The sequence below is a fragment of the Pleomorphochaeta sp. DL1XJH-081 genome, from assembly GCF_049310885.1.
GTDB lineage: Bacteria > Spirochaetota > Spirochaetia > Sphaerochaetales > Sphaerochaetaceae > CAYZJV01.
The window spans coordinates 689,704-746,574 of the sequence record NZ_JBMDYO010000001.1 but is presented as its reverse complement, the minus strand read 5'-3'; the positions used below and the strand labels follow the sequence as shown (position 1 = coordinate 746,574).

The window sequence follows — 56,871 nt, the reverse complement described above, 5'->3', positions numbered from 1 at the left end:
GGGGAATAATCGGGATACGTGTCTACTGTACTCATCTGGAGGAATCGCTGTGCAAGATACGGTTTGAAATCAGCGATACTGGAATCGGGATTTCAGAAGAGACACTAGCGAATCTATTCAAGCCTTTCAGTCAAGCGGATGCCAGCATAGCCCGAAAATATGGAGGATCAGGTCTCGGGCTATCCATCGTAAAGAGCCTGGTGGAGATGATGGGTGGGACTTTGAACCTATCCAGCGAACTGGGAAAAGGCTCCCGATTTTCATTCGAACTTCCACTGGAACTCGATCTGGAGGGTAAAAGCCTTGATGATCAGAGACTTGCTTCACTCGATCTCTCTTCTCTGAATATACTGGTTTTTGCCAAGGATGAGGGCACCCGAAAGTCGATTGAAATTGCTCTTCATCGTATTGGAGCTTCTGCCGATTACATCGGCAAGTCCAAATTAGCGTTACAACTCTTATGTAATGATACAACAGAAGGTCTTCTCAGATATGGTTTGTTGATCTTTGATACCGCTAGTAATGGAGATCTCCAGCAACTTCTCACCACATTGAAAGAAGTACCTTCAAAAGAGAATACTCCAAAGATTATCGCCTTGGTATCCTCTAAAGAGGAAGGGCATAGTGAAGAGCTGAGACGATCGGGTATCGATATCGTACTTCCCAAACCAGTGCTCCCATCGTTGCTATTCGATAGTATCCTTGAGCTTTTTCCCAAAACTGTCTTGGCTGTCCAGTTGGGAGATGAGAATTACCAAGACACCCATCTTGGTGAACGAGGGAACATTCTTGTGGTAGAGGACAATGATGTAAATCGGATTATTGCAAGAGATGTCCTCGAGAGGGGTGGATTCAGAATCTTTATGGCTGAAAATGGTAAGGAGGGGTATGACCTGTTTGTTCAACAACGTGACAGCATTGATCTGATTTTGATGGACTTGCATATGGATGTGATGGATGGATTTGAAGCTACCCGACTTATTAGACTATTGGATAAGAGTGTGCCGATCTTTGCTCTAACTGCGGATGTTATCGGAGATATCCATGAGCGGTGCAGCAATGCTGGGTTCACTCGAATTATTCCAAAGCCATATGACCCGAAAGATCTACAAGAAATCATTGCACAGACGATCGGGAAAAACCCGATTGGAAAAGCTACCTCAAAGCAGTTAGTTGATAAAGAAGATAGTCATGAAGTCCTCAATACTGTACAAGGACTGAACAGAATAGATGGAAACGATGCTCTGTATGAAAAATTGGTGAGCCTATTTTTGCAAGAGGTCTATACTGGTTTGCCGAAAATGCAGCAAGCGTTTTCAGAAGAAGACTGGAAAAGCATTGCCGAGTTTGCCCATAAGACGAAAGGTGGAGCATATACGATCGGTGCGGATCGGTTGGGCGATATTGCAAGGAGGATCCACATGCAAGTATTAGAAACTACAAAGGTTGGCAAGCCATTGCTTGATGAATTTGTACAGGAGTTGGCGCTTTTGGAGCGTGAAATTGGGAAATTCTTTGATTCTTCTGCCCCAAAATGCTAATTTGAAGGTGCCTAAGAGCCATATACGTGGTATGTTTGATAGACGATAACCAAGAAGATTGGGAGGAGATTGCATGAAGAATTATAAAAATTTCATCCCCTTGATAGGGACGAAGGTCGATCCTGTCGCATATGGGGTATATCCGCTTTCAATAAACAGTGTTGGAGGCGGAACTGTATTCATGGCTGAGGATTCGAAAGAGACACTCATAGTTGCTGTTGGAAAGGATTGGGATTTCTCTGGAGTTGAGTTTGAAGTTGAAGATCAGCCGTGTGTTGCAGCTCCTTTGACCCATGCTAATGCCAAGGTTTTACGTTCCTTGCTCCCGTTTACCGCACCGGTTAGGGTTTTGCACAAGGAGAGGACAGTTGGAGTCGGCGACCGTTTGGGAATAGCTGCTCCTGGCCATATACGGGTATTCGAAGAGTATGATGCTTTTCCGATCCTTGCCCAGCAATCGATCCGTGAGCTGACTCTGACCGAACGAACTTATGAAGATGTTCTAGATGCCGCAACCTTTGCTGTATTCCGCGATGGTTATAAAAAAGGGTATGGAGCTGATGGTGATCATTTGAAGAAAGCGGAAGAGGTCAAAATGGCCTTGGATTTGGGCTATTCTATGATCACTCTCGACTGTAGCGACCATATGCATAACGAATTCGAGTCCATGCCTAAAGCAGAACTGGATAACAAATATATGGCGAAAACTGAACTTGAGAAAAAGTACATAGGTAAATCATTCGATCTTGGAGAGGGTGTCGTAGTCACGTTCGATGAAGAATCATTCAAACGGATGGCCATGGTATATGGAGAAGTGCTTGATTACGCAACTTCCATCTACGAAAAATTTTTCACAGACGGTACCTATTCGGCCGATTTTGAGATCTCAATCGACGAGACGACCACTCCTACGACTCCTTTGGAGCATTTCTTTGTCGCCAACGAGTTGACTGCCCGTGGTGTAAAGTTCGCTACCCTTGCTCCCCGTTTCTGTGGTGAGTTCCAAAAAGGTGTGGATTATATTGGTGATATTAAACAGTTCGAACAGGAGCTGGTAGCCCATACAGCTATCGCCCGATATTTCGACTATAAGATTAGTCTCCATTCCGGTTCGGACAAATTCATGGTATTTCCCATCTTCGGTCGACTCACGAGAGGCCGTTTCCATGTGAAGACAGCGGGAACTAACTGGCTGGAGGCAATGAAGCTTGTAGCTATGGTAGACCCCAAACTCTATCGTGAAGTTCATGCCTTCGCCCTCTCGAAATTTGACGAAGTGACCAAGTATTACCATGTAACGACCGATATCACACGGATTCCTGACTTGGATACGCTGGATGACAAAGCTTTGGTGAAGTTGTTTGAACACAATGATGCCAGACAATTGATCCATATTACCTACGGTCCGATTCTCTCTACGAAAGATGCCAAAGGAGAATTCCTCTTTAAGGATCGACTATATGATTTGTGGAAGATACACGAGAAGCAGTACTCCGATCTTCTGTTCCACCATATCGGTCGGCATCTGAAAGAGTTGTATCGTCATATGAGGGGTTAGTTGGCTATGGCGTTGGTCGTAGCTTCCGATTTGCACGGGAGTGCAACATGGACCCGTCGGCTTCTCAATGCTTGCGAGGTTGAAAAGGCCTCGCAAGTTGTTTTGCTTGGGGATATTCTCTATCATGGTCCCCGAAACCCGTTGCCCGAAGGATACGATCCACCCGAGGTGGCCAGATTGCTTAATGCCGATGCTGCTAGGATAGTGGCTATAAGAGGTAATTGTGATAGTGAGGTTGATTCCATGGTGTTACAGTTTCCTCTCTTCGATTTCGCTTCCGTTACGGTAGATGGGCATCGTTTCCTTTGTACTCATGGGCATCGTTTCAATGATCAACAGCTTCCCCCGATGGTAGCTGGTGATGTATTGCTTTTCGGGCACACGCATATCTATCTAGCAGAGGATAGGGATGGACTCTTCGTTTTGAATCCAGGATCGGTCTCCTTACCAAAAGGTGGGAGAACCAATACTTACATGGTATATAGGAATGATGTGTGCTCTATAAAGGATTTTTCAGGGGAGGTTTTAGCGACTCTTACTGTGGTGTAGTGTGGTATAGAAAAGAATACCTGGGGATGATGTCAGCTGTTATGACAGATTCTAATATGAAAGGGCTTGATATTAAAAGGTGGTGGTATTACTATTGATATACCATTTACAAGCCGTATGGGGTAGTGTATGCAACTGAAGTATCAATCTGTGTTCATGGATATTCAGAACAAGATTCTCTCTGGATATTGGCCCGAAAATGCTATGATTCCCACCGAGCTCGAACTCTGTAAGAAGCACGATGTCAGTAGGATAACCGTGCGACGGGCATTGGATGATCTGGTACAAATGGGACTGATTCGTAGGGCTCGTGGCAAGGGCTCGTTTGTCTGCAAGACTAAACAATACGCCGAATATCGGAATGGTTTGGTGAGTCAGGACGGTGTGGAGTTCGATACTCGGATTTTTAATAGGATCTTGGAGGATTCACTCTATGATCCGAATTCCGATCTCGCCAAGAACTTGCTGCCGAATTTCAAGTTGAGCCCAGCTTCTGGTGATGGCCTTGTCCGAATCCGACTAGTCCGACTGGTCGATGACCATCCATACGCAGTAATGAGCATATTTGTTCCTGAGAGTATCTCAAAACAAGTGGACCGAGAGATGTTAGTCCGCCGTTCATTCTTGGATGTCTATGAGTTATGTACGGGGAATAAGATTGTTACACTCCATCGCTCGGTCTCGGCCGTAATCCCCGATGATGAACAGTGCAATCTTCTTGGTGCCAGAAGTGGAACAGCGCACTTGTGGATGAAGAATACCGCATGTCTGGCGGATGAGACTCCCGTAGCGATGAATTATGCCCTCTATAATGGCAATTTGTTTGATTTTGCGGTTAGTATCGATTTGAACAATCCTCCCAAAGTAACGCTCTGAAAAAGCGTCTTTGTTCCATTTTTGACCGGGCCTCTCTAAAAGGCTCGGTTTTTTCTAGTGCAAATATAAGACAATTTATGCTTATTATTTTTGACAAGCGCCTTTTTTGTGTTAGAATAATTTCCGAATAACCGGGATCCTTAAAATGGAATGGTTGTTGTACAAGGAGACAGATGATGAGAACTATCATACGGATGTTGCACGAGGCTGCTGAGCGTTTCCCCACACGCGCTTACACTACAAAGAAGACAGAAGAGGGCTGGAAGGCCTATAGTTATTGTGAGGTCGACAATGAATCGGATCGGATCGCCGCCTATTTCATTGCCAAAGGCCTAAAGAGTGCCTCAGCATTTGGTATCCTTGCCGAAGGTCGACCCGAATGGGTAATGGCGGAGATTGGGGTAATCAAAGCCCGGGGAATCTCTGTTCCTCTCTCCATAAAATTGAAGCCTGAGGAGATTGCATTCCGCCTTATCCATAGTGAAGCGAAGGGAATAATCGCCAGTTCCAATACTCTGGACAACGTATGCAAAGCTTTGGACACCATGGAGAGCAAACCTATCCTCTATTATCTCGATTCATTGGATGATCGCCTCATTCGCCAACAGGAAGCCCATGGTTGGAAAGAGGGCGAGGATTTCGTCACTTGGGATGCTCTGATCGGTGAGGGTGATGAAATCCTCCAGCGATTGCCTACCATTGTAGATAAGGTTGTAGAGCAAATCGATGAGAACGATACAGTGAACATCTGCTACACTTCAGGAACTACGGGCAATCCAAAGGGAATCATGCTTACCCATCTCAATTATTGGGCTAACAGTAACGATGCGGTAAAACTGTTTAAGCTCCCTGATGCTGAATTTGAGACTCTTGTCGTTCTTCCGGTGGACCACTCGTTCGCCCATACGGTAGGTATCTATACATCGATGTTGAGGGGAATTACGCTTCATTTTGTCGATGCCCGTGGCAGCAACGCTGCGATTATACGAAACTTCCCCAAGAATCTGGTCGAAGTGAGTCCTGTATTCCTCATGACCGTTCCTTCCATAAGCGGGAGTTTCATGAAGAAGATGACCCAAGGTGTAGCGGAGAAGGGCCCATTCATAAATGGAATATTCCAAAGAGGTCTTAAGGCAGGAATCAAGCGCAATGGCGATGGTTTCAACCGTCCTTCCCTCGGCGTTCAATTGGCTACTTTCTTTCCCTACAAGCTTGCATCCCTTTTGGTTTTCCCGAAGTTACGCAAAGTCTTTGGCGATAGGATCAAATATTGTGTAGGAGGAGGGGCTTTGCTGGAAGCCCGCCAGCAACACTTTTTCGCTGCAATCGGAGTTCCTGTCTACCAAGGGTACGGTCTTACAGAAGCTGCTCCCATCATTAGTTCCAACTCTCCAGAGCGATACAAGTTCGGTACTTCAGGCATGGTCGCTCCTAGTGTTACCTGCAGGATCATGAAAAGTGAGACCGAGGAGGCGAAAGTCGGAGAGCGGGGTGAGATCGTCATCAAGGGTGAAAATGTCATGAAAGGGTATTTCAAGAACCCCAAGGCTACAGCCGAAGTTCTCCGCGAAGAAAACGGTGAGACGTGGTTATGGACAGGTGATCTCGGTTACTACGATGAGGATGGCTTCTTGGTTGTTACCGGTAGAGCAAAGGCTCTTCTGATTGCCAAGGATGGTGAGAAGTATTCTCCAGAAGAGGTTGAAGAGGTCATGATCAACCATACCGAGGTGCTCAACCAGTTAGTGGTCTACAATGACCATAGGGCTTTCACCTCAGCTTTGGTGACATTGCAGGAGGATGTAGTGAGGCGATTAATCGCCGATGAGCAACTTGATACACCCGAGGCGGTTTTGCGTCGTCTGAATGATGTTGTCCGTTCCTATGAACCGATTGCCGCCAGCAGTATTCCATCGCAATGGATACCCGGTAGATTTGCATTCATCGCCGAAGCGTTTAGTGAGGCCGATGGTTTGGTTAATTCAACGATGAAATTGGTCCGTTACAAGGTCTTCGAGTTCTACAAGACGAGAATAGACGAACTGTATGAAAGTGAGCAGCTCAATGAACAAAGAAATCTTGAGGTGGTAAAGCAGCTCTTCTTTTCCTAAATAATTGAACATTCTCTGGCACTAGTCCTTTATGGCGGAGCATTCGGCACAGGTTCCTTTGAGGACGATGCCATGCTCCGATACGGAGAATCCTGTCTCTTGTTCCACAGTCTTGTCGATATGGCTGAACATTTTCAGATCTACATCGGTTATCGTACCGCATGAGGTGCACACCAGATGGCAATGTTCGTCATTTCGTCCATCGTAGCGTACGCTGGTATTGCCGGCACTCTCGAGTTTTCTGATTTTCCCCATCTCGGAAAGTAGATTGAGATTTCGATAGACCGTACCAAGGCTGATCGAAGCCATTTCTCGTTTTGCTTTTACGTAGATTTCCTCTGCTGTTGGATGGACTGAACAATTGCGTAGGGTTTCAAGTATCAATTCCCGTTGTCGTGAAAACTTCATGGGGATCCTCCCTCTTCGTCTTTATCAGGATAAGGTGCAAGGTTACCAAGATTCCAATGATTCCCAAGATGATCGTTACGGTAGGATTCTTAACAATAACCGCCGAAACGATAAGTCCAATCCACAACCAGATGATAGCGCGTACTTTTGTCTTTACTGGTACCCCTTCGTGGGTTCTCCAGTGGCGAAGGTAGCTACCGAATATTCTGCTCTCTTCTAATTTTCTAGCGAGTTTCGGGCTAGCTATAGAATAACATGCCGCTGCCAATAGGACGAACGGTGTGGTGGGTAAGACGGGCATTACGATTCCGATACCACCCAGTAGGAGGCTGAGGCTGCCAGCTGTAATGAGGAGGAGGTGTTTGATGGTCGATTTTTTCTTTTCTACTTTCATACTTGTCCAAATGAGAGGTATCAATACCCCAGGGCAAGCCCTGGACCCCGGAAGCTTCGCCTCCTATTCCACCCCAAGGGGAGGGGTATTTCTCCTTACGTTCCCGGCACTCGCTCGGCAATGTGGCCCCGCTGCTCTCGTTTCGTTGGGGAATACAAGCAAGCTTTTGTTTCCTGCACTCGTTCGGCAATGTGGCCACGTTGTGGCCCCGCTGTCCTCACTTCGTTGGGAAATAAGAATAATTCCTGATTTGAATAACATGTTTGCATTTGTCATGTCAATGATATTTTGTTACATTTGCAACCTAGGAGTGTTATACGGGTATAGCAAGATGGTAAAATGCTGATATATTGCATGAATTGTGACATCTGTCAGAGTTTTATTGATTTTTCACTAGGCGATTGTTGTTTATAGGTATACGATAGAGACAAGGGGAATACCCTTTGCCAAGGAGGAGAAATTATGAGAAGGAGACTATTGGCGTTTTTGCTCGTGCCATTTATTCTCGTTGCCTTCATCTCATGTGAGGGCGATATTTTCGGCACGATCAGTGATTTCATGGGACAGACGAGCTCCAATGTCTACGCGGACAACGGGCTAGTACAGATTGATACGTCGCAAGGGGCGGAAGTAACCGATGCTACAGTATCGATTTTAGCTATAGAGGAGCCTGATCCTCCAGCAGATCCAGAGAATCCCACTGAAGAAGAGACGGCGGATATCGAAGCCTACGAAGCCGCTTATGAAGAAGAGGTTGAAACCATTAAGGATAGTATCACCGAAGCTCTAACTTCTCCCACAAAGACTGAGGCTTTGGTCGAGGCCTTGAGTGAGCCTTTGGAAGAGGGAACTACTGCTCCAACAAAAGTAACAACCAAGGTTACGGAGTTGGAGACAGAATATAGTATCGATATTCCCGAACCTGAAACCGAGGGAGATCTTGTGACATTGATCCTTCTTACCGAACTCTACGAAGAAGCTTCACCTCTTATCGATGCCATGAATGATTTAGATCCAGACAATGATCCAACTGAAGAAGAGTTATTGGATTTTGTATCTGATGCACAACAAGTAGTTAATATCGTTAAGACTGTTTCTCCTGCTGGAGCAATAAATCTTGATGACATCTTGGAAAGTTTAATTGATGATCCAGATGCCTTGGATGAGATTCTGGGTAGATCATCCGATTCCCGTTCATTATCGAGGGTCGAAGAGCCGGTGGAAGATGAAGACGATGTCATGTTGTATGCAAAACCAATCTTTGAGAATGTGATTGCTGCTATTGGTACGGAACCTGGGACTGGAGAATATGAAGGACAGGACGTAATTATTTCCTCGAATCTCGGTAGAACAATTGGTGGTTTTGCCATGATGAGAGGGACATATGAGGAGATGGCTCCCGCATTGGTCGGGAGTGGAGTTGAACTCGACCTTCCCGATGTCATCAACTATGCACTGAGTGTTGTCTTTACCGAAGCGGATGCTTTCTTTGCAAGTCTAACTATGCCTTTGGAGTTTGAAGATGTTCTTAATGATATGATAGTCTGGATGGCTCTTTCTGATGAGCTCCAAGAAACTACAGATCCAGACTTTATCGCTGATAATGCAGGGTTTGATTGGGGGACTGCGTTCGATGATTTTACCGCAGTTAAACCAGCATTCAATAGTGATGGCACTATCAGAACAACGCTCGATTTGTTGATAGAAGCGATTCCTTCGGATCTTACCCTGCTCGAAGATGCTCTTGATGATCTTTTCGAACCAGAACCAGAAGTGTAGGGGAAGGGAGGTAGAAAATGAAAAAGAAATTACTAATTAGTTTACTAATCATGTTACTTGTCGGTGGCAGTCTGTTTGCCTACACGTTCCCAGACTTCTTCTACCCTGAAATGTCCTTCCGCCCTATCAGTGCGAGGACCGAGGCTATGGGAGGAGCGGGTGTCGCGACCGCAACAGGTGCGGATGCCTTCTTCATGAACCCCGCCAATCTGGGATCCAGGCGATTCAGCTTGAATCTTCCTTCGGTTTCAGTAACGGTGTTCAACCCAAAGGCGATCATTGATGAAGGAATCATCGATGAGATCCAGAACAATAGCGATGAGGATGACTTTGCTACCACAATCGTGAACAAGTATATGGGTATCGTAACCGCTGGAAGAGGAGAAGTGCTCTCAACGGATATCGCCATGTCCTTCACCGGTGGCGGATTCGGAATCGGTATGCAGTTGCAGGAACAGTTACATACCTACAGTTCCGATGGATCTCTAGCTGCCGATAAAGTCATTGCAGAGGTAAATGCGGGCGCGTCGGTAGGTCTAGGTTTCAGGTTGAACTTCATCCCCGATGTATTGTCGGTCGATATCGGTGCAAGCGCACGACCAACATATAAAGCGTACTCCAATCGGATTGGAGCTTCCGAACTAATTGGAATCGCAGATGCGGATGATCCTGCCCAAAAGTTCATGACCGATTATCCTGTGGCAGCCGGTTGGGCAGTCCCTGTTGATGTCGGTGTGAATATGAATCTCCCCATCGGATTGAGATTGTCTGCGGTTGCAAGAAACCTCAATGGCAAATACACCATGACTCGATATAATACATCGGGAGATTGGGTGAATGAGATGGCCGAGATGGCTGGAGCCGATCCTGTGTATGAAGGGGCTGCAGGAACGACAACTGAATTCGAATACACCGTTCCTTGGACACTCGATATGGGATTCGGATGGGCTCCCTCCTTGGGAGGATTCGGTAAGATAGTCCGTCCTTCATTCGCATTCGATCTGGTCGATACTATCGGTCTAGCTGAAAAGATGGAGACGGATGAAGATGCATATTTGGATCATCTCCGACTTGGTGCCGAGGTTAAACTGCTCTCCATGGTCGATATTCGAGCCGGTTTGAACCAAGGATACATCTCTGTTGGTGCAGGATTGGATCTCTTTGTTATCCACATGGATGTCTCCTACTACTGGCGTGAATTCGGTGTTGAAATCGGTGACAAGCCGATCGATGCACTCACTGTCAGGTTCAACTTGGGTGTCGATGGCAGATAAGTCCTCCATTATCTGATTTTTCGGGGTTGCTGTAGTTTCATTGGGAATTTCGGCAACCCCATTCTTATACCCTTCTTAAGTTGTTTGTGTGTTATTTATGTAACGCCAATGGCTTTAAACATAACACTATGTAAAATTTTTATTGTGCGCGTAGTATAAGTTATGATATGCTCCGGATAGAAAAACACACGTACCGTTCGGTACATACAAGGGAGTATCATCATGACAGACTTTGGCATTTGGGGCCTTATTCCCCCAATCCTAACCATTGCTCTGGCGTTCATCACCAAAGATGTCGTCATCTCATTGTTTCTAGGGATTTTGTCCGGAACGTTGATTGTTGCCGGAGGAAATCCATTCGCCGCTCTGGTCAACCTTTCCGATGTCGTAGCCGGATCGCTCAACGATGGGTGGAATATTCGCATATTCCTCTTCTGTGCGCTGCTGGGAGGTTTGGTCGGCTTGCTCTCCAAGACCGGAGCTACCAAAGCCTTTGGCCGCTGGGCTGCCCTGCATGTACGTTCAGGAAAAGCCAGCATGCTCATGACTTGGGTGTTCGGATTACTCATCTTCATCGATGACTATTTCAATAGTCTCGCAGTCGGTACCGTCATGCGTCCCATCAGCGATAAGAATGGCGTACCTCGGGCCAAGTTGGCCTATATCCTTGATTCCACCGCAGCCCCGGTATGCATCATCGCCCCAGTCTCCAGCTGGGTCATCACCGTTATGTCTATCGTTAAAGGTTCTGAGGGTTTTGAGCAACTCGGTATCACCGAATTCGAATTCTTCATCCGCTCCATTCCCTATAATCTCTATGCACTGCTTACCATCATCATGGTACTCACCATTATCCTTACCAACCGTGATTTCGGTCCCATGGCAGCCTCCAACCGCTATCATGAGACAACCGGAAGCCTCTACAACCAGGCTTATGGTGATGCTCCAGGAGAAGTTGCCGAAGTCGGAGGAAAGGATCGTGCCATTGCATGGGATATGATCCTTCCTATCGTTGTCCTGATCGTATCGGCAGTCGTATTCTTCCCAGTTACCACATGGATGGGATCGATTGACGGAGAGACCATCACCAGTATGAGTCAGGCTATGGCAAGCATGTCCTTTGGTGATGCATTTGCCAACACCGATGCATCCTATGCCCTCTTCTATGCCGTCATCTTCACTCTAACGGTTACCATGATCTACTACTTTGCTAGACGCCTGTTCTCGATTAAAGAGGCCTCTGAGGCTCTCAAAGAGGGAATCGGTTCCATGGTCCCCGCACTTTTGATCCTCACTATGGCATGGTCTATCGGAACCATCATAAAATCGGCACCCGAAGATGGTGGACTCGGCTTAGCAGCATTCCTCTCGGAAGCTGTCGTGGCTGGAGGACTTCCTTTGGCACTCGTTCCTATGATCGTGTTCGCCCTCTCGGCATTGATCGCATTCTCGACAGGAACATCTTGGGGAACCTTCGCCATTATGATTCCCATCACCATGCCTATCATCGCAGGATTGGCAAAAGCCAAGGGATTACCCGTTGAAGGCATGAGCCATGCGATGTTCTTGGGAGTGAGTGCAGTACTCGGAGGTTCGGTATTCGGAGACCACTCGTCCCCTATATCCGATACCACAATCCTCAGCTCCACAGGAGCGAGTTGCCCCCACTTGGAACACGTTGGAACACAGATGCCTTATGCACTATTCGTAGCAGCCTGTTCAATCGTAGGTTTCCTGCTTGGAGGATTGTTCCTCAACGCTGCCCTCGCTTGGATTGGAGCCATTGCGCTTTTCGTGGCAGGTATGATCTTCCTTCCCCGCATCTACCGTAAGGCATGAGAGCATGATAGAATAGCCCCATGAAAGATGAACAAGCCGTATCTTACATGGTGGCTATTACACCAAAAATACAACCATACGCTTGGGGGGATGATTCATTCATCCCCGCCTTGCTCGGCAAGAAGAGCGATGGGAAACCAAAGGCAGAACTTTGGTTTGGGACCCATCCTGGGGGTGAGTCAACACTAGCCGATAGTACACCTTTAGGCGATTTTATCCGCGACCATGCAGATGATTTCCTTGGAAGGCAACAAGTCAATCGACAGGGAAAGGATGTCCCCTTTCTCCTAAAAGTCCTAGCCATAGCTAAACCACTCTCATTGCAGGTTCATCCTACTACTGAACAAGCCCAAAAAGGGTACGCTGAAGAGGTGGCCTCCCATGTGGACTTGCCGAGAGAGCAGTGGAACTACAAAGATGATCGACAGAAAGCGGAGGTGCTCTATGCGCTGACTCCGGTTACCGCAATGTGTGGATTTCTTTCAAGTGCCAAGATCGCTGAAAATCTCCGTTCCATGGTACCATATCAATTTCCTCTTTTGTTTCCATTTCTTCAGGAAAACCAAAAATCTGATGAAAGTACCCTGGTCGAACGATTTTTCACCACACTCTACACCTTGGAAACCGATCAGTTGAAGTCTCTGTTGGAAGAGTTTCGTGAGCAGATCGGGAAATTGATCAAGGAGGAGAAAAACGATGGGATGTGGCTCTCTCCGGTGCAGATAGCCCACGATTGTCTTACATTATACCCAGATGATCCAGGTGTCCTTGCTCCATTCTTTCTCAATGTGGTGCAAATGAAACCTGGAGAAACCATCTTCCTTGAGCCTAGAACACTCCACGCCTATGTGAAAGGGAATGCGATTGAACTGATGACCAATAGCGACAATGTGGTCAGAGGGGGCCTTACTCACAAGAAAGTTAATGTCCCACTATTGCTCAAGACTCTTACGTTCAAACCCCATACAGCAGATTTGTGTCCACAAATTCCCGATGCAACAGATAAGACAAATGTATTTGCCCCAACAGACGATTTTCTTTTGAGCGTATTCAAGAGAGGCGTCTATGAGGTCAATCAAAGGAAATCTATCGAGTTCTTGTTATGCACAGAGGGTAACGCAGTCATGACCTCTCTTCACCAAACTATTTCACTAGGCAAAGGTGAATGTATTGTGGTCGCCGCCTCTCTGCCTGACTACCATTTGGAGGTCGATGGAACAGTGTTCAGTGCATCCGTTCCCGGTTGAAACAGATGATGTCACGGTAGGTTTCCATGGAGTCCAAAGCCTGTTTCATGGTATATTGAGCATATGGATACAAAACAATTTCTACAACTTCTCAAAAGGGAATTGATGATAGCCATGGGCTGCACTGAACCTGCAGCGGCTGCACTTGCCGGTGCGAAGGCTTATGGATTGCTTGGCGAACCTATAGAACGCCTTCAGGTATATGCCAGCCGTGATATGGTCAAGAATGCCATGGGTGTGGGCCTTCCCAATTGCACATTACGTGGAATTCAGGCTGCGGTCGCTTTAGGTGCTAGTGGCGGTAATATTGAGCAGGGTTTGGGTATTCTTAGTGATATAACGCAAGATCAGAAGTTCTCTGCCATGCGAATGGCTAACGAAAATCGCATAACCTTGGAGCTCATGGAAGATGTTCCCCCTGTCTACATTGGAGTGAAAGCCTATGGGAAAAACCATTCATCCGAAGCTGTTATCAGCGGGGAGCATAACCGATTCGTGCGTTTGATGGTGGACGGTGATGTCCAACTCAATCTTCCCTTGATTGTGGCCGATGATAAGAAGGAAGAAGATATCATAACCGATGATATGATAGCGACATTCTCTCTTACCGATATAGCACAAGCGGTGGAGAAGATCGATATTGCCGACTTCGATTTTGTCCTCCAAGGAGCACAGACCAACATGGCTATCGCAAGACATGCTATGGAGCATGATTATGGTCTGTCAGTCGGTAAGACCATGGGAAGTTCGTTACCCGAAGAGCCAACAACCTTGGACGAGGCCTATGCACGTGGAGCAGCACTCGCCGCGGCTGCTAGTGATGCAAGAATGGCCGGTTGCCCCCTCCCGGTAGTGATTAATAGTGGTAGCGGTAACCAGGGTATCACAGTCTCCGTACCGTTGTTGGTAATGGCTCAGTATTTGGGTGTTTCAGATACCATGCTCATCAAGGCACTATGCTTTAGTCATCTGGTGGCTCTGGTACTTACGGCTAAGAAAAACAGACTGTCGGCCCTCTGTGGGGCTTTTACTGCTGCTATAGGCACAGCATGCGGCCTCGCATATCTCCAAGGAGGTGATGTCCAAGTAATGGACCAGGCAGTCAACAATATGGTGGGGAATCTGACCGGCATCATTTGTGATGGCGCGAAAGGTACGTGTGCGCTAAAAATTTACTCTTCAGTCCAAGCTGCGGCTATCAGTTGTAAGCTCGCCCTGAAAGGTATCTCACCTTATGATGAATCGGGCATCGTTGGAAAAGATGCATTGCAAAGCTTCTCATACCTCACCCAAATAAGTCATGAGGGAATGGAGCAGACAGATCGGACGATTTTGGCTATCATGATGGGAAAACAGGAAGTGTGTGATAGATGAGATATGTTGCCATAGATTTCGAGACAGCAAATAATGAACCGACTAGCGCCTGTTCGGTTGGTTTGGCCAAGATGCAGGATGGGAAGGTCCTCGACTCCTACTACAGCCTTATCAATCCACCCTCTGGGTATTTCTCTCCTATGAATATCAGCATTCATGGAATCCGTCCTGAACAAGTGCAGTCGGCGCCGACATTCGAACAAATCTGGCCTGACCTGTTGTTGTTTATTGGAGACGATCTATTGATCGCCCATAATGCTCCATTCGATATCGGGATTCTCCGTGCTATGTTGAACCATTACAATTTGCCAATTCCGGGTTTACGATATACCTGTACCGTCCGCATCTCTAGGAAAGTTTGGCCACATTTTCCCAGTCATAAGCTTACCGAACTCTCCCAACGTTTTGGGTTTGAGTACCAAGCCCATCATGCGTTGGAAGACGCAGTAAACTGTGGTTTGGTTTTTCATCAAGCCTGTCCTTGTCCTACAGAAAGGGAGGCTATCGAGTTCTTCATGGAGAAGGGGATACGATTCCAGCGCATAAGTGGTGGCTTGGCTCCTTTGGAACCTCCCGTTCCTCAGGGCGATTTGCTCCTCTGATACTGAATTTTCCGAATACTCCTTGCGGATTATACATACCAATGATATCATAATTTGAAATCAATACAGAGAAATCACCAATATAGTGGAGGACTACATGGAACTTAAAGGCTCTAAAACCGAGAAAAACCTGCTTGAAGCATTTGCAGGTGAATCGATGGCCCGCAACAAATACAGTTACTGGGCAAGCAAGGCAAGAAAAGACGGTTACCAGCAGATCGCTGATCTTTTTGAAGAGACAGCGGACAATGAGCGGATGCATGCAAAGCTCTGGTTCAAGGCTCTCCAGGAGAATGGAGAAATCGCCGATACCGCTACCAATCTCAAGATGGCAGCTGAAGGTGAGCACTACGAGTGGACCGATATGTACAAGAACTTTGCAGAAGAAGCTCGCCAAGAGGGATTCAAGAAGATTGCAGCTCTCTTCGAGGGTGTAGCGAAGATTGAGAAAGAACACGAAGCCCGTTATCTCGCGTTGCTCAAGAATGTAGAAGAGGGAGTCGTATTCTCCCGTGACGGAGAGCAAATCTGGAAGTGCGGAGTTTGTGGCCATATTCACATCGGAAAGAAGGCCCCTGAAGTGTGTCCTGTATGTGCACACCCGAAAGCCCATTTCGAGATCGCAGCTCGCAATTATTGATAAATTGCCGATATAAAGCGGTAAGCAAAAAGAAAGGGGCGCTTCAAACGCCCCTTTCTGCGTGTCTGCAAGAGTAGACGGTTTTCTACATCATATTAGGTAGCGTCATGGTAAGCGGAGTCCAGAAGGTCACGAGCAAGAGTGTTATAAGCATGGCTACATAGAAGGGTAGCATTGCCTTGGTTGCTTTTTCGATAGAGATTTTTCCGATCGCGCTTCCCACAAAAAGAGCAGAGCCGACTGGTGGAGTACAGAGTCCTATAGCCAGGTTCAAGATCAGCATGATACCGAATTGGATAGGGCTCATCCCCAACTGTCCCACGATTACCGGATAGAGGATCGGTGTCACTATGATGATTAGTGGTGCCATATCCATGATAGCTCCCAGTACCAACAACATCACATTGATCAGTAGCAGAAGTATGATCGGATTGTTGCTGATACCCAGTAGGAATGTGGTCACAGCCTGCGGTATGCGTAGATAGGCCAACAACCAACCAAACGCACTAGCAGCTGCAATTAGACTCATCACCATCGCTAATGTACGAAGTGAATGAAGCAATATCTTAGGCATCTCTTTCAATGAAATCTCACGATATACGAAGAAAGTGATGATAAAGGCATACACGACAGCTACCGATGCAGACTCGGTTGCCGTGAAGACTCCGGTTACTACACCGCCAATGATGATTACTACAGTCAAAAGACCCAAGATAGCATCACGAGATACTTGAACAGTCCTCTTAAAGCCGTACTTTTCCTCTTTTGGATATCCTCGTTTTACAGCGATCACATAGCTCACGATCATGAGAGCCAGACCAAGAAGTACGCCGGGAACGATTCCTCCCATGAAGAGTTTTCCGACCGAGACCCCTCCGCCGGCGGCCAGGCTGAATATGATCATATTGTGACTTGGCGGGATAATGACACCTTGGCAACTGCTGGTTACCGTGACTGCGACTGCATAGTCGTCGTCATAGCCTTTGTCCACCATCATAGGGATCAACATCGTTCCTATCGAGGATACATCTGCAACGGCTGAGCCCGAGATCCCTCCGAAGAACATGGAAGCCAATACATTGACTTCTGCGAGTCCACCGCGAACTCTTCCTACCATTGCATTAGAAAACTCGACCAAGCGTCGTGAGATTCCCCCTCGTCCCATGATTTCCCCAGCTAGGATGAAGAAAGGTATGGCGAGAAGGGAGAATGAATTAACTCCACTCACCGTTCTTTGGACGATCGATAATAAGGGAATATTGAGGTAGAGGGCAGTGAATACAGAAGAGATGAAAAGGGTGAACGTTATGGGGAATTTGAGCAAAAGGAGGATAACGAATGACCCCATCAAGATAGTTGTTGCTGTTGAGAAGTCAGGCATGGGTCTCACCTCCATTCGTCGAGTCATGTTTAGCATCTTTTAGACGCTTCAAATCGGCGATCGCTACATACAGGAAATAGGTTGCATAGGCGATGATGAAAAGAGCGGCTATGGGCACGATTACGTAGTTGACCGCATTCGACATTCCGGTAGCCGGTAATTTCGACCTTCCAGCATTCAATGTAACTCCCCAACCGAAATAGAGTAGGATGAGTCCAATCGAAATTTCTAGTATGTACTTGATGAGATTCAATGAATCGTTGAATATCCTCGGCAGTTTCTTAGGAAGGATCGTGATATTGATATGGAGATTCTCCTTTACCCCCAAAGCCATTGCTATGAAGGTAAACCAGATGACGATTACGAGGGAAACCTCTTCAGCCCATCTGATTCCGGAGTTGAACCCATACCGCAATACCACATTCATGAACACGATGATGACCATGGCGACCAATAGGATCATGGCAAGCACCAGTGCCCAATTGAACACCTTATCTAGATACTTTTTGAACACTTTCATGTCCGGCACCTCCTTGGTAGCCTAATCAGCATGGAAGAGGGGGACCCCATCGGGATTCCCCTCTCCATGATACACGACAGTCGCAAAATCCAAAAGCTTATTTCACAGCTTTGATCTTCTGGACCCACTCTTTGCCTTCTGCATCGAGGAAGCTGTCATACAAAGGCTGCATCGCAGCAGCGAATTCAGCCTGGTCGTTGATCGCATTGATCTTGGACCCAGCAGCAACTACCTTGGCTTCTGATTTCTTTTCGAAGTCTGCCCAAGCCTGGATCTGTACTGGAGCTGAATCTCTGGCAGCCTGTTTGATCAATTCCTGATCTGCAGCAGAGAGCTTGTCCATGGTGATCTTCGATGCAATGATCATCTCAGGTACACGAGTGTGTTCATCGATCGAGTAGTACTTTGCGACTTCAAAATGGCTAGAGGTGTCATACGATGGCCAGTTGTTTTCAGCACCATCGATAACGTTTGTCTGCAGTGCACTGTATACATCTCCATACGGGAGTGGCGTAGGAACAGCACCGAGAGCTGAGACGAGTCCCATCATCAGTGTTGATTCTTGGACACGGATCTTCATTCCCTTGAGATCAGCAACGGTGTAGATAGGCTTCACGGAGTTGTAGAAGTTACGTGCTCCACTATCATAGTAGACAAGACCGACGAATCCCGAATCGGTCATCGAATTGAGGAAGTACTCTCCAATTTCTCCGTTGAGAACCTTCCACATATGGTTCGAGTCACGATATAGATAGGGCATCTGCAATGCATTGAGCAACGGGTTGAAGTTGGACAATGGGGAGATGGATACACGGGTGAAGTCGATTCCACCAAACTGGACCTGTTCAATAGCGGACTTTTCGTCACCAAGCTGACCATTATTGTATACTTCTACCTTGATTCTTCCATTCGAACGTTCCTCTACCAGACGAGCGAACTCGAGGTCTCCGATTACAGTCGGATACCCATCGGGTTGGTTGTCGGCTAAACGAAGCACAATTGGTTTTTCTGCGCTAGCCTCCTGCTGTCCTTGTGCGAACAGTGGTGCTACCAACAGGGATGCCACGAGCATGGCAAGCAATACTTTTTTCATATGTTTCCTCCTGGAAATCTTGTGATGTACAAAGTATGGAACGAGTAGGGAGAATACGGAAGTTAGAGAATTTTGTAATCGGACAATATTTTCGCAAGATTGTTCTAGTTGTATTGCAAGTGTAGATAATAAAATTATTTACTTATAATTTTTCTGGTATTCACGAGGTGAAATCCCTTCATGACTCCTGAAAACACGGGAAAAATAGCTGTAGTCGGAGAAACCCGTGAGTTCTGCAACTTGATGTACTTTGATACCGGAATTGATCATCTGTTTAGCAATCCGCATCCTACAGGACGTAAGGTGGTCTACAAAAGATTCCCCTATGTATTCCTTGAACAATCTACTGAAATAGCTAGTACTCAAATTGAATTGCCCAGCCATCTGCTCCAACGAGAGTTGCTGTGCATAATGAGTCTCTATATAGGCCTCTACTTCCTGGAATATACGCACATATTTGTCTTTACGATCTGTTTCAATCGCTTTGCATGCTGAATCGATAAAATCCATGAAGTACCGCTCCATTTCCATGGGAGAACTCTTTTGCAGTGGTTCATAGGAAAAGTGGTGTATAGCAGCACGGATAGATCGGGTTGCGACTAGGACCATCTCATAGTATCTGTCGACGAACTGTTGGGTTTCCAGAGAATACCGTAGGGCAATTAGGTCTTGAGCTTCGTGGGCTAGTCTTCTTCCTTCTGTTAGATTCCCTGACATTACTGCCTCGACCAGTCTTGTTTCGACATTGTTGATCACTTGTTCTGAGGCAAATGAGGAATCGAGTTCTTGGATTTGATCGAAATCGACCAAAGATCTATCGTTACGTATTGCTACCAGATATGCTTGTGAAGCCTCTCTCAAGGCTTTTGGAATCTCTTCATAGGAGTGGAATGGTCGTCCCATTCCCATATGGCAAGTCGGACAGCCAAGCTGGACATGTTGTGATTCGAAACCTAATGCCAGAGTTTCAGCCCGTGTACTGAAAAGGAGAACGCTTATGCGGTCCACGGTCGGGAAGTAACATGCTTTATATGATGTCCTTTTCAATCTACCTTCAAGGATTTTGGAGAGATTAGCTTCAGAGGTACCATCGAAAACTAAAGCCAAACCCTCTTTCTCCATAATTCCTTCAAGGGAGAAGTAGGTCTCCATGGTCTCGTGGGGCACAATCCCGTATTTGAGTGAAGCGAAAAAACTGCGATTGAATTGCTTGAGGATCTTTCGTATCTCGTCTACTTCTTGTCCACGGGTAGAAGTTCTCTCTTCTTCCAGTTCATTGGTAAGTCGAGTTAAAAGCGTGATTACCTGTTGGACAGTGGCGGGCTTCACCAAATAGTCCTTAGCACCGATCCGTAGGGCCTCCTGTGCGAAATCGAAGGAATCCCAAGCAGTGAGGAATACGATACGGCATCTCGGAGCAATCTCAGCAATTTTCTTGGCCGCCTCTAGTCCAGAGATTCCGGGCATACGGATGTCGAGAAGGGCAATATCGATTTCGTGTGTTTGGGCAGCCTCCACAGCCTCTCTTCCATTACGGACTTTGATGCTCCGCAACGGGAGATTGCTTTTGCGGACCATAAGATCCAATGCCTCCCGTTCCAGATGTTCATCATCAGCTATCAGAAGGGTATACATCCTTATCCTCCCAATCTGTCCTGTCGCCGTATCGGTAAGGTTAGCCGAATTACAGTTCCCCTCGGCTGTGCCTGCTCAATTTCCATTTTTGCCGATTTGCCATAATACAATGTTATCCGTTCTAGGACGTTTGTCATGCCAATATGACTGTTGTCTATTTTTGCAGTAGATTCCAATACTTGAAATTTATCAGAATCTGTAATGCCCACTCCTGTATCTCCAATAGTAATGAACAGCTTTTTCTTGATCAGTTCAAGAATGATATGTACCGTTCCTCCCTCTTCCAAGGGTTCAAGTCCATGGACAATTGAATTCTCTACCAAAGGTTGGATTATGAGTGGGGGAATCAAGATATCCTGAACATCTGAGGCTGCTTCGATCTTATAATCGAGTCTCTCCCCAAAACGAATCTTCTGTATTTTCAAGTATTTCTGTATGAATTCTAGCTCTTCGTACAGTGGGACGGTCGTTCTTTGGTCAAGCATATAACGGAAGATACCAGCAAGGTCGGTAACTAGGTCGGAAGTCTGTTCGGCATCCTCGAATAATGCTGTCCTGCTTATGGTATTCATCGCATTGAACAGGAAGTGGGGATTGATCTGGGCCTGGAGGGTGAGCAATCGAGCGCGATCCAATTCTCTCTTAACCTTGACTTGCTGCAACTCCTGCTGGTGGATTTTCTTTTCCAGTTTCGCATTCTCATCCAGTGCCTCGATACGATCCTTTAGACTTGCCTTCATGGAGTTCAGGCTCTGCTCAAGGAATCTGATCTCACTAGGGCCACTTGCAGAAAGGTCCGGCGTCTCCAAATTCCCTTTGGTGATCTCTCTCGCTGTTTCCACCATTGCCTGGAGAGGATGTACTAGGGATCTGACGATCAGGGTAATGGCAAGTGTATAGAGGAAGGCGAAGAAAATTACCATGAAAAGCGAAAGAAGGCGGATATTGGCTATTGTTGATTGCATCTGTTCGACGGCTTGGGCGTCCTGTGTTACCGCACTGGAGAGGAACCTGCTATATACATAGCTTTCCAGATACGAGTAGGTGGTTTCTATCATGTAGTAACGTGTGAAGCCGGCCACATCGAGTGGCGTATCCTGTAGTAACAACTCCTGCTGTTGTGCAATGAAGTCCAGTCCATTGCCGAGACCTCTGAGTAGGAAGTATTGTTCCGGGTTCGTCTCGTAAGAGGTCTCCAGCTTTTTCAGCTGTACTTTAGCCCGAGCTTCAGCCCCTTTCAAGTCACTGAGTGCTTGGATTCTTTGTGTTTCATTCGTTGAGTTGAAGAGGAGGCGATTGAAAGCCTCCCTCTGATTGGTGATATTGGTGGCCAACTGCATTACCGTGGCATACCGAGAAGTCTGTTCTTGTACTGCAGAGAGTTGACTGAAAACAATCGCGAAGAGCACCGTACCCAAAAGTAAGAGTGATATGACCAGGACGACGCTATAGGTAACCAAAAGCTGGCCAAAACTGTAAATCCTGGGACGCTTGCTCTTCACTGGCACTCGATTCTCCTACGTGGTTTTGATATTAGCAATGTGGGCTAGTCTCTCAATAATTGGTAGTTTCTGCGTGCAAAGAGTTTCGCACTGTCCGCAGGCGGTACACTTGGCAGCTAACTCGGTCGGGATACTCCAGTGGTTTTTCGCCCGATTCAGTATTTCCTTGTCGTCCCCACCACTGAGGATATACATATTGTAGGAGTCGAGTAGTTTGGGGATAGGAATTTCCTCGGGGCAAGAATCACAATAGGCACACGTGGTGCATAGAGAATTCAATTCAGTGGTTAAATGACTGGCCATCTCATCAAGATAATCAGCTGATGTCGGTTCCAAACCTTCCGCTGCAAGGACATTCTCTTCTACCTCAGCGATGGAGCTAAAACCGGGAATAGCCAAAGTGGCCTTATCCTGAGCGAGAATAAATTTCAGGGCAGACACAGCTAGCGAATCGTCACCCTTCTTGAGGAAAGAGAAATAATCGGGGTGAGCGGGAATAATACCTCCTCCAAGCGGATTCATGGTGACAATCCCTAAATTCGCATCATGGCAGGCATCAATACCCTTCTGTCTATAGGCGAAATTGATAGCATTGTACCCAAGGGTAACTCCCTCGAATACGCCATCGTAGGCAATTTTTGCGATATCGTCCCCACCAAGGTGGGTGGTAAAACAGATATGCTCTATAAGGCCCTCAGCTTTTGCTTGGAGAGCTCCTTCATACACGCCCCCTTTTTTCATGAATTCACGGTAATCGTCGAGCGTCTTGATAGACCACATGTTATAGAATTCGATCTTGTCCAAGCCCATTCTTTGGAGTGATTGGTCGATCATCCTTCTTGCCCCGTCGCTCGTTGTGGCATTCCATAGGCCACATTTGGTGGAGACATGGAACGTATCTCTTTTCATCGAACGAAACGCCTCTCCATAGATCTTTTCACTAGTACTATTGCAGTAATCGGGGGCAGTATCGAAATAATTGACTCCAAGATTATGAGCCCTGTGCACAATCTCGACAGCACGGCTGTAGTCTCCATCCGCATAATCTTCCTTACGGAAACGCATTCCTCCGAAACCAATTACCGAAACACTTTTTCCTGTCTTTCCATAGGGTCTATACAACATGTGCAACATACCTCCGTTATGCTAAAATGGGAGCCTCCAAACGGGAAGCTCCCACAAGAATCGGGCCCATTCAGCAATATACAGTCTGCCCATAGTATACCATAGCAATTTTTAGATGAACAGATTTACTCCGCTCTCGCTAGCCGCTTCCATATAGGTCGCTACGCCCCCAATCTCAATGCCATCAAGCAATTCAACTGCAGGAATACCCATAATATCCATCGACATCTGACAAGCAACCATCCTTACCCCAGCCATACGAGCTTGGGTATACATAGAGCGTAACTGGTCAACGTGTTTTTGTTTCATTCGCTTCTTCATGAGTTTTGGCCCCATTCCGCCAAAGTTGATCTGGGAGAGTGCGAGATCATCCATTCCCTTAGGAAGCATCATGCCGAACATTTTTCCCATGAAGTCCTTCTTTACACGACCAGGTTTTTTGGTTCGTAATACTGTGAGACCCCAAAACGTAAAGAACATAGTTACTTTGCGGCCGGTCGCTGCAGCACCATTGGCCAATACGAATGCCGCCAATACGCGGTCCATATCATTGGAGAATACAATGAAGGAAGCCCCATCCTGTAGGGCGACAGGCCCGTTGGTTGTCTGTCCGACAGCTTTACCTGTTCCCTTTTCCAAGACGGCCTCGATTTTTCCGTCTTTTGTCTCCAAGGAAACAAGCCTGTTTCCAGTAAGTTTACTCCAGGATTGTACATCCCTGTTGAAGCCTGGATCAGTGGCCAATACTCTTAGGAAATCACCCTGGCTCATAGAATCCATGGTCTTCTTCATGCTAAGGATCGGACCTGGACACTGCAATCCACAAGCATCGACCAGTTTGATCGATTCGCTCTGCGGTGATCGTGGACTACCATCCTCTTCTCCCGGGCTAGGAGTGAACAGTGCTATATGAGCATCCTGAGGGTGTTGGAGGGCATCTTTCTCATTTTCCACTACATGCCATGTTTTATAGCCTCCGGTGAGATTGTAGACTTCATTATAGTCATGCTGTACCAGCATCCGTTCTGAAAGGTATCCACGTACTCCCATGGCACAATAGACAACAATGGGTCGGTCTTTTGGGATTTCCGAAAGCCGACTACGGATTTCCGTATGAGGGATATTCACTGAGCCAGGAATCGCTCCGAGGTCGAACTCTTCTGCTGTCCTTGCGTCCAAAAGAAAAGCTCCCTTCTCCTGTAGCTTGGGCAACTGCTCCCAAGTAACCATATTGCTGATTCCATCGATCACATTCTGAGCAATGAATCCGACCATATTGAGAGGATCCTTAGCGCTCGAATACGGTGGTGCGTAAGCTTGTTCGAAATCCGCAAGATCTTCGATCGTTCCACCTTTCTTAATATAGGCAGCTAAGACATCGATTCGTTTATCGACGCCTGCATAGCCAACTGCCTGACCTCCATACAACAGTCCGCTCTGTGGATCATAGAGGATTTTTACGGCAAGTTGGAGAGAATTAGGATAATATCCTGCATGGCTTCCAGCATGTGTGATTGCCTCGGCATAAGGAATTTCCGCCATTTTCAATTGTTTTCCGGTCATCCCGGTAGAACCTGCAGTAAGGTCGAATATCTTGGCGATACTGGTCGCTATCGTTCCTTTATAAGGTCTGCATGAACCTTTGACGATTGCTTCGGCAACTAGTCTGGCTTGTTTGTTCGCAGGTCCAGCTAAAGGAACAGTCACCGGCTGTTTGGTGAAGGGACTGGGATACTCGATGGCATCACCCACTGCCTTAATGTATGGATCGCTCGTAGTGAATTGGTCATCGACCGATATTGCACCGGTTCGTCCCAAAGTGAGTCCTGCATCGTGGGCGATCTTTGTATCGGGTTTCACTCCTATGGAAAGTATGACCATATCGGTCGCTATCGTGGTTCCCGAGGCAAGGGTGACCAATATTTCTCCCTTTTGGCGTTCAAAACTTTTAACACCATCTTTGAGATACAGTTGTATCCCTTTATCACGCAGTTGTTGCTGGACAATCGCCGCCATGTCATAATCGATAACGTTCATTACCTGGTCTAAAGCCTCGACAAGGGTAACCTTCAGCTGCCGTTCCTTAAGGTTTTCGGCCATCTCCAGCCCAATGAATCCACCACCTACGACAACAGCACGGGTCGTCTGGGAGTTTTCGACCTTCTGGACTATTGCATCGATATCACCAACTGAACGAAGGGAAAAAATCGCAGGATCATCGATCCCTGGAATCCTGGGACGAATAGGCGCGGCTCCCGGGCTCAGGACCAAGGTATCATAGTATTGGTCGAACTCATTGCCTGTCTCAGTATCTTTCACACGCACGAATTGTTCTTCCCTATGAATGGACAACACTTCATGTCTGGTCTTCACATCTACGTTGAATACCTCATTGAATCGTTCTGCTGTGACTACGAAAAGTCTTGAACGTTCGGTTATGGCACCTCCGGCATAGTAGGGTAGACCACAATTCGCATAGCTGATGTGTTCTCCCCTTTCGAACATGATGATACGGGCTGTCTCATCAAGACGTCTCAATCTGGCGGCAGTGCCAGCTCCTCCGGCTACTCCTCCAACAATGACATAGGTTTTCATTTATCATCTCCTGTCTGCATCGGTTGATGCAACGTTTCAATTGCTTTTTCCATATGTGGTGGTATGTCGATCTTTGTGCAATGCAATTGCTCTACCACAGTTTTCCCTTGTGGTGTTAGACGTAATGCCACACCTCTCCTATCATTTGTCGCCATGGCACGTTGGATGAGGCCTCGTTGTTCAAGCGCCTCAATGATCCTACTGAGTCGGGAAGGGGAGAGTTCTAATTCCTTTGCCAAAGATCCCGGTTCATTGGTTCCCTTTCCGGTCTGGCAAAGACAGAGTGCTTCGTTCAAAGATAGGTTGGTCTCCTTCTTCAAAGACTCCTCAAAGTTTCTCAGATCAACCATAATTTGACGGATATCGCATAAATCGTACATGCACGCTCCTAAGCTGTAAATTTGCTTTAAGCAATATTTGCTAGAGGCAATAATAGAGAGGAGTATCTTCTTAGTCAAGATATCGATGAATTTTTCTCGATTGAAAAATTCAGTTGCATTGTTTTGCCGAAAGGAAGAAATTGGAGTATATTTGTATAAAGTACAAAAAAGGTGTCAGAGTATACCGATGGAGTGTATGGTATGTTGAATGAAAAAGTTGTGAAATTGTTGAATTCCCAGATCAATAAGGAATTCTACTCAGCCTATCTCTACTTGGATATGGCCAATTATTATGCAAAAGAAGGACTCTCTGGTTTTGAAAACTGGTTTGTCATCCAAGCTCAGGAGGAACGTGACCATGCCATGTTGTTTCGCCAGTATCTACTGAACAACGGCCATGAAGTAAAATTTGAGGCAATAGCAGACCCCTCCAAGGAGTATAAAGGGTATAAAGAGCCCTTGGAAGCTGCTCTTGCCCATGAGCAGTACGTCACCGATTCAATCAATAAGATCTATGATGCTGCTATGGAGGTAAAGGATTATCGGACTAGGCAGTTTCTCGATTGGTTCGTGAAGGAGCAGGGAGAAGAGGAGATGAACGCTGAGGACAATATCAGGAAATTTGTGTTGGCAGGTGATGGAAAGGGGTTGTTCTTACTCGATCAACATTTCCAGGCAAGGACATACGCCGCGCCATCCTTGGTACTGGACTGACTTACCTGTACCATGATGTGGATTTTTAAGACTATCTCTCGCTGAATATAGCGATAGCCGTAATTTTTTATCCTAAAACTTGAACACGCCGGTTTTTGAACCGGCGTGTTTTAGAATTACCTAGAGTGCTACTCTAGAGATCGACCTTCCAGAGGCCATGAAGATTGCAGTACTCATAGAACGACACTACTTTTCCGAGGCAACAGAAAGAGACTTCTGGCTTCTCCCCTGGTTTGAGTGCCTTGCGGAAAATACCGTTATCGGTCACAGCCGCAATCCATTGGATGTAGTGTTCTTCAGTCATGGGGTGGGCTACCGAACCAACCTTAACCACCATGCTATCCCCATCTTTTTCCACTACAGGGACGTGCTTTTCTGTAGCAGCATCGGTAGTGTTCGCCTTCAGCTCAACCATAGGTTGTCCACAGCAGACGAGTTCTCCTCCGCCATTGTTGATCAATTCGACAATGTTTCCACACTCGTTACAACGATAAAATTTCACATCCATGAAATAGTACCTCCTCATTTTCTTGGATTCGTTTCAACTATACTCTACCTAATTTTGAACAGAATTGAAAGAGAATTCATTCTTGTACATTCTCCATATAGTATTTCGTTTTCTACAAGACATGGTATACTGACAAAACCGGAGGTAGCTATGGGAGCGAGAAGCATAGACAAGATTGTAGGTGGTGCTATCCAGTATGATGGGGCAGGGGTGAAACTGGTCCGTGTAATCGGGCATGCGGATGTTGAGGATTTCGATCCTTTCCTTATGCTTGATGCGTTCGATTCCACTGACCCCAAAGATTATGTGAAAGGTTTCCCATGGCACCCTCATCGTGGTATCGAAACGGTTACATATTTGATTCATGGCGATATTGAACATGGTGACTCCCTGGGAAATTCTGGCAGTATTTTGGATGGATGTTGCCAATGGATGACCGCCGGTAGTGGGATCATCCACCAGGAGATGCCCCAAGCAGTAGACCGAATTCTCGGAGCCCAGCTTTGGATCAACCTTCCCGGAAAGGACAAGATGACCGTTCCTGCTTATCGGGATATTACAGCTGACATGGTACCAGTAGTCTCCGATGATACTTCTTCTGTCCGCATCATATCTGGTAGATATCGGGAGAAAATGGGTCCTGTGCAGGGTGATTATGTGAAAACGCTCTACCTCGATGTGGAGTTGAATGGTGATGCCGAGTGGCAGATGAAAATTGATCCTGAAGCCACGCTCTTCTGCTATTTGGTTAGTGGTTCTGGATCATTTGATGAATCGGATGAGGTGGTTCCTTCCCATAGGGCTGTGCTACTCCGTGATGGGGAGAGGATTGTTGTCAAAGCGGCCTCTGAGGGGGTCCGATTCCTACTCATCTCAGGACGACCTTTACGGGAGCCTATCGCTTGGGGTGGTCCTATTGTCATGAACACCAGGGCTGAATTGCGTCATGCCTTCAAAGAACTGGATGAGGGTACTTTCATCAAACATTCTTAGTGATCTGAATAGCGCAAGAAAGGCCGTACATTTCCTCTCCCCCGATTGGAAACACACGGCCTACAGAACAATGACCCGGAACTTAGAACATCCAGATATCTTGACTATACATTGAATTGTGTCACAGGTCAATGGAAATAAGCGAAAGCCTTGACCATAAGAAGAGGATGACGTAACTTACATATGTTAGCAATGGCTAACAGTATGGAGGTGGTATATGCGCATAGCAATGATATATTATAGCGGTACCGGAAATACCGAAGAAATTGCAAATCTCGTGGCGGAAGGTGCAAGGAGAGCTGGGGCGGAAGCGGATGTTTTGCCCGTAGGACAGTGCCAGCCCGACATCATAGAAAATTATGATAGATTGGCATTCGGTTGCCCAGCGATGGGAGAAGAGGATCTAGATGATATGGAGTTCCTTCCCTTTTTCGAGCAGATTGAGAATCGACTTAAGGGTAGAGATGTAGCACTCTTCGGTTCATTTGGATGGGGTGATGGACAATGGATGCGTACTTGGGAAAAGCAGGTAAAGGAGCTTGGAGCCAATCTCTTCGAAGAGGGACTAGCGATCCAAGAGGAACCTGGTCCCGAGTCCGAAGCTTGTAGGGAATTTGGATATCGTTTTGCCGCTGAAGAATAGGGTGTCGCCTACTTGAAAAGACCGTTTTCCACAACAGATTGTTCCATATCCAGAAGTCTCTTCTTCAAAGGGAGACCTCCACCATAACCAACTAGGGAGCCATTGGCTCCTATGACACGATGGCACGGTATGATGAAGGAGATAGGATTGTGGTGGTTTGCCATGCCCACAGCTCGTACAGCCTTGGGATTTCCTATTGCTACTGCTATATCCCGATAGCTACGGGTCTGTCCATAAGGTATTGCCAACAGGGCGTTCCATACAGCAAGTTGGAATTCGGTTCCTTTTGGTCGAAGGGGAAGGTCGAACACCAACCGTTCTCCACTAAGATACTCATAGAGTTGTTCGGCAGCAGTAGCTACAATCGCTGACTCAATGTACATAGCTTGTATTTCTGATGATTCTGTTCCAGTGAGGTCAACAGCTACGATATATCCCTCATCCTCGACAATTCTCAGTTCTCCAATCTCGGAAGGATAGGTGAAATAGGTCATTTCTCTTCCCCTATCCATCGTTCTTCCATAACAAATTGTTCCAAAGGCATTCTTTTATCGGTTGGTTTGAAGGACCTTTCGGTATTGGGGTAACCAAGTGGTGTAAGTCCGATGATTTGCCAGCCTTCGGGAATCTGTAGGAACCTTTTTATACGATCGTTATCGAAGGAACCTATCCAACAGGTTCCCAAACCCTCTGATCGTGCAATGAGAGTAAGGTGATCAAGTACAATCGCTCCATCCAACAGATTAGAGAAATTTCCCATATACCCACCTCTGTTGCTGGAAAATACTTTACCTACAGCAACAATGACCACCGGTGCCTGTGCTATGAATGATTGATGGGAACAGAGTGCTGATAATGTGGTCCTACGCTCTAAATCCTTTACAACGATGAGTCTTGTGGGTTCCCTGTTACTGCCCGATGGTGCATGACGTGTGACGTCGAGCACTTTATATAGGAGTTCTTCAGGAATCGGCTTCTGGTCGTAGGCGCGGATGGAGCGGCGTGTCAGGATTGTTTCAACTATTTCCATGTCTCTCCTCCTATCTTGAAGAATAACCCGAACATGGGGATTTGCATAGTGAAGTTGCAAGTTTCTTGCCATATTCTGTTTATGTATACGTATAGACAATCTGAAAATATGCTGTATCCTAACAAGTGATGAGAAGTTTTTGGGCCATCGCTATTATCTGTTTAACTGTTGTTTGCAATTCCTTGTACGCTGCCGGGGGACAAGAGGTTACCTTCATGCCCGACGATCCTATCCAGATTGTTGTTCCTGCCTCAGAAGGTGGAGGAAGCGATATCGTAGCCAAGGCTATTATGGATACGATGAAACATACCCAATTAGTCCCCACTCCCTTCATTGTTGTACACAAGCCAGGGGGTTCTGGGTCGGCTGCGATTGCCTACGCCAATGGAAGACCGGATCCGAATCATACCCTATTTGTGGCAAACACCTCACATCTCTTGCGAATGTATGCCAACTCACACCAGATGGCGCTTACACCGATAGTCCGATTGGCAGAGGATCCCATATTGTTAGTGGTACCTGCTGACAGTGAGTATACTACCTTTGAGGAGTTTGTAGGGGGATCACACGATCATGAGATTCTTATAGGTACTGCCGATATTCTGGACCGTTATTGTGTTCTCCAACTTAAAAGGGAAATCGAAGGTGATCTCCGTTCAGTATACTACAATGGAGCGTCTTTTATCGTCGATGGTATGGTCTATGGACAGCTAGATGGAGGAATTCTCAATCCTTCAGAAGCAAGGTCGGGTTTGGAATCTGGAAATTTACGGGTCTTGGTAGCTTTTTCTGATATTCCCCAGTCTAAGCTGATACCCAAAACCGAGACACTCTCCGAATTAGGATACAATGGTCTAGATCTACGGTTCTCACGGTATGTCATGGGACCACAGGGGATGGCTGATGATGTTGTCGATTATTGGAGCAGTATTTTTAGCAAGATGTCCCAATCTTCATATTGGCTCCAACAGTATATTACTCCCGGAGATCTCCAGGCGGCATTTTTGGATAGCCAGGGAACCCAAACATTCTTGGTTGAGTCGGAGCTTCCTTGGTTAGATCTGATCTTGGCAGAAGGTTTGCTCGACTAATTCGCTCTCGTAAACCTAGTGATCTGTAGCATTCTCATCCTTGCGTTATTTGAGCTTATCGAACAGATGGACATTGTTCGTGTTGGCTTAGATATCCCAATATCTTTACTTCCTCTACTCTGTCCTCTGCTCGATCCGCTCCGGGCTCATCTAGGCTGATTATGTTGTTACAGACCTCTAGTCGAGCTTTTTAGGAATATTAGCGCTTAAGTGCCTGGTCGATTGCACCGCGATCGAATCCTACGATGATCTTCCCGTTCACATCTAGGACTGGAACACCCATCTGTCCCGATTTTCGTACCATCTCATGAGCCTTTTCAGAGTTCGAGGCAACGTTGTACTCCGTATACGGAATGTTGTTGTTCTGAAGGTAACTCTTTGCCATCCGGCAAAATCCACAAGTCGGTGTGCTATACAATGTAACAGCCATGGTAGGCCTCCTTATTTGGTTTTCTGTTTTATGACCATAACATAGCGGGATGCTAAGCTTCGGTCAACAAAAGAGTTGGTGACAACATCACCAAGCAGTGTTAGCATATAAGATACCTTTATACGTAGAGGAGGAAGGTAATGGGAAAGAACCAGTCGTACAGCAATGGAGTCTTAGCAGCTATTTGCTCCAATCTAGAAAAGGGGTGTGGGAAACAGCTCAAGCCAGTAGCTGCCACACTTTTTGATCAGCTTGCACAGTATTTTGGGAAATCTCACGGTACGGTCGAAGTTGCTTCCCTCTCGGGACTGATTCCCCTGATTTCCGCTGATATTGAGAAGAACTATCCCGCCGTGGAAAAGTCCGCATCTTCTGCGGGGGATCGTGGTTCACTTCGTTGTATGACGTGGGGAAAGAAGGTCACTTCAATCCATAAATCTCTCCTTGCACGTTACGAGAAGCAGGGCGATTCTCTGCTTGAGGGGAACAACCTTTATGTTTGTGAGGCTTGTGGATTTATAGCTGTTTCTTCCCAAGTTCCCGATCTTTGTCCAATCTGCAAAGCTCCGTCTTCTCGATTCGTCACTATATCCTAGGAGGAAGTCATGCACGCTGCTCGGAATATCACTCTCTGTACTAAAGATTGTCTTTGTCTGTTTATCTGCCCCACCGGAGCTACCGATACAGAGAATGGACAGATAGATTTTGCCAAGTGTCTAGACGGATGTCGACTTTGTGTCGATGCTTGTCCATCGCATGCAATCTATTTGGTCCACGATCGCTATCCACATAAGCCGGCAAAGGATGAAACAGTCGTTTCAGCACTTGGGGAGGTGGCTGAAAGTAAAGTCGAACAAGAGGCTATTTGTGAGGCAATATCTATAAAAGGCGGCCCTGCGGCCAAGTTGGCCAAAGCTCTAGCCATGTCCAATCGAATTCTTGCTGAGGATGCGACGAGGGAAGGCAACTACATGCTCCCCTTGGATGTCCATACCAAGGAATTGTTGGAAAAAATGTTGGAAAATAATGATGATAAGGATTTTCCCGCAGACACGGTAAAAAGATTATTGAGTCTATTCTAGTGTTCTGGTACTCCCTTGCCAGTGGGATACGTAGAGAGGATGTGTTTGGCTACACACCATCCTCCCGGTAGAATTCGCAGCGGTCCTTGTATTCGCAACGAGGACATGCTGCCCCTGGGCATTGCTTGAAATCGGTATCGACAGACTCCAATTGCTTTACATGCCAGCTCAAATCCTCGATGAGGGATTGTACATTCTTCAGGTGTTGTAATTCCTTACTCAGTAACTTGCGGTACTGTTTGAGCAATTCCAATCGCCTTTTCTCACCAGTAGCGTCCTCGTTTCCCAATTTGATTACTTGGGCAATCTCATCAAGGCTCATACCATAGTTTTTTAACTGAATAATACGATTGAGGTACACAAGATCTTCATCGGTATAGTGACGTTGAACACCATCTGCCCGATCTTGTGATTTCAAGAGTCCTAGCGATTCATAATAACGGACGGTCCGGGGTGTTACCCCCGCTTTCCTAGCAAGTTCTCCAATGCGATAGTGTCTAGTATCCACGTTTTCACCTATGTCGAATGTGGTGTTCATGATATCACAAACCCTTGTTTGGTTCCATAAATTCTCTCTTGACAGAATCGGTTATCGGTTCCAGAATGTCAATAAGTTAAAATTAACGTTTAACGTAAACTATAAAAACGCAGGGGTTACCCATGAAAAAAATTTATTTGACTGAACCAAAAAGACTGGAAATACGTGAAGAACCCATTCCTGAACCCAACGATTTTGAGGTTTTAGTCAAGATTGCCTTTTGTGGAATTTGTACATTGGAACAACGATTATTCGATGGTGAAAGAAAAATCTATTATCCTATCGTTCCAGGACATGAGGCGAGTGCCGTGGTGGTCTCTGTTGGCAAAGCGGTAAAAACATCTGTTTCAGTAGGCGATCATGTGGTATTGGATCTGGTTAACCGATGTCATGTCTGTCCTGCCTGCCTTTCAGGAAATTCCAATCTTTGTGAGAACCGCTTCAAGAAAGGGCAACGGGTCTTAGGAGGTTTTTCCCAATATATGGTTGTCAATCCCGAACAAGTGCAGAAAATCCCTTCGGACTTTCCGTTGGAACATGCGGCTTTCACAGAGCCTCTCTCGTGTTGCATCCGCTCGTTACGAAAAGTGAAGGCATCTCTGGGGGATACGATTCTTATTTCCGGTGCAGGAACGATGGGTCTTCTCCATGTGAAGGCAGCCTTGGCTATGGGTGTGCGAGTCATTGTCAGTGATATCGATGCTGTTCGCCTCGAAGACGCAAAAAGGATGGGTGCAGACGAGGTGGTGGATGCGCGTAACCCTGAACAATTTTATGAGACTATCATGACCATTACCCACGGTCATGGGGTAGATAGTTGCATTATAACCACTGTTGCCGTTAGCGCCGTTGAATCGGCTGTCAAGGTTCTGGCTCCAGCTGGAATATTAAATATCTATACTTCATATGGGAACAAGCCATCACTGCCTGTTGATATGAACACCATCCATCGTAACGAGTTCGTTATTACCGGGAGTGAAGGCCGTACCGAGTCAGATTTCTATACCGCAGTAAGGGCTCTATCCAACCGCAGGGTGGTGGTTGATGATCTTGTGACTCGGATATATCCTATGGGGCAAGCCCAAGAGGCGGTGGAAGCTGCACTTTCCGGTTCCACCTATCGGGTCCTGTTGGATATGGAGGCATAGATGATTCTATCGATAGATGTCGGAACCACAACCTGTAAAGGTGCGCTGTTCGATGATAATGGATACCTGAGAGAAATGGTCAAAGTCCCGCTCTCTCTTTTGCCCGGCATGGATGGAGCTCAGGAAGCTGATCCCTTTCAGTGGTCCAAAGCCCTTGGTGTCATTTGTTCCAAAATTTCTCAGTATGATGGGTTGAGGGCAATCGTGGTAAGCGGTAATGGACCGACTGTAGTCCCGGTATTTGCCGAACCTGATAACAATCATACGATTTTGCATGCAGATTCTGCCAATGCTCGACTTTGGTTGGACCGTCGTGCGGTAAGCGAGGCACAGGAGATCTCCCAGCGTCTTGGACATTTCGTCGATTCCAGTTTCATCCTTCCTCAAGTATTACACCTTTCGCGAAAGGACCAATCTGTCTATCGTAAGAGCAAATGGTTCCTATCGTCCTTCGAATATATGAATTATCTTTTGACCGGCGAAGCAGCGACTGTTCTCCATGCAGATGATGCTAAACGATGGTATTGGACTGAAGAAATTCTTGATGAGCTAGGGTTGGACAAAGAAAAATTTCCTCCATTCATTCAGCCTGGAGATCTGGTCGGTACTGTCTCATCGATTGCCGCGAATACATTGGGACTCCCAAAAGGGCTTCCCGTATTTGCAGCTGGTCCCGATTTTTTAGTCTCCATACTCGGTTGTGCTGTGGTAGATCCGAGTATGGTTTGCGACCGCTCAGGTACCAGTGAGGGAATAAACCTCTGTACAACGAAGCCTCTTGCCGATGACCGGTTGATGACTTACCTCCATCCTGTAAAACCCTATTATAATGTTTCGGGGATCATATCGACTTCCGGAAAGGCAATCGGATGGATAAAAGAGCTGTTTGGCCTAGAATCTCTCCCTTTTGATGCCCTCTATTCCATGATGGAAGAGGCTCCACCAGGATCCGGAGATCTGGTTTTTCTTCCCTACTTATCTGGGGAACGAGCTCCCATATGGGATCCCAATGCCAAGGGTGTATTCTCAGGCCTTACCCTTTCCACCGGGAGAGCAGAGATTCTCCGATCTGTAGCAGAAGGTGTATGTCTTGCTATGTACGACGTAATTGAAGTGATGGAAGAGCTTGGTGGATCGGTTAGCGATCTTCGCATAACCGGCGGACCAAGTGAGAGCGTTTTCCTGAACCAGTTGAAAGCTGATGTTACAGGTCGACCGGTAACTGTTCCCGAAATGGGAGACGCAGAGCTCTTAGGGGCGATGGTGATAGGCAGGACTTCCCTTGGTGACTATCCTTCATTCGCGGATGCTGCCAGAAGTTTAGTGCATATGGGACGTCGGTATGAACCCGATATGACCAAGCGGACCTTGTATGATGGATGTTTGGAAAGATATCGGAGTACGTATAGGAATTTGAAGGAAAGTTGGAGGACTCAATCATGAATGCAGGTCTAACTCTACGCAAGAATGCGTTATTTGACAAGAATGATGGCCGCTCGGTTGTAATCGCTATGGATCACGGTGCGATCGCAGGCCCTATTCCGGGGATTATCGATCCCAAGAAGTTAGTCCAGGCCTGTGTGGATAAAAAGGTCGATGGTTTGCTGACAAACAAAGGCTTCGTAGATGCATCGATTGATGCATGGAACCGTTCGACTGCTCTTGTACTCCGTATTACGGGAGGATTTACTGTTTTGGCGGGGAAATTTGAAGAAGAACTTATCGTGGAGCCAGAGACGGCGCTTGCCTATGGGGCCTCATGTGCTGCGATAACGGTCAAATTTGGACATGAGTATGAAGGGAAATTTATAAAACAGGCCTCTTTAGCTATAGACCGCTGTCACGCAATGGGCTTACCCGTCATGTTAGAGGCTATGGCGAAGGGTTCTTTGTATGGGGAGAAATTCGCTTCAAACGATGAACAGGCGATCACCATGGTAGCACGTATGGGCGCTGAGCTTGGTGCTGATATGGTGAAGACTTATTATACGGGAAGCCAAGACTCTTTTTCCAAGGTAGTAGAGGGATGCCCCGTACCAATTGTGATACTCGGTGGAGCAAAAACCGATTCAATAAGACAAGTATTTCAGGATATCTACGATTCTCTCGAAGCGGGAGGTCGGGGAATCGCGGTTGGTCGGAATATTTGGGAGCATGGAAATGTAGAGGCTATGTTGGATGCGGTCAATGGTTTGGTCCATAGCCACTGGAGTGTTGAAAAAGCATGTGATACAGTCGGAATTGCTTAGTTGGGCATGTCCGATCGAAAAGAGGAGGATTTACCATGAATAAAAAGGGTTTTCTGGTGCTGGCACTCATAGTCAGCTTTCTGGTTCCAGCTGGGACTTTGTTTGCTGCAGGACAGGCGGAGGCCGAATCCGGTGCTCCTGAATCTCTCTCCGTACTGGTTTACATTACCGGTGTGATGGCGGGAAGTCCACCGTATACGGCATTGGCTGAAGGTGCGCAAGAATTTGCATCTGGACATGATGCCGTTACCGTCAAGATCTATGAAGCGGGCTTCAATCAAGCCGAATGGGAAGAACAGCTTACATCGCTTGTTGCTACCGGTGAGTACGATCTTGTTCTAGGATCGAATCCATCGCTTCCCGAGATCTGTGAACGGGTGGGTGCGAAATTTCCTGACCAGAAATTTATAATCACCGATGCTTTCTCTGAAGGTAATGGACAGATACGTACCTATCTCTACAACCAATATGAGCAATCACTCTTCTTAGGCTATCTTGCCGGTTTAGTAACAACGAGTTCTATGGAACATGCCAATGATGCGCTCAAGATTGGCTTCATAGCCGCCCAGGAATATCCCTTGTTGAACAAGCACATGGTTCCTGGTTTTCTTGAGGGGGCAAGAATGGTGAATCCAGCGATCGAACTCGATTTTAGAATCGTTGGGAACTGGTTCGATGCCAACAAAGCTGCAGATTTAGCCACGAGTATGCGTTCTGCGGGAGTCGATGTGTTTGCAGCGATTGCCGGTGGTGCAGCCCAGGGGCTGTTCAAGGTTGCCCAGGAAGAGGGAGCATATATTGTATTCCACAATACTAATGAATACAAAGCCGCACCTGGGCGTGTAGTCGGTTGTGGTTCGATGGAACAAAAGAAACTGGTGAAGGAGATTTTAGCGGATGTCATGGAAGGAAAGGTTACCTATGGTGAAGCTTCTATCGTTGGAGTTCAGGAAGGGTATATCGGATTTTTCTACGACGATCCTGCCTATACGCAAAATCTGCCTGCCGATATAAGGGAAGACTTCGAGTCCTTTATGGATAAGATCGCCTCAGGTGAAATAGAATATTCGCTACCGTCGCTATAAGTTGTTTCAAGGGTCCTGGAAGCGACTGTTTCAGGACCCTGTAACCTGTACTCAAGGAGTTCTTACAAGATGGAACACGCGGTAGAGATGCGCAACATTGTAAAAATATACCCCGAATCCGGTCTTCGTGCGAACGATGGTGTTGACCTGATACTCAATAGAGGAGAGATTCTCTGTTTAGCAGGAGAGAATGGAGCAGGTAAGACTACCCTGATGAAAGTTCTCTATGGGTTGGAACGTCCCGATTCAGGTGTTATTTCTATCTTCGGGCGTCCCGAGACGATATCATCCCCTTTGGAAGCGAATCGGTTGGGTATCGGGATGGTCCATCAACATTTCATGTTGATAAACGAATTCACTGTAGCACAGAATGTGACCATGGGTAGGGAACCTCTCAAACACCGCCTTTCATACGATTTGAGACGGGCTGAAGAGGAAGTTGCTACAGTAATAGAGAAACACCATTTTTCCATAGATGCCAATAAAACAGTTGGACGACTTACCGTAGGGCAGAAACAGCAGGTTGAAATTATAAAGATGCTTTATCGCGATGTGGATATCCTCATACTCGATGAACCCACGGCAGTATTGACTGAACAGGAGATCGACTCATTGTTCATAACCTTACGCGCACTCGCTGCAGGTGGAACCTCGTTGATTCTGATTACTCATAAACTTCATGAAATAAAAGCGATTTCAGATCGTATCGCTATTATGAGGCAAGGAAGAATGGTTGGGGATTTTGCAACCGACAGCGTTGATGAGAAAGAAATCTCCCGCCTGATGATGGGTGAGAGTGTATCTCTCGCAATAGATAAGGTTCCTTTTGGAAAGCCCCACAAGCCGGTAGTATCTTTTGAGCATGTTTCAGTGGTACGAAGAAATCAAGACCGACCATTGTTGAATGATGTCTCTTTCACTGCACATGGTGGTGAGATCTTGGGGTTTGCTGGAGTCGGAGGCAATGGATTGGGCGTTCTTGAAGCTGTATTGGGAGGCTTTTTGCCCGTCTCCAAGGGCAAGGTAATCCATAGAGGGGAAAATATCACAGGAAAAGATTCACATGCCTTGAGACAAGATGGATTAGCCTATGTTCCTGCCGACAGATTGCAGGTGGGAAGCGCCTTGCAAGCAACCGTTGCCGATAACCTCATTATCACTTCCAGAAAGAGCTACAGTACTTACGGGTTTATGAACCGAAAGAAAATTGGAAAACAGGTTTGTAGTCTGATGCAGACTTATGGTGTCAAGGGACAAGCACGGATGCCGATTGGTACGCTCTCGGGTGGTAATATACAGAAGGCGATACTAGCCCGGGAAATTGAACAGTATAGGGATTATATTGTTTTCAGCGAACCCACATGGGGCCTTGATATCGCAAGTAGTAAATTTGTATATGAAAGGATGGTGAAACTGCGTAGCGATGGTGCCGCTGTGATTTTAATATCTAGCAATCTGGATGAGATTCTAGCATTGGCAGATCGCATTATTGTACTCTACCGCGGGACGGTGGTGGCAACAATTTCGGGTAAAGAGCTTGAACGTGTCACAAAAGAGGAAATGGGTGCCTATATGTTGGGATTGAAACGACAGGAGACACAGGATGAGTGACCGAAAGGAGCAAAGACAATTTCCCGTAATGGGGATTCTGAGAGGTTCCATCGGAGCGCTACTCATCATAGGCATCGCCCTATCGGTCTTAGTGGTGCTTTCATTACTTTTAAGCAAGACGCCAGGTAAAACCTTAAGATACTTTTTTTTAGGGCCATTGCAGAATACCTACTACTTCGGAAATATGATTAATACTGCCATTCCCTTGATCTTCGGAGGCTTAGGAGTCTCCTTGGCGATGCGTTCGGGGAGTTTCAATTTAGGTGGAGAGGGGCAATTGTATAGTGGTGCTTTTGTTGCGACAATAAGTGCGCTGGCAATGGCTCAGTGGGGATTTCTTGGAGCGGTTATTGCACTTTTTCTTGGAGCTGTGACTGGAGGTCTCTTAGCAGGATTCTCTGGAGTACTGAGAATGAAGTGGAATACCAGTGAATTGATTACATCTTTTCTAGTTTCGAATGCCGTTATGCTTATCGTGAGTTATCTCATAGCAGGTCCATTCATGGATCCTGACACTAATCTTATTGCTACAAGAAAAATCCCCGAAGTATTCCGGTTTTCGCGTATTTTAGAGCCTTCGAATTTAAGTGCAGCACTCTTTTTCGCTGTTCTAGCTGTTATATTGGTCTATGGGTATCTCTATAAGACCAAGAGTGGCTATGAGTTGAGGTTATTCGGATTAAATCCACAATTTGCCCGTTATGGTGGTATCCGGACCCGCTGGTATCGCGTCTGGCCAATGTTCCTCAGCGGAGCCTTCTATGGACTCGGAGGAGGAATGGCCATATTCGGAACCTACTATGCATGTATGAAGGAGTTTTCGGTTGGTATGGGGTGGAACGGACTTGCTGTAGCTCTTATTGCCAAGTATCGACCAGCTGCTATCATCCCTGCTGCCCTCTTCTTTGCCTATATCGAATCCGGAGCACGTAATGCCATGCTCCATTCCGATGTAACCTTCGAGATAGCCTCGATAGTACAGTCTGTTGTCTTTTTTCTCGTAACAAGTACGGTACTCCAGCAAATCGGTAAGAAGAGGAGGCTTGTATGAACTCAGTAGCCATACCGGTTTTGCATAGTGCGGTAGCAATCATGACCCCACTTCTCCTTGCAGCGACGGGAGGGTTGTTCACCGAACTCTCGGGCATGCTTAATATCGCATTAGAAGGTCTCATGCTCACCGGTGCATTTACCTCAATTGTTTTCACCTACTACTCTCAAAATATGATTGTTGGTGTGTTTATGGGGATCCTTTGTACCATGGCACTTGCAGCTCTGTTGGGAAGCATAACCTTGCATCTGAAATCGAATGTTTTTATTACCGGTCTTGCAACCAATCTATTCGCTTCTGGTCTGACCGTAGTCTTGGCATTCCGACTATTCGGGAATAAGGGGGTAATCGTATTCGAGGATATTGCTAAATTGCCTCGTCTTGTTATCCCAAAGCTACAGCAGATACCAATCCTTGGTGATATCCTTATCGGTCACCACATATTCGTATATGGCAGTTGGGTATTGTTGGTTGTTGCAACATGGGTTCTCTATAAGACTCCGTTTGGTTTTCGATTGCGGGCAGCAGGTTTGCATGAACAGACTCTGGTGTCATTGGGAATGCGACCGCAAAGATATCGTTTTTTTGCATTTCTGATATCCGGTTTTACCTGTGGTCTAGCGGGAGCCGTACTTACATTGAATCTAGGTGCATTCGTTCCTAACATAACCAGCGGTAAGGGTTGGATTGCCCTTGTCGTGATTTTCCTTGGACAGAAAAAGCCTATTGGCTTGTTCTTTGCTGCACTGGTATTCGGTTTTGCCGATGCCTTTTCAAACTATGCCCAAGGTGCATGGAACATCCCCGCCGATTTCATCTTAGCTATACCATATATCTTTACCCTGATAGCAATGGTGCTGTTTTCTGTCTACACCAGCCGAAAGAGTCGTTTCGAAGGTTCCTGAGCCATGAAAAACCCCTCTGGAATCACCATGCTATGTTGGTTCCAAAGGGGATGGCTAAGGATGCGGTATCGCTACCGCAGGTACTATGATACTACAGTTCTTGCAGTAACTCCAGTATAATTTCCAAACGAAAGCTTACTTGCATACCTATTCTATCTTTCATTATCGAAAAAAATTCAGTTTGCTATCATTCCGTAGGAGAATCCCGCGATTGTGGAGAATACGACCACCAACACAACATAGGTTGCAGTCTTTTTGAATCCCAACTCTCCTCCGATGACCAGTATGGATGGCAATGAGAGACTTGGACCGGCAAGCAAGAGTGCCAACGCAGGACCTTGACCCATACCAGCACCAAGCAGTCCTTGTACGATGGGAATCTCAGTTAGGGTAGCGAAGTACATGAACGCTCCGCTAATCGCAGCGAAAAAATTGGCGAACAGCGAATTGCCTCCAACGAGGGATGCTACCCATGCCGATGGTATGAGCGCTTCTTGTCCTGGCCTGCCTAGCAGAAATCCGGCAATGAGGACCCCCCCGAACAACAGCGGAAGGATTTGTAATGCAAAATCGCGTGTAGCTCCTCCCCACTCGATCAACTCATCCTTGGTGAACCAGCGGACGATCGCATAGATGAGCAGAAGACCGAACGCACCGGTGATCCAATACTTGGAGCGATAAATGAAGTCCCAACCCGAGCTCGCCCCGCTGGAGGGTGCCCAGTTGAGAAATACCAGGATACCGATTATCGAGATCATGAACAGCACCATCTGTCCCAATGACCTGGCTTCGGGTCCCCCCATGTTCTGGAACAGGCGTTCGTCAGCGAGTCGTTTCTCATCTTCCTTGTGGAAGATTGCCTGCATGATCAGACCGATAATGAAGGCGAACACGATGGATACGATCATCCGGGTGAGACCAAGCTTCCATCCAAACACTTTGTAGGAGAGCACGATGGCTAGAATATTGATAGCCGGGCCCGAATACAGGAACGAAACCGCTGGACCCAGCCCCGCACCCTTCTTATAGATTCCCTTGAACAAAGGCAATACCGTACAGGAACAGACCGCGAGGATCGCACCCGATACAGAAGCCACTGAATAGGCCACCAGCTTGTTTGCCTTCGGACCGAGATATTTCATCACTGCCTGTTGGTTGAGGAATACCACGATTGCACCAGCGATGAACATGGCGGGCACCACACAGAGCAACACATGCTCATGCGCATAGTCGGCAAGCATGAGGAACGCTTCTTGGATCGCACCTGCCACACGGGGATGGGTGAATGGGATAAAGAATACTACAAGAAAAATTCCTGCGATAAGCAGGATTTTCCGGTTGGGTGAAAGCTCCTTGATTGCCACTATTTTATACCCTTTGCGTAGTCAAGAATTTGGTCCTTGTTTAACAGCTTTCCTGAACTTTTCACGACGCCGTCAATCGCCAATGCAGGGGTAATCATGACCCCCATGTCCATGATTTTATCAATGTCAGTGATCTTTTCGATTGTTGCCTCTATTGCTCCAGCTTCGACTGCTTGTCTTGCATTTGCTTCGAGGGCTTTGCATTTCGGACAACCTGTTCCAAGAATTTGAATAACCATATCCTTACTCCTTATGTTTCCATTATTGGAAACTATTGACGAAGGTGTCAATGGTTTTCATTGACAAAGTTTCCATTTCTTGCAACATTTGTTATATGGACAAGCTCAAGGAACAACAGTACGAGGATACCGCGAAACTATTGAAAGTGTTGGGGCATCCTATGCGATTAGCAATGGTCTCTGAATTGCGAGAAAAACAATGGTGTGTTTGCGAATTGGCAGCCCAGCTCGGGTTGAATAAATCGGCTGCTTCAAAACACCTCGCCCTCCTTAAGCAAGTCGGTATTATCGATATGGATAAGGAAGGCACTCGCGTTAATTGTACACTGGTAATGCCATGTGTATTCGATATGATGCGTTGTGTGAATCCCAAAGAGGCTGTTCCAACCGTAGCCAAACATAATCATTTTACTAGTGGATGTTCGTGTTCATCCAAAGAGGATAGGTAGATGGAAAAGAGAAGGATTATGTTCGTATGCATTCATAATTCAGGGCGTAGCCAGATGTGTGAAGCCTTTGTGAAGCACTATGCCCCCGAAAGGTTCGACGTCCACAGCAGTGGTATTGAGGCAGGCAAACTCAATCCTTTGGTCGTAGCGGCTATGGAAGAAATCGGCATTTCCATGGAAGGCCATTATGCCAAACCCGCGAAAGAATACATCGATCGCAACGAAGCTTTCGACTATGTGGTAACGGTCTGTGACGAAAGTAGCGCCGAACGTTGCCCCATGTTTCCCGGCAAGCACCAGCGCTTACATTGGGGCTTCCCCGATCCAAGCGCCATTCAAGGAACAGATGAGGAAAAGTTGGTGGGTATCCGTCCCATACGTGATGCTATCCATACACGAGTTAAAGAGTGGTTATCGGAGACCTTATAAAATAGGTCCTGGGGGCTCCGCAGTGAAGACACACCTCTCTATGCACACAAACGAGATTTCCGCACGCATTGCAACGCCATAACCCCTCTTGTTCCTCTAGGAATTGCTCCATTCCTACAGATTCTACTCTTTGCATATTCCCGATAGGACTTTCGCCATACTTGGTTGCGTAGCGCTTTTCCAAGTCACGAATCCTCTTGCAAGGGAATTTACTGCATGCAATACAAAGCCTTTCAGAAATTCCTTCCTTTTCAGGGCAATATTTTATCGTACAGACATTGCAATGATTAACTTTTTCACCTTCGGCATTACATCCTACACAGCGATTCTTGTCCCGTTGGAATCCGAGGCAGAGGTCACAAATCACCCCACAAGGGGCAATGCTTTTTCTATCCACCTAGTAACCCTCCATCCTTTTCCTTCAACAGGAAGCGGTTGATCAGATTGGTTTTACCGCCTGTATAATAAATGAAGCCACATAGCGGTTAATATCATCCATTGGTACCCATGAGGATATGATTTCCTCACTCGTTTCTTTTGGAGCCAGAGTAATGCGAACAAAACCGGAATTAGTTAACATCTGTTCGATCACTTTCGCCTGTTCAGCTCCTGCGATACATCCGGCGATTAGCCGTATATCTTGTTGTATTGTCTCGGGCAGCTCTGCGATCGCCACCACATCGGATACTACCAGCCGTCCACCGGGTTTCAATACCCTGAAAGCTTCATTAAAGACTTGTTGCTTTTCAAGTGAAAGGTTGATTACACAGTTTGATACTATCACGTCGATTGACCCATCAGCTACAGGAAGTTTCTCGATTTGCCCCTCCCTGAACTCTACGTTGGAGAACCCTAAGCGAGTAGCGTTTGATCTTGCGAGGTCAATCATCTCTGAGGTCATGTCCACACCAATGACTCGACCGTTTTCTCCAACTTTCCTTCTTGCAATGAAACAATCGAATCCACCACCACTTCCAAGATCAAGGACTACCTCTCCCTCCTTGATTGATGCATGAGAAAGGGGATTCCCGCAACCAAGACCCAGATTTGCATCTTTAGAGATATCGTCCATATCAGTTTGTTCATACCCGAGAGTTTTTGACAACTGTTCGATATCCACCTCTTTGTTTCCACAACAGGAGTTCCCTCCACAACAACTTCCCTGTGTCTCCTTCCGTGCTATAGAGGCGTAGTTCTTTTTTATATAGTCGGTAATTACTCTATGATTTCGTTTTCCCATTCGTTATTCCTCTTTACGTAGTTTTTGTAGGGAACCATGACTTGGTCCTATTGGCTATCTTTACGAGGGTAAGCATTACAGGAACCTCTACCAAGACTCCAACTACCGTTGCTATCGTGGCTCCAGAGCTCAGTCCAAAAACGGAAATAGCAACAGCTACGGCGAGTTCAAAAAAATTAGATGCTCCAATCATACCAGCCGGTGCTGCGATATCATGGGGCAGTTTCCAAGCCTTCGCCCAAAAATAGGCAACGAAGAAGATGAAGAACGTTTGAATCACCAAAGGAATGGCGATCAGTATGATGTTCAGGGGATTGTCTACTATGATTTGACCCTGGAATGAGAAGATGATGATAAGGGTAAGCAGGAGACCAGTAATGGTCACATTGCCGAATTTTGGGATGAAGGTGTTCTCGAAATAGTCCAAGCCACGATTTTTTGTGATGATCACACGGGAGAGCCAGCCAGCTCCTAATGGAATGACCACGAAAAGGACTACGGAGAGAAATAGTGTCATCCAAGGAATAGATATGCCGCTGATTCCCAGTAATAATCCCACGATTGGTACGAAAGCTGCTAGAATAATCAAATCGTTTGTAGCAACCTGTACCAAGGTGTAGGCGGGGTTACCCTTTGTGAGATGGCTCCAAACGAATACCATCGCCGTACAGGGGGCAGCGCCAAGCAGAACAGCTCCAGCAAGGTACTGGCGTGCGAGTTCCCTGGGGATAAGCGATTGGTATACTACATAGAAAAAGAAAATAGCGATTGCATACATAGTGAATGGCTTGAGGAGCCAATTGGTTACCCAAGTTACCACCAGCCCTTTGGGGTTTTCTCCTACTTTCTTAATACTGTTGAAATTTACTTTTAACATCATAGGGTAAATCATGAGCCAAATGAGAATAGCTACGGGAATGGAGACATTCGCATATTCGAACCTGGAGAGAAATTCGGGAATCCCAGGGAGGAATACGCCTATCAATATACCGATTCCCATACAAACCAATACCCATACAGTCAGATATCTTTCAAAAAAAGCCATCTCTGATTTGTTCTCTTTAGATTTACTCATTCCTTATCTCCAATTTTCTTATCTTTTTAGCTTGCTTCTACAGTTTGAATCCCGCATAACGATTGGTTGGTTGCCAGGGGTCGATATAAATCCCAGATAAGTCCTCAAATCGTCCATATTTTCTTTCTTAAGTGTGTAATGCATCCATTTTCCATCTCGTTCAGCAATTACCAAACCACTATCAGTGAGCAGTCTCATATGATAGCTCAAAGTTGACTGGGTTATCTGCAAGGATGAGAGGATATCGCAAGCACACAGACGTTCATTCGCCAGCATTCCAACTATCTCGAGTCTAGTCTCATCAGAAAGTGCCTTTATCCTTGCCAGCTGTACAGTAATATTCGAGTCGATTGATTCCATAGGCTACTCCTCATATCGAATAGTATCGATCTAATCGATATATATCAATATGTTCAACCAAAAAAAGAGCCTCACAAGTTTTACCTTGCAAGGCTATTGTTGGTACCCCGAGCGCGATTCGAACGCGCGACCCCTTCCTTAGGAGGGAAGTGCTCTATCCAGCTGAGCTATCGGAGCGAAACACCTGTGATGATAGGTGATAAGTTACCTATTGGTCAACATCCATCGACATGAATCCATGGAGTACATGTCCGTCTTTCAAAGGGTTAGAAAAGTTGCAGAAAACGATACACGATAACAAAATTTGTGTGTAAGTTGTAATCTCAAGAGATTTTTGTCCAATAAAGATGGAAGAGTGTTGAATAAATATACTACTTTATGTATATAATTCCGTTAACTTTAGTCCTGTTCTCGGCATATAGGTTCCTGAAGTGGAAATTATTATCCGATATCGAGGGCAACCATACAGGAGGTATGTATGAAAAAAGTTTTAGCTGTTTGTATGATCGTTGCTTTGGCTAGTACCATGGCATTGTTTGCTGCTGGTGCGCAAGAAGCTCCCAGCACCGCAAAAGTAGGTTTCATTGGTCCCATGACTGGCGACTATGGTAACTACGGTGATTTGATTTCCAAAGGTGTCCTACTTGCAATCGAGGAAAAGAATGCAACCGGTGGTATCGCTGGAAAAGTTCCCGTTGAATTGATCGTTGAGGACTCTGAAGGAGATCCCCAGAAGGGTCTTGCCGGAATCGAGAAGCTCTCCAGTTCAGATAAGATCATTGCATTGACTGGTCCTGTCTTCACTGGTGTTTCGTTCGCAGTTGGTGAGCGTGTCCAGGCAGAAGGTATCATGATGGTAACTCCTTCCGGTACCCACAAGGATATCACCAACATTGGTGACTATGTTTTCCGTACCGTTGCAAGCGATGGTCTTCAGGGCGAAGTTTCCGGTCACTACTTCTATGAGAAGCTTGGTGTACGTGAACTTGGTGTCCTTTATGTGAAGAATGACTATAGCCAGGGCTTGTATGAAGGAACCAAAGAGAGTTTTGAAAGCCGTGGTGGTAAAGTTACCATTGCCGAAACCGCTCAGATTGGTGATAAGGATTTCAAAACACAGTTGACCAAGATCAAGGCAGCTGGACCTGATGCGATCTACATTCCTAACTATACTGCAGAGATGGCTCAGATTCTTGAGCAGGCTACCCAGCTTGGCGTAGATATCCCATTCGTTTCCAGTGATGGTTTTTCCAACCCAGAGATCTATGGATTGGCCGGCGATTACACCGATGGTGTCATCTATGTTGGTCCTACCCAGGTTGACGAATCGGAAAAATACAAGAAGTTCGTAGCTGACTACACCAAGATGTGGGGCTTCGCACCAGACTCATTCGCAACCAATGCTTATGATGCTGCCTATATTCTGTTCGATGCACTTGAAAAGGTTTATGCCGATACCGGAAAATTTGACCGCAAGGCTGTTCGCGATGCATTCGCTGCAACTAAGGACTTCCCCGGTGTGACTGGAACAATCAATTTTGCCGAGAATGGTGATTTGGTCGCATACCAGGGCGTCTACAAGGTCGAGGGAACCACTCCCAAGTACGTAGGGACCTACACAGTTGTCGATGGAGAATTGGTCGAGGTTAAATAATTTGTTTTCATGCGATATGGGACCGGTACTTCGGTCCCATATCCATACCTTTCATTGCAACGTCGGCATCACTTGTGATATTGTGGCAACGTCGACACGCAGACCTCCGTCTAGTCGCGGAGGTCTCAATCATTTCCTGACGGAACGAGAGAAATGTTGCCGTTGTGATACCTTTCATTAAGGAGCCTATCGTGGGATCTATTGCGGAATTTTTTCAACATTTGATGAACGGCCTTACCTTGGGCGGTATCTATGCGCTAATAGCGTTAGGATACACGATGGTATATGGTATCCTTAAGTTCATCAATTTCGCGCATGGCGATATTCTGATGGTCGGTTCCTATCTTGGACTTTTTACATTCAACCTGATTCGTGGACAAACCATGGGACCGTGGACTATCGTTGCATTTTTCATTGCTATGATAGCAGGAATGATATTCAGTGCCGGTTTGGGTATGCTTATAGAGCGGGTTGCGTACAAGCCCTTGCGTAGAGCGACTCGATTGGCTCCTCTGCTTTCCGCTATCGGAGTCTCTTTCATATTGAGTAATATGGCTGCGTGGATGTGGGGTACCAAGTCTCGGAAGCTCGACTATCCATTTGACAATTCTCCCTTACATATCGGAGGGGTAGCGATCACTCCCCACCAGATCTTGATTCTGGTTGTAGTCATCGTAACCATGGTTTCACTGAAATTGTTCGTTGACAAGAGCAGGATCGGTAAAGCTATGCGGGCGACAAGTCTGGATCAGGACACTGCAAAACTCATGGGAATCAAAGCTGATCGCATTATTTCCATTACCTTTGCTATTGGTTCAGCCCTCGCTGCGACTGCAGGATTTTTGATTGCATTGGAGATCAAGGTGTACCCCTCTATGGGGACCATGACTGGTCTGAAAGCATTTGTAGCCGCAGTTGTCGGTGGTATTGGAAATATTTCCGGTGCCATGTTGGGAGGAATCCTCCTCGGACTCTTGGAGACCTTCGGTGTTGCCTTGCTCGGTATTCCCTATGGACTTCGTGACACCATTGCATTCGTTGCCTTGATAATCATTCTCCTAGTAAAACCGGAGGGATTGTTAGGTAAGGTTGAGAAGGAGAAGGTGTAATGCTGAATTTTATTCTGCTTATTTTGATATATACAGGCATCTATGCCCTCATGGCGATTGGACAGAATCTAATAACCGGTTATGTAGGGCTGTTATCCCTTACTCAGGCTGGGTTTTTCGCAATCGGCAGTTATGTGACTGCAATCTTGAGTGTAACGTATGGATGGAGTTTTTGGGCGACCGTTCCCTTGGCAGCGGTTATTGCTGCTTTCTTCGGTCTTCTTATTGGTCTACCTACCTTGCGTTTGAAAGGTGACTACCTTGCCATTGCAACTCTTGGATTTGGCGAGATCGTTAGGAATATACTCAATAACTGGGATAGTTTGACTAATGGTCCCATGGGTATCCAGCGCATCCCAATGGTTGAAATTTTCGGCATAACCATCAGTCCCTATGCGAAATGGGGCTTCTTGGTCATGGTTTGGATATTTGTTTTTGTTGCCTATCTTTTGTTCGAACGATTGGCAAAATCCCGTATTGGCCGTGCTCTCGAAGCTATCCGTGAGGATGAGATAGCTGCCTCTTCCATGGGAATAAATACCACAAGTTACAAGGTCTGGGCTTTTGTGCTAGGAGCCGGTGTTGCTGGAGTAGCTGGAAGCCTCCAAGCCGAGTTCATCTTGTCTGTTACTCCAGGAGCTTTTACATTCATGGTATCCATTATGGTACTGTGCATGGTCGTTCTTGGTGGCATGGGAAACTTCAAGGCTGTAATCCTGGGAGCTTTCCTCATCCAATTTGTCTCCTATTTTCCACAGCTTGTCGGTCTTTCAAATGTTATTCCACCACAATTCAAGCAGGTCCTTTTCGGTTTGATCTTGGTTATCATGATGATTTGGAGGCCACAGGGAATCCTCGGTCGTGAACAACGAAGTGCACCAGGTAAACTGTTTGGTATGGGAGGCCGATCATGATTCTCCTCGAAACTACCAAACTCACTCGTGCATACGGTGGAGTCGTTGCCGTAAGTGAGGTCGATTTTCAAGTCCGACAGGGACTTATAACCGGATTGATTGGACCTAATGGTGCCGGTAAGACGACTCTCTTTAACAATATGACTGGTTTGGATACTCCGACTGCAGGAAAAGTCCACTTCAATGGGGTCGATATCACCAATAAGAGTGCCCACAAGATATGCCGTATGGGAATTGCCCGGACATTCCAGAATATCCGATTGTTCAAGGAGCTATCGGTTTTAGAGAATGTTATGGTTGGGTTGCACTTCACGACAGGAAAGAGCCCCACCTCGGGTAGGTTGGGAGCAATCGTGCGTAGTTATCTGAATGTGAAAGATGAGTACGAACAAATGCATGAGCAAGCAATGAAATGGCTCGATTTCTTCAATATGGTGCCTCTAGCGAATGAACTTGCTAAGAACTTGCCCTATGGCCACCAACGTGAACTTGAAATTGCACGCGCTATGGCTACAAGTCCGACGCTGTTGTTTCTGGATGAGCCTGCAGCAGGTATGAATCCCATGGAGACCGATTCCTTAATGCGTACCATTAGACGTATTCGCGATCTGGGTATAACTGTTGTTCTCATTGAGCATGATATGAAATTGGTCATGAACATTTGCGATACGATAACAGTCCTGAACTATGGCCAGAATATCGCACATGGAACACCTTCGGAAATCCGAAACAATCCCAATGTCATAGAAGCCTATCTTGGAAAGGAAGAATCATGAGCGAATTATTAACGATAGATTCCATCAGTGTCTCCTATGGTAGCATCAAAGCTTTACGCGATGTAAGCGTTAGGGTTGAACAGGGAGATATCGTATGTCTCATCGGTGCGAATGGTGCAGGCAAGAGTACACTTCTGAAAGCGATTGTAGGGCTTGAACCTATTACAACTGGATCTATCACCTATCAAGGTCACTGTATTGCCGAAGCCGGTAGCAGTGATGCGAAGAAGATGTTTCCTTTCTTCGGTAAGAGGCTCGGCTCATCGAACAATTTACGTACAGATGAGATAGCAGGAAGAGGTGTTGCGCTTGTACCTGAGGGAAGGCGTGTATTTGCCGATATGACTGTTGAGGAAAACTTGGATATGGGTGCATTTCTAGTTCGTGATGAGCAAAAGATTGCGCAGAAAAAGGAAGAGATGTACGATTTCTTTCCAATCCTAGGAGCCCGTAGAAAGCAGAAGACCCGTTCACTCAGTGGCGGTGAGCAACAGATGATGGCTATTGCCCGTGCCTTGATGAGTTCTCCGCGTCTATTGTTATTGGATGAACCTGGGTTGGGTTTGGCTCCTCTGATCATACAGGATATCTTCGAGAAGATTGCCATAATCAACAGAGAAGAAGGTGTGACCGTCTTTCTCGTTGAACAAAATGCCTTAATGGCTCTCAAGGCTTCAAAACAAGGATATGTCATGGAGAATGGTCGTATCGTACTGGATGATCTTAGTGCCAATTTGTTGCAGAATGATAAAGTAAAGGCCGCATACTTGGGAGAATAGGGGAATATGGCATTATTGCTGGAATTTCCTCAAGCTCTAGGATACAATTGATTCTACAAGAATGATTGCTGATTGGTGGAGGTCGAGATGATAATTGAGAGACGCATGACACGGAATCCGGTGACTGCCAGTCCCGAGATGTCGGTTGCTGAAGCCTCTGCGTTGATGAAACGTGAGAAGGTTCATCGGTTGCCGGTTCTGGATAAAGACCGGAAGCTTGTCGGAATAATTTCTGAAAAAGATATCCTCTATGCCTCTCCTTCTCCTGTTAGTACCCTTTCAATTCATGAAATGGCATATCTCCTGAGTCAGTTGACGGTAAAAAAACTCATGACTAGGGATGTGGTCACGATTACCAAGGATACTACCGTTGAAGAGGCTGCTCGCCTCATGGTTGATCAGGACTTATCTAGCCTTCCTGTCTTAGAAGATGGTAAGTTGCTTGGTATCATCTCCAAGAGTGATCTGTTCAAGATACTTCTCGAGCTTTTCGGAGCAAGACACTATGGTGTCAGAATGAGTTTCCTTGTAGAAGACAAACCGGGTGCAATTGCCGAGATCTCCAATATACTTGCCGCAAATGGTGTGGATATCATCGCGTTCGGTACATTTATGGGTACAGATTCTTCAAATGCCGTTTGTACAATCAAGATGCAGGGAATTTCGATAGGTCAGGCGGTCGAACTGGTCAAACCTCTTGTTATGGAGGTTTTGGATGTGCGTGAGGTTTAACTAATGGATTTCAAGGATATCCTAGAACAGTGGGAATCGACCCCCGAAGGAAGAAAAGCGGCTGCTGAAAGCCGCTTTTCCCGTATGTTGCGGGAAAAAGAGGCGAATCTCATAGAGTCGCAGAGGGTAAAGACGTATAACGGTTATAAGACAGGGAAAGCTTCTCTCGGTGTCTTGAAATCGATGAAACCTCAGGCAGAACTTGATCTGCATGGTGTGACCGGCGATGTAGCAAGACATTTGGTTGAACAGTTTCTAACCGAATCTGTCGCAAAACGACTTCAGAAAGTCCGTATCGTACATGGTCGGGGATTACATTCGAAGGAAGGGCAGGCAGTTTTGCCCGAATTGGTCGCAGAAATCGTGAAAAAATCACCTTTGGTACGGGCATACGGAAACCCTCCTCCTGCAGAAGGAGGTTCAGGTGCCATCTGGGTTATCTTGCAGCGGGGGAGGCAGAACTAAATCGCCGTAGGGAATCTGTTAACGTTCTCTGTAAATGATTCTTCCTCGGGTCAGATCGTATGGTGACAGTGCCACTCGTACGGTATCTCCGGGGACAATTCGAATATAGTGCTTGCGCATCTTGCCCGACAAATGGGCGAGAATAACGTGTCCATTAGGCAGTTCCACGCGGAACATGGTGTTCGGAAGGGCTTCACGTACGATCCCTTCTACTTCAATAGCTTCTTCTTTAGCCACAAAACCTCCAATAGTATATATCCTCTCAGTGGGACAGAACTTGGGAATTGTAGGAAATGGTAGGTCTTTTGTCAACTGAACGAAATAGGGTAGTCCTGAAAAGGTAGAACTACCCGTATTTAGAAACGATTATGGGGAATGTTCAGGATATTATCCTTTCAATAACGGTGCGAATATATTGTAGTACCCCATGACGAATACAAAGATTACCAATAATGGTAAAACATAGGTAACGTACGTTCTTGCCCATTTCGGGAATTTTACTCCCTTACCTGCATCGGCCTCAGCGATGAAATTTTTCCAACCCCATCCGCGCTTTGAGCAACAGAAGAGGAGAAATACCAAAGAACCGAGTGGCAAGAGGGTTGAACTCACGATAAAGTCTTCCAAGTCGAGTACGCCGGAACCAGGTCCCAAAGGTTGGAAACCGGAGAGGATATTGAATCCCAACACACAGGGCATGGACAGGATGATAATTGCTATGATATTAACCGCAACAGCTTTCTTACGGGACCAGCCTTTGACATCGATCCAGTAACTAACGATATTTTCGAATACAGCTACCAATGTGGAGAGTGCTGCGAAACTCATGAACACGAAGAAAAGAGTTCCCCACAGTCGTCCTCCCTGCATAGCGTTGAATATGTTGGGAAGTGTTATGAAGATGAGAGAAGGTCCTGCATCAGGGGAGACCCCGAAAGCGAAGGATGCAGGAAAAATGATCAATCCACTCATCAAAGCGACGAATGTATCGAGCGCCAAGATATTGATCGATTCCCCAGTCAGTGTCCTAGATTTATCAATATAACTACCAAAAATCGCCATGCTACCGATACCGAGACTTAGGGTGAAGAAAGCTTGTCCCATCGCGGCATACACAGCATTCCAAAATCCTGCGGTATAAAGACGGGAAAAGTCGGGAAGCAAATAGAACTTCAGACCTTCTCCTGCTCCAGGAAGTGTTACTGATTTAGCTACAAGAACAAGCATTACTGCCAATAGGGCACTCATCATATACTTGGTGATTTTCTCGACACCTTTCTGCAGTCCCATGGCAACTATACCGAGTCCCAATAATGTTGATACTACCATCCAAAAGGTCATTGTGATGGGATTTTCCAACATCCCTCCGAAATATGCTCCCACAGCATCAGGGTTGAGACCGGCGAGGTCTCCTTTAGCCATACTGAAGAAGTAAGCGAATAACCAACCACTTACCGTTGTATAAAACATCATCAATACATAGTTTCCGCCAATGGCTATAGGACCGTACGCATGCCATTTGGAATCTTTCGGTTCCAATGTCTTCAAAGCCTTCCCGATATTCTGTTGTGATGCCCGACCTATTGAGAATTCCATAATCATAATGGGCAATCCGAAGATCAATAGGAACAATATGTATAAAAGGACGAATGCCGCACCTCCATACTGACCTGTTATAAAGGGAAAACGCCAAACATTACCCAATCCTATGGCGCATCCCGCTGAAAGGAAAATAAAACCGATTCGGCTACCCAGCCGTTCTCTTTCTTGTGTCATTCTGAACTCCTAGTTGCATGTGGGTTCCCAGTCTACCTATTGATACGTTGTATGACAATACGGGTATTGCAACTACTTTTGTTGACACACTGTGCAGGAAGGAGGCACAATGCAACAAAGATGATTTTCCATTCGCAAATCCAAAGGAGTTCGCCATGAGCACATCTTCCCCCTTGCAAGCATACCTGGAGAAGACTCCAGTAGACCAAGTCGATAGTGGATTTATCGCCTATTTGGCTTCACTAGACAAGGTCGCTTCGGTATCCCCGAGCGTCGCTTCCCATATCGTACAGGAATTAGCAGACCAACGATCACATTTGAAGTTGATCGCAAGTGAGAATTTTTCCTCACTCTCTTGCCAGTTGGCAATGGGGAACCTTTTTACCGACAAATATGCTGAAGGGTACGCCTTCCATCGCTTTTATGCCGGTTGCGATAATGTGGATGTGATTGAAGACCATGCCTGTGAGCAGGCTTGCCGTCTATTCGGTGCCGAACATGCCTATGTTCAGCCCCATAGTGGAGCAGATGCGAATCTAGTAGCTTACTGGGCTATACTCAATACCCGTGTCCAAGTTCCCGCTTTGGAGAAGATTGGAATTACCAATCCAAGCGAATTGTCTCGTGACCAGTGGGATACGCTAAGAAAGGAGATCGGAAACCAACGTCTTCTCGGATTGGACTACTATTCGGGTGGACACCTTACCCACGGATATCGCCAGAATGTCTCTGCCCAAATGTTCGATGCCTATACGTATACTGTCGACGAAAAGACTGGACTTCTCGACTACAATGCTATTGAACAGCAGGCAAAGGAAATTCGTCCGCTTATACTCCTTGCTGGTTATAGTGCATATCCACGATTGATCGATTTCAAACGGATGAGTGAAATTGCCCATTCAGTAGGTGCAGTATTCATGGTGGATATGGCCCATTTCGCTGGATTGGTTGCAGGGAAAGTCATGAAAGGCTCTTACGATCCGGTTGCATGGGCTGATGTAGTCACCACTACTACACACAAGACCTTGCGTGGACCTCGTGGTGGTATGATCCTGTGCAAGCAGGAGTTCGCTGAAGCTGTGGATAAAGGGTGTCCATTGGTAATCGGAGGCCCACTTCCGCATGTGATTGCTGCTAAGGCTGTAGCTTTCACCGAAGCTCTCGATGACTCTTTCGCATCCTATGCTCAACAGATTGTCAAGAACTCCCAAGCTCTGGCTGCAGCTTGCCTAAAGGAGGGTATCCCTGTAGCTACTGGAGGTACAGACAACCACCTCATGTTACTCGATGTACGAACTTTCGGTCTAAATGGTAGACAGGCAGAGAGCGCCTTGCGTGAATGTGGGGTGACACTCAACCGCAATGCACTGCCTTTTGATCCGAATGGACCTTGGTATACCAGTGGATTACGTATTGGGACTCCTGCTGTCACTACTTTAGGAATGGGTGAGGTTGAAATGAAGGAAATTGCTTCAATAATTAAGCTGGTTCTTGAACATACCAAACCAACGACCATTTCCAAGGGTGCCAAAGCTGGACAGTTGAGTAGAGCCAAATATGAGACCGATGCCTCTGCCATAGAAGAGGCTAAGAATCGCGTTCAAGCATTGTTGAATCGTTATGTTTTGTATCCTGAGCTTGACCTGGCGGTATTGCAAGGTTATCGTACTACTTGATGAAATTAAATCTTTAGGAGAGGGACATGAGTAAGATTCCATCGGAGTTGCGGTACTCGAAGGATCACGAATGGGTTCGTATCGAAGGTGATCTCGCATACGTAGGTATAACAGATTATGCCCAAGATACCTTAGGCGAGGTCGTTTATGTAGAACTGCCGAGTGTGGGGGAGCAATTCGCGGCAAATGACGAGATTGCGAATATAGAGTCGGTAAAAGCGGCTAGTGCTATCTATAATCCCATAGCCGGAACAGTAGCTTCATTGAATGAAGAACTAGACGCCTCTCCTGAGCTGATCAATGAAGATTCCTATGAGCATTATCTCTACACAC

General features: G+C 46.4%; 60 protein-coding genes and 1 tRNA gene (2 of these 61 cut by a window edge). 36 read left to right on the top strand and 25 right to left on the bottom strand.

What is annotated here, in order from left to right:
* The 5 genes from ACODJP_RS03465 to ACODJP_RS03445 form a co-directional block, all read left to right on the top strand.
* On the top strand, positions 1-1,541 hold the 3' portion of the coding sequence (locus ACODJP_RS03465) for an ATP-binding protein (protein WP_422478497.1). Its footprint begins 1,342 nt before the window's first position; the window shows 1,541 of its 2,883 coding nt (coding positions 1,343-2,883); its start codon lies off the left edge, out of view; it ends in the stop codon at positions 1,539-1,541.
* 73 nt (positions 1,542-1,614) lie between these two features.
* Complete coding sequence (locus ACODJP_RS03460; RefSeq protein ID WP_422478495.1) at positions 1,615-3,099, top strand: tagaturonate epimerase family protein; 1,485 nt, start codon at positions 1,615-1,617, stop codon at positions 3,097-3,099.
* Positions 3,100-3,105: 6 nt separating this feature from the next.
* Complete coding sequence (yfcE, locus tag ACODJP_RS03455; RefSeq protein WP_422478493.1) at positions 3,106-3,648, top strand: phosphodiesterase; 543 nt, start codon at positions 3,106-3,108, stop codon at positions 3,646-3,648.
* Between the two features lie 129 nt (positions 3,649-3,777).
* Complete coding sequence (locus ACODJP_RS03450; RefSeq protein ID WP_422478491.1) at positions 3,778-4,524, top strand: GntR family transcriptional regulator; 747 nt, start codon at positions 3,778-3,780, stop codon at positions 4,522-4,524.
* Between the two features lie 176 nt (positions 4,525-4,700).
* The gene (locus ACODJP_RS03445) at positions 4,701-6,635 is read left to right on the top strand and encodes an AMP-dependent synthetase/ligase (RefSeq protein WP_422478489.1); all 1,935 of its coding nucleotides are present in this window, start codon (positions 4,701-4,703) and stop codon (positions 6,633-6,635) included.
* Positions 6,636-6,656: 21 nt separating this feature from the next.
* Here ACODJP_RS03445 and ACODJP_RS03440 read toward each other — a convergent pair whose 3' ends face one another.
* Both ACODJP_RS03440 and ACODJP_RS03435 read right to left on the bottom strand, forming a co-directional pair.
* On the bottom strand, positions 6,657-7,043 hold the full coding sequence (locus ACODJP_RS03440) for a Fur family transcriptional regulator (protein WP_422478487.1): 387 nt from the start codon (positions 7,041-7,043) through the stop codon (positions 6,657-6,659).
* Positions 7,009-7,437, bottom strand: coding sequence for a YbaN family protein (locus tag ACODJP_RS03435; RefSeq protein WP_422478485.1), 429 nt, complete (start codon positions 7,435-7,437; stop codon positions 7,009-7,011). Before ACODJP_RS03435 ends, ACODJP_RS03440 begins: the two co-directional genes overlap by 35 nt.
* A gap of 462 nt (positions 7,438-7,899) precedes the next feature.
* On the opposite strand from ACODJP_RS03435, the gene ACODJP_RS03430 reads away from it, so the two are divergent.
* The 7 genes from ACODJP_RS03430 (at position 7,900) to rbr (ending at position 16,192) form a co-directional block, all read left to right on the top strand.
* Positions 7,900-9,216 carry a hypothetical protein gene (locus ACODJP_RS03430; RefSeq protein ID WP_422478483.1) on the top strand — a complete coding sequence of 439 codons (1,317 nt, stop codon included), beginning with the start codon at positions 7,900-7,902 and terminating at the stop codon, positions 9,214-9,216.
* Between the two features lie 17 nt (positions 9,217-9,233).
* Positions 9,234-10,490, top strand: coding sequence for a hypothetical protein (locus tag ACODJP_RS03425; protein ID WP_422478481.1), 1,257 nt, complete (start codon positions 9,234-9,236; stop codon positions 10,488-10,490).
* Positions 10,491-10,712: 222 nt separating this feature from the next.
* Complete coding sequence (locus ACODJP_RS03420) at positions 10,713-12,329, top strand: Na+/H+ antiporter NhaC family protein (RefSeq protein ID WP_422478479.1); 1,617 nt, start codon at positions 10,713-10,715, stop codon at positions 12,327-12,329.
* 20 nt (positions 12,330-12,349) lie between these two features.
* Positions 12,350-13,576: a mannose-6-phosphate isomerase, class I gene (gene manA / locus ACODJP_RS03415; protein WP_422478477.1), complete on the top strand. Its 1,227-nt coding sequence runs from the start codon at positions 12,350-12,352 to the stop codon at positions 13,574-13,576.
* A gap of 63 nt (positions 13,577-13,639) precedes the next feature.
* The gene (locus tag ACODJP_RS03410) at positions 13,640-14,950 is read left to right on the top strand and encodes a serine dehydratase subunit alpha family protein (RefSeq protein ID WP_422478475.1); all 1,311 of its coding nucleotides are present in this window, start codon (positions 13,640-13,642) and stop codon (positions 14,948-14,950) included.
* A complete protein-coding gene (locus ACODJP_RS03405) occupies positions 14,947-15,552 on the top strand; it encodes a 3'-5' exonuclease (protein WP_422478473.1) in 606 nt (201 codons plus the stop codon). The genes ACODJP_RS03410 and ACODJP_RS03405 overlap by 4 nt, the downstream gene beginning before the upstream one ends.
* Before the next feature lie 97 nt (positions 15,553-15,649).
* Positions 15,650-16,192, top strand: a complete 543-nt coding sequence (rbr, locus tag ACODJP_RS03400; protein WP_422478471.1) for a rubrerythrin — start codon at positions 15,650-15,652, stop codon at positions 16,190-16,192.
* Between the two features lie 85 nt (positions 16,193-16,277).
* Here the strand turns inward: rbr and ACODJP_RS03395 are convergent, their stop codons facing one another.
* The 8 genes from ACODJP_RS03395 to ACODJP_RS03360 all read right to left on the bottom strand — a co-directional run bounded on the left by ACODJP_RS03395 (position 16,278) and on the right by ACODJP_RS03360 (position 26,423).
* Positions 16,278-17,573, bottom strand: a complete 1,296-nt coding sequence (locus ACODJP_RS03395; protein WP_422478469.1) for a TRAP transporter large permease — start codon at positions 17,571-17,573, stop codon at positions 16,278-16,280.
* Positions 17,566-18,093 (bottom strand): TRAP transporter small permease, encoded by a 528-nt coding sequence (locus tag ACODJP_RS03390; protein ID WP_422478467.1) that lies wholly within the window; start codon positions 18,091-18,093, stop codon positions 17,566-17,568. The genes ACODJP_RS03395 and ACODJP_RS03390 overlap by 8 nt, the downstream gene beginning before the upstream one ends.
* A 97-nt stretch (positions 18,094-18,190) precedes the next feature.
* Positions 18,191-19,186, bottom strand: coding sequence for a TRAP transporter substrate-binding protein (locus ACODJP_RS03385; protein ID WP_422478465.1), 996 nt, complete (start codon positions 19,184-19,186; stop codon positions 18,191-18,193).
* 138 nt (positions 19,187-19,324) lie between these two features.
* Positions 19,325-20,821, bottom strand: coding sequence for a response regulator (locus ACODJP_RS03380; protein WP_422478463.1), 1,497 nt, complete (start codon positions 20,819-20,821; stop codon positions 19,325-19,327).
* 2 nt (positions 20,822-20,823) lie between these two features.
* Positions 20,824-22,329, bottom strand: a complete 1,506-nt coding sequence (locus ACODJP_RS03375; protein WP_422478461.1) for a sensor histidine kinase — start codon at positions 22,327-22,329, stop codon at positions 20,824-20,826.
* A 9-nt stretch (positions 22,330-22,338) separates the two neighbouring features.
* Positions 22,339-23,448, bottom strand: a complete 1,110-nt coding sequence (locus ACODJP_RS03370; RefSeq protein WP_422478459.1) for an aldo/keto reductase — start codon at positions 23,446-23,448, stop codon at positions 22,339-22,341.
* A 111-nt stretch (positions 23,449-23,559) separates the two neighbouring features.
* Entirely contained in the window at positions 23,560-26,043 is a 2,484-nt protein-coding gene (locus tag ACODJP_RS03365; protein WP_422478457.1) for an FAD-dependent oxidoreductase, read from the bottom strand.
* Positions 26,040-26,423, bottom strand: a complete 384-nt coding sequence (locus ACODJP_RS03360) for a MarR family winged helix-turn-helix transcriptional regulator (RefSeq protein ID WP_422478455.1) — start codon at positions 26,421-26,423, stop codon at positions 26,040-26,042. The genes ACODJP_RS03365 and ACODJP_RS03360 overlap by 4 nt, the downstream gene beginning before the upstream one ends.
* 201 nt (positions 26,424-26,624) lie before the next feature.
* On the opposite strand from ACODJP_RS03360, the gene ACODJP_RS03355 reads away from it, so the two are divergent.
* Positions 26,625-27,137 (top strand): ferritin, encoded by a 513-nt coding sequence (locus ACODJP_RS03355; protein ID WP_422478453.1) that lies wholly within the window; start codon positions 26,625-26,627, stop codon positions 27,135-27,137.
* A gap of 133 nt (positions 27,138-27,270) precedes the next feature.
* Here the strand turns inward: ACODJP_RS03355 and ACODJP_RS03350 are convergent, their stop codons facing one another.
* A complete protein-coding gene (locus ACODJP_RS03350; protein WP_422478451.1) occupies positions 27,271-27,645 on the bottom strand; it encodes a desulfoferrodoxin in 375 nt (124 codons plus the stop codon).
* Positions 27,646-27,795: 150 nt separating this feature from the next.
* On the opposite strand from ACODJP_RS03350, the gene ACODJP_RS03345 reads away from it, so the two are divergent.
* Complete coding sequence (locus ACODJP_RS03345; protein WP_422478449.1) at positions 27,796-28,638, top strand: pirin family protein; 843 nt, start codon at positions 27,796-27,798, stop codon at positions 28,636-28,638.
* 217 nt (positions 28,639-28,855) lie between these two features.
* Positions 28,856-29,281: a flavodoxin gene (locus ACODJP_RS03340; protein ID WP_422478447.1), complete on the top strand. Its 426-nt coding sequence runs from the start codon at positions 28,856-28,858 to the stop codon at positions 29,279-29,281.
* A gap of 8 nt (positions 29,282-29,289) precedes the next feature.
* On the opposite strand, the gene ACODJP_RS03335 is transcribed toward ACODJP_RS03340, so the two are convergent.
* Together ACODJP_RS03335 and ACODJP_RS03330 are read right to left on the bottom strand one after the other, a co-directional pair.
* Positions 29,290-29,793 (bottom strand): methylated-DNA--[protein]-cysteine S-methyltransferase, encoded by a 504-nt coding sequence (locus ACODJP_RS03335; protein ID WP_422478445.1) that lies wholly within the window; start codon positions 29,791-29,793, stop codon positions 29,290-29,292.
* Positions 29,772-30,311, bottom strand: a complete 540-nt coding sequence (locus ACODJP_RS03330) for a nitroreductase family protein (protein ID WP_422478443.1) — start codon at positions 30,309-30,311, stop codon at positions 29,772-29,774. The genes ACODJP_RS03335 and ACODJP_RS03330 overlap by 22 nt, the downstream gene beginning before the upstream one ends.
* A 128-nt stretch (positions 30,312-30,439) precedes the next feature.
* Here ACODJP_RS03330 and ACODJP_RS03325 point away from each other — a divergent pair, with 128 nt between their 5' ends.
* Positions 30,440-31,402, top strand: coding sequence for a tripartite tricarboxylate transporter substrate-binding protein (locus ACODJP_RS03325; RefSeq protein ID WP_422478441.1), 963 nt, complete (start codon positions 30,440-30,442; stop codon positions 31,400-31,402).
* Between the two features lie 199 nt (positions 31,403-31,601).
* Here the strand turns inward: ACODJP_RS03325 and ACODJP_RS03320 are convergent, their stop codons facing one another.
* A complete protein-coding gene (locus ACODJP_RS03320; RefSeq protein WP_422478439.1) occupies positions 31,602-31,832 on the bottom strand; it encodes a glutaredoxin family protein in 231 nt (76 codons plus the stop codon).
* Between the two features lie 140 nt (positions 31,833-31,972).
* Here ACODJP_RS03320 and ACODJP_RS03315 point away from each other — a divergent pair, with 140 nt between their 5' ends.
* Entirely contained in the window at positions 31,973-32,428 is a 456-nt protein-coding gene (locus ACODJP_RS03315) for a rubredoxin-like domain-containing protein (protein ID WP_422478437.1), read from the top strand.
* A gap of 9 nt (positions 32,429-32,437) precedes the next feature.
* Positions 32,438-32,914: a 4Fe-4S ferredoxin gene (locus tag ACODJP_RS03310; RefSeq protein ID WP_422478435.1), complete on the top strand. Its 477-nt coding sequence runs from the start codon at positions 32,438-32,440 to the stop codon at positions 32,912-32,914.
* 49 nt (positions 32,915-32,963) lie between these two features.
* On the opposite strand, the gene ACODJP_RS03305 is transcribed toward ACODJP_RS03310, so the two are convergent.
* Positions 32,964-33,422 carry a MerR family transcriptional regulator gene (locus ACODJP_RS03305; protein ID WP_422478433.1) on the bottom strand — a complete coding sequence of 153 codons (459 nt, stop codon included), beginning with the start codon at positions 33,420-33,422 and terminating at the stop codon, positions 32,964-32,966.
* A gap of 152 nt (positions 33,423-33,574) precedes the next feature.
* Between ACODJP_RS03305 and ACODJP_RS03300 the strand changes: the two genes are divergently transcribed.
* The 7 genes from ACODJP_RS03300 (at position 33,575) to ACODJP_RS03270 (ending at position 41,501) form a co-directional block, all read left to right on the top strand.
* A complete protein-coding gene (locus ACODJP_RS03300; RefSeq protein ID WP_422478431.1) occupies positions 33,575-34,600 on the top strand; it encodes a zinc-dependent alcohol dehydrogenase in 1,026 nt (341 codons plus the stop codon).
* Complete coding sequence (locus ACODJP_RS03295) at positions 34,601-36,043, top strand: xylulokinase (RefSeq protein ID WP_422478429.1); 1,443 nt, start codon at positions 34,601-34,603, stop codon at positions 36,041-36,043.
* Positions 36,040-36,849 (top strand): class I fructose-bisphosphate aldolase, encoded by an 810-nt coding sequence (locus tag ACODJP_RS03290; RefSeq protein ID WP_422478427.1) that lies wholly within the window; start codon positions 36,040-36,042, stop codon positions 36,847-36,849. Before ACODJP_RS03295 ends, ACODJP_RS03290 begins: the two co-directional genes overlap by 4 nt.
* A 35-nt stretch (positions 36,850-36,884) precedes the next feature.
* The gene (locus tag ACODJP_RS03285; RefSeq protein ID WP_422478425.1) at positions 36,885-37,934 is read left to right on the top strand and encodes a BMP family ABC transporter substrate-binding protein; all 1,050 of its coding nucleotides are present in this window, start codon (positions 36,885-36,887) and stop codon (positions 37,932-37,934) included.
* A 69-nt stretch (positions 37,935-38,003) separates the two neighbouring features.
* The gene (locus tag ACODJP_RS03280) at positions 38,004-39,545 is read left to right on the top strand and encodes an ABC transporter ATP-binding protein (RefSeq protein WP_422478423.1); all 1,542 of its coding nucleotides are present in this window, start codon (positions 38,004-38,006) and stop codon (positions 39,543-39,545) included.
* Positions 39,538-40,596, top strand: a complete 1,059-nt coding sequence (locus ACODJP_RS03275; protein ID WP_422478421.1) for an ABC transporter permease — start codon at positions 39,538-39,540, stop codon at positions 40,594-40,596. The genes ACODJP_RS03280 and ACODJP_RS03275 overlap by 8 nt, the downstream gene beginning before the upstream one ends.
* Positions 40,593-41,501: an ABC transporter permease gene (locus ACODJP_RS03270; protein ID WP_422478419.1), complete on the top strand. Its 909-nt coding sequence runs from the start codon at positions 40,593-40,595 to the stop codon at positions 41,499-41,501. The genes ACODJP_RS03275 and ACODJP_RS03270 overlap by 4 nt, the downstream gene beginning before the upstream one ends.
* 176 nt (positions 41,502-41,677) lie before the next feature.
* Here the strand turns inward: ACODJP_RS03270 and ACODJP_RS03265 are convergent, their stop codons facing one another.
* Positions 41,678-42,865, bottom strand: a complete 1,188-nt coding sequence (locus ACODJP_RS03265; protein ID WP_422478417.1) for a permease — start codon at positions 42,863-42,865, stop codon at positions 41,678-41,680.
* The gene (locus ACODJP_RS03260; protein ID WP_422478415.1) at positions 42,865-43,104 is read right to left on the bottom strand and encodes a thioredoxin family protein; all 240 of its coding nucleotides are present in this window, start codon (positions 43,102-43,104) and stop codon (positions 42,865-42,867) included. Before ACODJP_RS03260 ends, ACODJP_RS03265 begins: the two co-directional genes overlap by 1 nt.
* Positions 43,105-43,199: 95 nt before the next feature.
* Between ACODJP_RS03260 and ACODJP_RS03255 the strand changes: the two genes are divergently transcribed.
* Together ACODJP_RS03255 and ACODJP_RS03250 are read left to right on the top strand one after the other, a co-directional pair.
* Positions 43,200-43,553 carry an ArsR/SmtB family transcription factor gene (locus tag ACODJP_RS03255; RefSeq protein WP_422478413.1) on the top strand — a complete coding sequence of 118 codons (354 nt, stop codon included), beginning with the start codon at positions 43,200-43,202 and terminating at the stop codon, positions 43,551-43,553.
* A complete protein-coding gene (locus tag ACODJP_RS03250; RefSeq protein ID WP_422478411.1) occupies positions 43,554-43,982 on the top strand; it encodes an arsenate reductase ArsC in 429 nt (142 codons plus the stop codon).
* Here ACODJP_RS03250 and ACODJP_RS03245 read toward each other — a convergent pair.
* The 5 genes from ACODJP_RS03245 to ACODJP_RS03225 all read right to left on the bottom strand — a co-directional run bounded on the left by ACODJP_RS03245 (position 43,954) and on the right by ACODJP_RS03225 (position 46,834).
* Positions 43,954-44,379, bottom strand: a complete 426-nt coding sequence (locus ACODJP_RS03245) for a DUF3795 domain-containing protein (RefSeq protein WP_422478409.1) — start codon at positions 44,377-44,379, stop codon at positions 43,954-43,956. The genes ACODJP_RS03250 and ACODJP_RS03245 overlap by 29 nt on opposite strands.
* Positions 44,380-44,421: 42 nt before the next feature.
* On the bottom strand, positions 44,422-45,222 hold the full coding sequence (locus tag ACODJP_RS03240; protein ID WP_422478407.1) for an arsenite methyltransferase: 801 nt from the start codon (positions 45,220-45,222) through the stop codon (positions 44,422-44,424).
* A 13-nt stretch (positions 45,223-45,235) separates the two neighbouring features.
* Positions 45,236-46,297 (bottom strand): ACR3 family arsenite efflux transporter, encoded by a 1,062-nt coding sequence (gene arsB / locus ACODJP_RS03235; RefSeq protein ID WP_422478405.1) that lies wholly within the window; start codon positions 46,295-46,297, stop codon positions 45,236-45,238.
* Positions 46,298-46,315: 18 nt separating this feature from the next.
* Positions 46,316-46,657, bottom strand: a complete 342-nt coding sequence (locus ACODJP_RS03230) for an ArsR/SmtB family transcription factor (protein WP_422478403.1) — start codon at positions 46,655-46,657, stop codon at positions 46,316-46,318.
* Between the two features lie 100 nt (positions 46,658-46,757).
* Positions 46,758-46,834: transfer RNA gene (locus ACODJP_RS03225), tRNA-Arg, on the bottom strand.
* 301 nt (positions 46,835-47,135) lie between these two features.
* On the opposite strand from ACODJP_RS03225, the gene ACODJP_RS03220 reads away from it, so the two are divergent.
* A complete protein-coding gene (locus ACODJP_RS03220) occupies positions 47,136-48,311 on the top strand; it encodes an ABC transporter substrate-binding protein (RefSeq protein ID WP_422478401.1) in 1,176 nt (391 codons plus the stop codon).
* Between the two features lie 7 nt (positions 48,312-48,318).
* Here the strand turns inward: ACODJP_RS03220 and ACODJP_RS03215 are convergent, their stop codons facing one another.
* The gene (locus ACODJP_RS03215; RefSeq protein ID WP_422478399.1) at positions 48,319-48,489 is read right to left on the bottom strand and encodes a hypothetical protein; all 171 of its coding nucleotides are present in this window, start codon (positions 48,487-48,489) and stop codon (positions 48,319-48,321) included.
* Positions 48,490-48,535: 46 nt separating this feature from the next.
* On the opposite strand from ACODJP_RS03215, the gene ACODJP_RS03210 reads away from it, so the two are divergent.
* From ACODJP_RS03210 to ACODJP_RS03185, 6 genes are all read left to right on the top strand, one after another.
* Positions 48,536-49,420: a branched-chain amino acid ABC transporter permease gene (locus ACODJP_RS03210; protein WP_422478845.1), complete on the top strand. Its 885-nt coding sequence runs from the start codon at positions 48,536-48,538 to the stop codon at positions 49,418-49,420.
* Positions 49,420-50,334: a branched-chain amino acid ABC transporter permease gene (locus ACODJP_RS03205; RefSeq protein WP_422478397.1), complete on the top strand. Its 915-nt coding sequence runs from the start codon at positions 49,420-49,422 to the stop codon at positions 50,332-50,334. Before ACODJP_RS03210 ends, ACODJP_RS03205 begins: the two co-directional genes overlap by 1 nt.
* Entirely contained in the window at positions 50,331-51,110 is a 780-nt protein-coding gene (locus tag ACODJP_RS03200; RefSeq protein WP_422478395.1) for an ABC transporter ATP-binding protein, read from the top strand. The genes ACODJP_RS03205 and ACODJP_RS03200 overlap by 4 nt, the downstream gene beginning before the upstream one ends.
* The gene (locus ACODJP_RS03195) at positions 51,107-51,889 is read left to right on the top strand and encodes an ABC transporter ATP-binding protein (protein WP_422478393.1); all 783 of its coding nucleotides are present in this window, start codon (positions 51,107-51,109) and stop codon (positions 51,887-51,889) included. Before ACODJP_RS03200 ends, ACODJP_RS03195 begins: the two co-directional genes overlap by 4 nt.
* An 87-nt stretch (positions 51,890-51,976) precedes the next feature.
* Positions 51,977-52,621, top strand: coding sequence for a CBS domain-containing protein (locus tag ACODJP_RS03190; protein WP_422478391.1), 645 nt, complete (start codon positions 51,977-51,979; stop codon positions 52,619-52,621).
* A gap of 3 nt (positions 52,622-52,624) precedes the next feature.
* Entirely contained in the window at positions 52,625-53,086 is a 462-nt protein-coding gene (locus ACODJP_RS03185) for a Smr/MutS family protein (RefSeq protein ID WP_422478389.1), read from the top strand.
* A gap of 18 nt (positions 53,087-53,104) precedes the next feature.
* Here ACODJP_RS03185 and infA read toward each other — a convergent pair whose 3' ends face one another.
* Both infA and ACODJP_RS03175 read right to left on the bottom strand, forming a co-directional pair.
* On the bottom strand, positions 53,105-53,323 hold the full coding sequence (gene infA, locus ACODJP_RS03180) for a translation initiation factor IF-1 (protein ID WP_422478387.1): 219 nt from the start codon (positions 53,321-53,323) through the stop codon (positions 53,105-53,107).
* A 150-nt stretch (positions 53,324-53,473) separates the two neighbouring features.
* Complete coding sequence (locus tag ACODJP_RS03175) at positions 53,474-54,862, bottom strand: sodium-dependent transporter (RefSeq protein WP_422478385.1); 1,389 nt, start codon at positions 54,860-54,862, stop codon at positions 53,474-53,476.
* 155 nt (positions 54,863-55,017) lie between these two features.
* On the opposite strand from ACODJP_RS03175, the gene ACODJP_RS03170 reads away from it, so the two are divergent.
* Entirely contained in the window at positions 55,018-56,538 is a 1,521-nt protein-coding gene (locus ACODJP_RS03170; protein ID WP_422478383.1) for a glycine hydroxymethyltransferase, read from the top strand.
* 26 nt (positions 56,539-56,564) lie between these two features.
* Positions 56,565-56,871: the 5' portion of a glycine cleavage system protein GcvH gene (gene gcvH, locus ACODJP_RS03165; RefSeq protein WP_422478381.1), read on the top strand. Its footprint extends 80 nt past the window's final position; 307 of the gene's 387 nt are visible here — the first part of the coding sequence; it begins with the start codon at positions 56,565-56,567; its stop codon lies off the right edge, out of view.

Coding starts and splice junctions, on each gene's coding strand:
- ACODJP_RS03445 (WP_422478489.1), top strand. CDS start 4,701: ATGAGAACTATCATACGGATGTTGCACGAGGCTGCTGAGCGTTTCCCC.
- ACODJP_RS03385 (WP_422478465.1), bottom strand. CDS start 19,186: ATGAAAAAAGTATTGCTTGCCATGCTCGTGGCATCCCTGTTGGTAGCA.
- ACODJP_RS03330 (WP_422478443.1), bottom strand. CDS start 30,311: ATGGAAATAGTTGAAACAATCCTGACACGCCGCTCCATCCGCGCCTAC.
- ACODJP_RS03405 (WP_422478473.1), top strand. CDS start 14,947: ATGAGATATGTTGCCATAGATTTCGAGACAGCAAATAATGAACCGACT.
- ACODJP_RS03370 (WP_422478459.1), bottom strand. CDS start 23,448: ATGTTGTATAGACCCTATGGAAAGACAGGAAAAAGTGTTTCGGTAATT.
- ACODJP_RS03230 (WP_422478403.1), bottom strand. CDS start 46,657: ATGGAATCAATCGACTCGAATATTACTGTACAGCTGGCAAGGATAAAG.
- ACODJP_RS03435 (WP_422478485.1), bottom strand. CDS start 7,437: ATGAAAGTAGAAAAGAAAAAATCGACCATCAAACACCTCCTCCTCATT.
- ACODJP_RS03250 (WP_422478411.1), top strand. CDS start 43,554: ATGGAAAAGAGAAGGATTATGTTCGTATGCATTCATAATTCAGGGCGT.
- ACODJP_RS03190 (WP_422478391.1), top strand. CDS start 51,977: ATGATAATTGAGAGACGCATGACACGGAATCCGGTGACTGCCAGTCCC.
- ACODJP_RS03365 (WP_422478457.1), bottom strand. CDS start 26,043: ATGAAAACCTATGTCATTGTTGGAGGAGTAGCCGGAGGAGCTGGCACT.
- ACODJP_RS03215 (WP_422478399.1), bottom strand. CDS start 48,489: ATGAAAGGTATCACAACGGCAACATTTCTCTCGTTCCGTCAGGAAATG.
- ACODJP_RS03220 (WP_422478401.1), top strand. CDS start 47,136: ATGAAAAAAGTTTTAGCTGTTTGTATGATCGTTGCTTTGGCTAGTACC.
- ACODJP_RS03285 (WP_422478425.1), top strand. CDS start 36,885: ATGAATAAAAAGGGTTTTCTGGTGCTGGCACTCATAGTCAGCTTTCTG.
- ACODJP_RS03320 (WP_422478439.1), bottom strand. CDS start 31,832: ATGGCTGTTACATTGTATAGCACACCGACTTGTGGATTTTGCCGGATG.
- ACODJP_RS03450 (WP_422478491.1), top strand. CDS start 3,778: ATGCAACTGAAGTATCAATCTGTGTTCATGGATATTCAGAACAAGATT.
- ACODJP_RS03185 (WP_422478389.1), top strand. CDS start 52,625: ATGGATTTCAAGGATATCCTAGAACAGTGGGAATCGACCCCCGAAGGA.
- manA (WP_422478477.1), top strand. CDS start 12,350: ATGAAAGATGAACAAGCCGTATCTTACATGGTGGCTATTACACCAAAA.
- ACODJP_RS03345 (WP_422478449.1), top strand. CDS start 27,796: ATGGGAGCGAGAAGCATAGACAAGATTGTAGGTGGTGCTATCCAGTAT.
- ACODJP_RS03390 (WP_422478467.1), bottom strand. CDS start 18,093: ATGAAAGTGTTCAAAAAGTATCTAGATAAGGTGTTCAATTGGGCACTG.
- ACODJP_RS03460 (WP_422478495.1), top strand. CDS start 1,615: ATGAAGAATTATAAAAATTTCATCCCCTTGATAGGGACGAAGGTCGAT.
- ACODJP_RS03240 (WP_422478407.1), bottom strand. CDS start 45,222: ATGGGAAAACGAAATCATAGAGTAATTACCGACTATATAAAAAAGAAC.
- ACODJP_RS03260 (WP_422478415.1), bottom strand. CDS start 43,104: ATGGTTATTCAAATTCTTGGAACAGGTTGTCCGAAATGCAAAGCCCTC.
- ACODJP_RS03420 (WP_422478479.1), top strand. CDS start 10,713: ATGACAGACTTTGGCATTTGGGGCCTTATTCCCCCAATCCTAACCATT.
- ACODJP_RS03410 (WP_422478475.1), top strand. CDS start 13,640: ATGGATACAAAACAATTTCTACAACTTCTCAAAAGGGAATTGATGATA.
- ACODJP_RS03200 (WP_422478395.1), top strand. CDS start 50,331: ATGATTCTCCTCGAAACTACCAAACTCACTCGTGCATACGGTGGAGTC.
- ACODJP_RS03325 (WP_422478441.1), top strand. CDS start 30,440: ATGAGAAGTTTTTGGGCCATCGCTATTATCTGTTTAACTGTTGTTTGC.
- ACODJP_RS03295 (WP_422478429.1), top strand. CDS start 34,601: ATGATTCTATCGATAGATGTCGGAACCACAACCTGTAAAGGTGCGCTG.
- ACODJP_RS03430 (WP_422478483.1), top strand. CDS start 7,900: ATGAGAAGGAGACTATTGGCGTTTTTGCTCGTGCCATTTATTCTCGTT.
- ACODJP_RS03315 (WP_422478437.1), top strand. CDS start 31,973: ATGGGAAAGAACCAGTCGTACAGCAATGGAGTCTTAGCAGCTATTTGC.
- ACODJP_RS03380 (WP_422478463.1), bottom strand. CDS start 20,821: ATGTATACCCTTCTGATAGCTGATGATGAACATCTGGAACGGGAGGCA.
- ACODJP_RS03275 (WP_422478421.1), top strand. CDS start 39,538: ATGAGTGACCGAAAGGAGCAAAGACAATTTCCCGTAATGGGGATTCTG.
- ACODJP_RS03355 (WP_422478453.1), top strand. CDS start 26,625: ATGTTGAATGAAAAAGTTGTGAAATTGTTGAATTCCCAGATCAATAAG.
- ACODJP_RS03170 (WP_422478383.1), top strand. CDS start 55,018: ATGAGCACATCTTCCCCCTTGCAAGCATACCTGGAGAAGACTCCAGTA.
- ACODJP_RS03425 (WP_422478481.1), top strand. CDS start 9,234: ATGAAAAAGAAATTACTAATTAGTTTACTAATCATGTTACTTGTCGGT.
- ACODJP_RS03175 (WP_422478385.1), bottom strand. CDS start 54,862: ATGACACAAGAAAGAGAACGGCTGGGTAGCCGAATCGGTTTTATTTTC.
- ACODJP_RS03210 (WP_422478845.1), top strand. CDS start 48,536: ATGAACGGCCTTACCTTGGGCGGTATCTATGCGCTAATAGCGTTAGGA.
- ACODJP_RS03280 (WP_422478423.1), top strand. CDS start 38,004: ATGGAACACGCGGTAGAGATGCGCAACATTGTAAAAATATACCCCGAA.
- ACODJP_RS03350 (WP_422478451.1), bottom strand. CDS start 27,645: ATGGATGTGAAATTTTATCGTTGTAACGAGTGTGGAAACATTGTCGAA.
- ACODJP_RS03440 (WP_422478487.1), bottom strand. CDS start 7,043: ATGAAGTTTTCACGACAACGGGAATTGATACTTGAAACCCTACGCAAT.
- ACODJP_RS03360 (WP_422478455.1), bottom strand. CDS start 26,423: ATGTACGATTTATGCGATATCCGTCAAATTATGGTTGATCTGAGAAAC.
- ACODJP_RS03290 (WP_422478427.1), top strand. CDS start 36,040: ATGAATGCAGGTCTAACTCTACGCAAGAATGCGTTATTTGACAAGAAT.
- ACODJP_RS03300 (WP_422478431.1), top strand. CDS start 33,575: ATGAAAAAAATTTATTTGACTGAACCAAAAAGACTGGAAATACGTGAA.
- ACODJP_RS03395 (WP_422478469.1), bottom strand. CDS start 17,573: ATGCCTGACTTCTCAACAGCAACAACTATCTTGATGGGGTCATTCGTT.
- arsB (WP_422478405.1), bottom strand. CDS start 46,297: ATGAGTAAATCTAAAGAGAACAAATCAGAGATGGCTTTTTTTGAAAGA.
- ACODJP_RS03205 (WP_422478397.1), top strand. CDS start 49,420: ATGCTGAATTTTATTCTGCTTATTTTGATATATACAGGCATCTATGCC.
- ACODJP_RS03255 (WP_422478413.1), top strand. CDS start 43,200: ATGGACAAGCTCAAGGAACAACAGTACGAGGATACCGCGAAACTATTG.
- ACODJP_RS03310 (WP_422478435.1), top strand. CDS start 32,438: ATGCACGCTGCTCGGAATATCACTCTCTGTACTAAAGATTGTCTTTGT.
- ACODJP_RS03270 (WP_422478419.1), top strand. CDS start 40,593: ATGAACTCAGTAGCCATACCGGTTTTGCATAGTGCGGTAGCAATCATG.
- ACODJP_RS03340 (WP_422478447.1), top strand. CDS start 28,856: ATGCGCATAGCAATGATATATTATAGCGGTACCGGAAATACCGAAGAA.
- rbr (WP_422478471.1), top strand. CDS start 15,650: ATGGAACTTAAAGGCTCTAAAACCGAGAAAAACCTGCTTGAAGCATTT.
- ACODJP_RS03335 (WP_422478445.1), bottom strand. CDS start 29,793: ATGGATAGGGGAAGAGAAATGACCTATTTCACCTATCCTTCCGAGATT.
- ACODJP_RS03195 (WP_422478393.1), top strand. CDS start 51,107: ATGAGCGAATTATTAACGATAGATTCCATCAGTGTCTCCTATGGTAGC.
- yfcE (WP_422478493.1), top strand. CDS start 3,106: ATGGCGTTGGTCGTAGCTTCCGATTTGCACGGGAGTGCAACATGGACC.